Annotated in this window: 53 protein-coding genes and 1 tRNA gene (1 of these 54 running past the window's edge); 21 read left to right on the top strand and 33 right to left on the bottom strand. The window is 32.5% G+C overall.

Annotation, left to right across the window (positions count from 1 at the left end):
* The 9 genes from CHRY9293_RS11540 to CHRY9293_RS11500 form a co-directional block, all read left to right on the top strand.
* Positions 1-58, top strand: the final stretch of a protein-coding gene (locus CHRY9293_RS11540; RefSeq protein WP_162033116.1) for an acyl-CoA dehydrogenase family protein. 1,082 nt of this gene lie to the left of the window's left edge; 58 of the gene's 1,140 nt are visible here — the last part of the coding sequence; its start codon lies off the left edge, out of view; its stop codon occupies positions 56-58.
* A 15-nt stretch (positions 59-73) separates the two neighbouring features.
* Entirely contained in the window at positions 74-571 is a 498-nt protein-coding gene (locus tag CHRY9293_RS11535; RefSeq protein ID WP_162033115.1) for a DinB family protein, read from the top strand.
* A 198-nt stretch (positions 572-769) separates the two neighbouring features.
* On the top strand, positions 770-3,697 hold the full coding sequence (locus tag CHRY9293_RS11530; protein WP_162033114.1) for a reprolysin-like metallopeptidase: 2,928 nt from the start codon (positions 770-772) through the stop codon (positions 3,695-3,697).
* 268 nt (positions 3,698-3,965) lie between these two features.
* On the top strand, positions 3,966-4,682 hold the full coding sequence (locus tag CHRY9293_RS11525) for a glycohydrolase toxin TNT-related protein (RefSeq protein ID WP_162033113.1): 717 nt from the start codon (positions 3,966-3,968) through the stop codon (positions 4,680-4,682).
* Positions 4,683-4,692: 10 nt separating this feature from the next.
* Positions 4,693-5,112, top strand: coding sequence for a hypothetical protein (locus tag CHRY9293_RS11520; protein ID WP_162033112.1), 420 nt, complete (start codon positions 4,693-4,695; stop codon positions 5,110-5,112).
* A 181-nt stretch (positions 5,113-5,293) separates the two neighbouring features.
* Positions 5,294-5,761: a pyrophosphohydrolase domain-containing protein gene (locus CHRY9293_RS11515; protein WP_122636456.1), complete on the top strand. Its 468-nt coding sequence runs from the start codon at positions 5,294-5,296 to the stop codon at positions 5,759-5,761.
* 1 nt (position 5,762) lies between these two features.
* Positions 5,763-6,326: a TlpA family protein disulfide reductase gene (locus tag CHRY9293_RS11510; protein WP_162033111.1), complete on the top strand. Its 564-nt coding sequence runs from the start codon at positions 5,763-5,765 to the stop codon at positions 6,324-6,326.
* A 5-nt stretch (positions 6,327-6,331) separates the two neighbouring features.
* Complete coding sequence (locus CHRY9293_RS11505; RefSeq protein ID WP_162033110.1) at positions 6,332-6,937, top strand: DUF4230 domain-containing protein; 606 nt, start codon at positions 6,332-6,334, stop codon at positions 6,935-6,937.
* A 12-nt stretch (positions 6,938-6,949) separates the two neighbouring features.
* Positions 6,950-7,135 carry a hypothetical protein gene (locus CHRY9293_RS11500; RefSeq protein WP_162033109.1) on the top strand — a complete coding sequence of 62 codons (186 nt, stop codon included), beginning with the start codon at positions 6,950-6,952 and terminating at the stop codon, positions 7,133-7,135.
* 60 nt (positions 7,136-7,195) lie between these two features.
* Here the strand turns inward: CHRY9293_RS11500 and leuB are convergent, their stop codons facing one another.
* The 4 genes from leuB to CHRY9293_RS11480 are packed head-to-tail and all read right to left on the bottom strand — an operon-like array spanning position 7,196 to position 11,491.
* Entirely contained in the window at positions 7,196-8,320 is a 1,125-nt protein-coding gene (leuB, locus tag CHRY9293_RS11495; RefSeq protein ID WP_162033108.1) for a 3-isopropylmalate dehydrogenase, read from the bottom strand.
* Complete coding sequence (leuD, locus tag CHRY9293_RS11490) at positions 8,313-8,909, bottom strand: 3-isopropylmalate dehydratase small subunit (RefSeq protein ID WP_162033107.1); 597 nt, start codon at positions 8,907-8,909, stop codon at positions 8,313-8,315. Before leuD ends, leuB begins: the two co-directional genes overlap by 8 nt.
* A gap of 5 nt (positions 8,910-8,914) precedes the next feature.
* Positions 8,915-10,303: a 3-isopropylmalate dehydratase large subunit gene (gene leuC, locus CHRY9293_RS11485; protein WP_162033106.1), complete on the bottom strand. Its 1,389-nt coding sequence runs from the start codon at positions 10,301-10,303 to the stop codon at positions 8,915-8,917.
* 24 nt (positions 10,304-10,327) lie between these two features.
* Positions 10,328-11,491, bottom strand: a complete 1,164-nt coding sequence (locus tag CHRY9293_RS11480; protein WP_162033105.1) for a 2-isopropylmalate synthase — start codon at positions 11,489-11,491, stop codon at positions 10,328-10,330.
* A 133-nt stretch (positions 11,492-11,624) separates the two neighbouring features.
* On the opposite strand from CHRY9293_RS11480, the gene CHRY9293_RS11475 reads away from it, so the two are divergent.
* The 3 genes from CHRY9293_RS11475 (at position 11,625) to infC (ending at position 15,927) form a co-directional block, all read left to right on the top strand.
* The gene (locus CHRY9293_RS11475) at positions 11,625-13,184 is read left to right on the top strand and encodes a hypothetical protein (RefSeq protein ID WP_162033104.1); all 1,560 of its coding nucleotides are present in this window, start codon (positions 11,625-11,627) and stop codon (positions 13,182-13,184) included.
* A 171-nt stretch (positions 13,185-13,355) separates the two neighbouring features.
* The gene (gene thrS, locus CHRY9293_RS11470) at positions 13,356-15,275 is read left to right on the top strand and encodes a threonine--tRNA ligase (protein WP_162033103.1); all 1,920 of its coding nucleotides are present in this window, start codon (positions 13,356-13,358) and stop codon (positions 15,273-15,275) included.
* Positions 15,276-15,366: 91 nt separating this feature from the next.
* The gene (infC, locus tag CHRY9293_RS11465) at positions 15,367-15,927 is read left to right on the top strand and encodes a translation initiation factor IF-3 (protein WP_076352026.1); all 561 of its coding nucleotides are present in this window, start codon (positions 15,367-15,369) and stop codon (positions 15,925-15,927) included.
* A 63-nt stretch (positions 15,928-15,990) separates the two neighbouring features.
* On the opposite strand, the gene CHRY9293_RS11460 is transcribed toward infC, so the two are convergent.
* Complete coding sequence (locus CHRY9293_RS11460; RefSeq protein ID WP_162033102.1) at positions 15,991-17,670, bottom strand: alpha/beta hydrolase-fold protein; 1,680 nt, start codon at positions 17,668-17,670, stop codon at positions 15,991-15,993.
* 71 nt (positions 17,671-17,741) lie between these two features.
* Entirely contained in the window at positions 17,742-18,380 is a 639-nt protein-coding gene (locus tag CHRY9293_RS11455; RefSeq protein ID WP_228455518.1) for a helix-turn-helix domain-containing protein, read from the bottom strand.
* 1,040 nt (positions 18,381-19,420) lie between these two features.
* Here CHRY9293_RS11455 and CHRY9293_RS11445 point away from each other — a divergent pair.
* From CHRY9293_RS11445 to CHRY9293_RS11430, 4 genes are all read left to right on the top strand, one after another.
* Complete coding sequence (locus CHRY9293_RS11445; protein WP_162033100.1) at positions 19,421-20,242, top strand: alpha/beta fold hydrolase; 822 nt, start codon at positions 19,421-19,423, stop codon at positions 20,240-20,242.
* A 218-nt stretch (positions 20,243-20,460) separates the two neighbouring features.
* The gene (rpmI, locus tag CHRY9293_RS11440; protein WP_090000921.1) at positions 20,461-20,658 is read left to right on the top strand and encodes a 50S ribosomal protein L35; all 198 of its coding nucleotides are present in this window, start codon (positions 20,461-20,463) and stop codon (positions 20,656-20,658) included.
* Positions 20,659-20,774: 116 nt separating this feature from the next.
* Positions 20,775-21,119: a 50S ribosomal protein L20 gene (gene rplT, locus CHRY9293_RS11435; RefSeq protein ID WP_122547227.1), complete on the top strand. Its 345-nt coding sequence runs from the start codon at positions 20,775-20,777 to the stop codon at positions 21,117-21,119.
* Between the two features lie 103 nt (positions 21,120-21,222).
* A complete protein-coding gene (locus tag CHRY9293_RS11430; RefSeq protein ID WP_162033099.1) occupies positions 21,223-22,404 on the top strand; it encodes a M20/M25/M40 family metallo-hydrolase in 1,182 nt (393 codons plus the stop codon).
* 72 nt (positions 22,405-22,476) lie between these two features.
* Here the strand turns inward: CHRY9293_RS11430 and hisIE are convergent, their stop codons facing one another.
* The 14 genes from hisIE to CHRY9293_RS11360 all read right to left on the bottom strand — a co-directional run bounded on the left by hisIE (position 22,477) and on the right by CHRY9293_RS11360 (position 35,256).
* A complete protein-coding gene (gene hisIE, locus CHRY9293_RS11425) occupies positions 22,477-23,064 on the bottom strand; it encodes a bifunctional phosphoribosyl-AMP cyclohydrolase/phosphoribosyl-ATP diphosphatase HisIE (RefSeq protein WP_162033098.1) in 588 nt (195 codons plus the stop codon).
* Positions 23,061-23,813: an imidazole glycerol phosphate synthase subunit HisF gene (gene hisF, locus CHRY9293_RS11420; RefSeq protein WP_162033097.1), complete on the bottom strand. Its 753-nt coding sequence runs from the start codon at positions 23,811-23,813 to the stop codon at positions 23,061-23,063. Before hisF ends, hisIE begins: the two co-directional genes overlap by 4 nt.
* A complete protein-coding gene (gene hisA / locus CHRY9293_RS11415) occupies positions 23,806-24,528 on the bottom strand; it encodes a 1-(5-phosphoribosyl)-5-[(5-phosphoribosylamino)methylideneamino]imidazole-4-carboxamide isomerase (protein ID WP_162033096.1) in 723 nt (240 codons plus the stop codon). The genes hisF and hisA overlap by 8 nt, the downstream gene beginning before the upstream one ends.
* Before the next feature lies 1 nt (position 24,529).
* Positions 24,530-25,108, bottom strand: coding sequence for an imidazole glycerol phosphate synthase subunit HisH (hisH, locus tag CHRY9293_RS11410; RefSeq protein WP_162033095.1), 579 nt, complete (start codon positions 25,106-25,108; stop codon positions 24,530-24,532).
* A gap of 2 nt (positions 25,109-25,110) precedes the next feature.
* Positions 25,111-26,205: a bifunctional histidinol-phosphatase/imidazoleglycerol-phosphate dehydratase HisB gene (gene hisB, locus CHRY9293_RS11405; protein WP_162033094.1), complete on the bottom strand. Its 1,095-nt coding sequence runs from the start codon at positions 26,203-26,205 to the stop codon at positions 25,111-25,113.
* Positions 26,202-27,224 carry a histidinol-phosphate transaminase gene (hisC, locus tag CHRY9293_RS11400; protein WP_162033093.1) on the bottom strand — a complete coding sequence of 341 codons (1,023 nt, stop codon included), beginning with the start codon at positions 27,222-27,224 and terminating at the stop codon, positions 26,202-26,204. The genes hisB and hisC overlap by 4 nt, the downstream gene beginning before the upstream one ends.
* A gap of 5 nt (positions 27,225-27,229) precedes the next feature.
* A complete protein-coding gene (hisD, locus tag CHRY9293_RS11395) occupies positions 27,230-28,522 on the bottom strand; it encodes a histidinol dehydrogenase (protein ID WP_162033092.1) in 1,293 nt (430 codons plus the stop codon).
* Between the two features lies 1 nt (position 28,523).
* Positions 28,524-29,381, bottom strand: coding sequence for an ATP phosphoribosyltransferase (gene hisG, locus CHRY9293_RS11390; protein WP_162033091.1), 858 nt, complete (start codon positions 29,379-29,381; stop codon positions 28,524-28,526).
* A 245-nt stretch (positions 29,382-29,626) separates the two neighbouring features.
* Positions 29,627-30,724, bottom strand: a complete 1,098-nt coding sequence (locus CHRY9293_RS11385) for a glycosyltransferase family 4 protein (protein ID WP_162033090.1) — start codon at positions 30,722-30,724, stop codon at positions 29,627-29,629.
* A complete protein-coding gene (locus tag CHRY9293_RS11380) occupies positions 30,721-31,497 on the bottom strand; it encodes a polysaccharide deacetylase family protein (RefSeq protein WP_162033089.1) in 777 nt (258 codons plus the stop codon). Before CHRY9293_RS11380 ends, CHRY9293_RS11385 begins: the two co-directional genes overlap by 4 nt.
* A gap of 1 nt (position 31,498) precedes the next feature.
* Positions 31,499-32,428, bottom strand: coding sequence for a glycosyltransferase family 2 protein (locus CHRY9293_RS11375; RefSeq protein WP_162033088.1), 930 nt, complete (start codon positions 32,426-32,428; stop codon positions 31,499-31,501).
* 5 nt (positions 32,429-32,433) lie between these two features.
* Positions 32,434-33,603 (bottom strand): glycosyltransferase family 87 protein, encoded by a 1,170-nt coding sequence (locus tag CHRY9293_RS11370; RefSeq protein WP_162033087.1) that lies wholly within the window; start codon positions 33,601-33,603, stop codon positions 32,434-32,436.
* Between the two features lie 28 nt (positions 33,604-33,631).
* The gene (locus CHRY9293_RS11365) at positions 33,632-34,444 is read right to left on the bottom strand and encodes a 2,3,4,5-tetrahydropyridine-2,6-dicarboxylate N-succinyltransferase (RefSeq protein ID WP_162033086.1); all 813 of its coding nucleotides are present in this window, start codon (positions 34,442-34,444) and stop codon (positions 33,632-33,634) included.
* A gap of 245 nt (positions 34,445-34,689) precedes the next feature.
* Complete coding sequence (locus tag CHRY9293_RS11360; protein ID WP_228455520.1) at positions 34,690-35,256, bottom strand: C40 family peptidase; 567 nt, start codon at positions 35,254-35,256, stop codon at positions 34,690-34,692.
* A 154-nt stretch (positions 35,257-35,410) separates the two neighbouring features.
* Between CHRY9293_RS11360 and CHRY9293_RS11355 the strand changes: the two genes are divergently transcribed.
* The gene (locus CHRY9293_RS11355) at positions 35,411-36,040 is read left to right on the top strand and encodes a hypothetical protein (protein WP_162033084.1); all 630 of its coding nucleotides are present in this window, start codon (positions 35,411-35,413) and stop codon (positions 36,038-36,040) included.
* A gap of 182 nt (positions 36,041-36,222) precedes the next feature.
* Here CHRY9293_RS11355 and CHRY9293_RS11350 read toward each other — a convergent pair whose 3' ends face one another.
* From CHRY9293_RS11350 to amaB, 10 genes are all read right to left on the bottom strand, one after another.
* Positions 36,223-36,594: a hypothetical protein gene (locus CHRY9293_RS11350; RefSeq protein WP_162033083.1), complete on the bottom strand. Its 372-nt coding sequence runs from the start codon at positions 36,592-36,594 to the stop codon at positions 36,223-36,225.
* A gap of 33 nt (positions 36,595-36,627) precedes the next feature.
* A tRNA-Ala gene (locus CHRY9293_RS11345) sits at positions 36,628-36,701 on the bottom strand.
* 231 nt (positions 36,702-36,932) lie between these two features.
* Entirely contained in the window at positions 36,933-38,348 is a 1,416-nt protein-coding gene (locus CHRY9293_RS11340; protein WP_162033082.1) for a TolC family protein, read from the bottom strand.
* 20 nt (positions 38,349-38,368) lie between these two features.
* Positions 38,369-41,515, bottom strand: coding sequence for an efflux RND transporter permease subunit (locus tag CHRY9293_RS11335; RefSeq protein WP_162033081.1), 3,147 nt, complete (start codon positions 41,513-41,515; stop codon positions 38,369-38,371).
* Position 41,516: 1 nt separating this feature from the next.
* On the bottom strand, positions 41,517-42,701 hold the full coding sequence (locus CHRY9293_RS11330) for an efflux RND transporter periplasmic adaptor subunit (protein ID WP_162033080.1): 1,185 nt from the start codon (positions 42,699-42,701) through the stop codon (positions 41,517-41,519).
* Between the two features lie 2 nt (positions 42,702-42,703).
* On the bottom strand, positions 42,704-43,159 hold the full coding sequence (locus CHRY9293_RS11325; RefSeq protein WP_122547152.1) for a transcriptional regulator: 456 nt from the start codon (positions 43,157-43,159) through the stop codon (positions 42,704-42,706).
* A 117-nt stretch (positions 43,160-43,276) separates the two neighbouring features.
* A complete protein-coding gene (locus CHRY9293_RS11320; RefSeq protein ID WP_162033079.1) occupies positions 43,277-43,792 on the bottom strand; it encodes a GNAT family N-acetyltransferase in 516 nt (171 codons plus the stop codon).
* Between the two features lie 106 nt (positions 43,793-43,898).
* On the bottom strand, positions 43,899-44,126 hold the full coding sequence (locus tag CHRY9293_RS11315; RefSeq protein WP_122547150.1) for a DUF2007 domain-containing protein: 228 nt from the start codon (positions 44,124-44,126) through the stop codon (positions 43,899-43,901).
* 63 nt (positions 44,127-44,189) lie between these two features.
* On the bottom strand, positions 44,190-45,515 hold the full coding sequence (gene lat / locus CHRY9293_RS11310; protein ID WP_162033078.1) for an L-lysine 6-transaminase: 1,326 nt from the start codon (positions 45,513-45,515) through the stop codon (positions 44,190-44,192).
* Positions 45,516-45,604: 89 nt separating this feature from the next.
* On the bottom strand, positions 45,605-47,155 hold the full coding sequence (gene amaB / locus CHRY9293_RS11305) for an L-piperidine-6-carboxylate dehydrogenase (protein WP_162033077.1): 1,551 nt from the start codon (positions 47,153-47,155) through the stop codon (positions 45,605-45,607).
* 162 nt (positions 47,156-47,317) lie between these two features.
* Here amaB and CHRY9293_RS18605 point away from each other — a divergent pair, with 162 nt between their 5' ends.
* A complete protein-coding gene (locus CHRY9293_RS18605) occupies positions 47,318-47,482 on the top strand; it encodes a hypothetical protein (protein ID WP_185153215.1) in 165 nt (54 codons plus the stop codon).
* 107 nt (positions 47,483-47,589) lie between these two features.
* On the opposite strand, the gene CHRY9293_RS11300 is transcribed toward CHRY9293_RS18605, so the two are convergent.
* From CHRY9293_RS11300 to ccsA, 3 genes are all read right to left on the bottom strand, one after another.
* Positions 47,590-47,787 carry an Arc family DNA binding domain-containing protein gene (locus CHRY9293_RS11300; RefSeq protein WP_162033076.1) on the bottom strand — a complete coding sequence of 66 codons (198 nt, stop codon included), beginning with the start codon at positions 47,785-47,787 and terminating at the stop codon, positions 47,590-47,592.
* A gap of 73 nt (positions 47,788-47,860) precedes the next feature.
* Positions 47,861-48,727: an SPFH domain-containing protein gene (locus CHRY9293_RS11295; RefSeq protein ID WP_162033075.1), complete on the bottom strand. Its 867-nt coding sequence runs from the start codon at positions 48,725-48,727 to the stop codon at positions 47,861-47,863.
* Between the two features lie 211 nt (positions 48,728-48,938).
* Entirely contained in the window at positions 48,939-52,202 is a 3,264-nt protein-coding gene (gene ccsA, locus CHRY9293_RS11290) for a cytochrome c biogenesis protein CcsA (protein WP_162033074.1), read from the bottom strand.
* Between the two features lie 440 nt (positions 52,203-52,642).
* Between ccsA and CHRY9293_RS11285 the strand changes: the two genes are divergently transcribed.
* From CHRY9293_RS11285 to CHRY9293_RS11275, 3 genes are all read left to right on the top strand, one after another.
* Entirely contained in the window at positions 52,643-55,150 is a 2,508-nt protein-coding gene (locus CHRY9293_RS11285; protein WP_162033126.1) for an FtsK/SpoIIIE family DNA translocase, read from the top strand.
* Between the two features lie 56 nt (positions 55,151-55,206).
* The gene (locus tag CHRY9293_RS11280; protein ID WP_162033073.1) at positions 55,207-55,854 is read left to right on the top strand and encodes a LolA family protein; all 648 of its coding nucleotides are present in this window, start codon (positions 55,207-55,209) and stop codon (positions 55,852-55,854) included.
* Positions 55,855-55,954: 100 nt separating this feature from the next.
* Positions 55,955-57,409, top strand: coding sequence for an LptF/LptG family permease (locus CHRY9293_RS11275; protein ID WP_162033072.1), 1,455 nt, complete (start codon positions 55,955-55,957; stop codon positions 57,407-57,409).
* Positions 57,410-57,671 lie beyond the last annotated feature (262 nt).

Raw genomic sequence — 57,671 nt, 5'->3', positions numbered from 1 at the left:
AGGAGAAGGAACTTCAGAAATTCAAAGACTCGTTATTGGTCGTGATATTACAAAATAATTAAACATACAACAGATGATTAAACAAGCTCTTTTAGGGGAATTTTTATATGAATCTGAAAATACCCGTAAAATTCTAAAAGCAATTCCTGATAGTGCCCTTGACTGGAAACCTTCTGAAAAGAACTGGTCCACCGCTCAATTAGCATCACACATTGCTGAAGTATACAATTGGTATGAATCTACTTTTGATAGAGAAGTTTTTGACATGGGTACTTATCAATATGATAAAGGTGACATTTCAAAAGCTAAAAATATCGTTTCTAAGTTTGAAGAGAATGTTTTAAAAGCCCAAAAAGTACTGGAAAACTCCGATGAAAGCAGGTATTTTGATATGTGGAAAATGGAAATAAATGGTAATATTCTTTTTCCTCCAACTCAAAGAATCCAGGTCATCCGTGGTTTTTTATATAATCACTTGTATCATCATAGAGGGGAACTTGTTGTCTATTTAAGGTCAACTGGAAATAAAGTTCCGGGATTATATGGACCCACCGCAGATGATAAAAAATAATTAGAATTATATCACGTAAAAGTGAGTAGCACACGGGTTTTTCGTGTGCTATTTTCTTTTAAAGAGATAATAAAAATTTAATTATTTTTAACAAATAACCATATATTTTGAATTAAAATTCAATAAAATCATTAAAAAATTTGTTTTTCGTAATATTTTTTTTATTAGATTTGATATACCATAATCAAAAAAATTAATATGAAAAAACACTTATCCATGATTGGGATGCTTTTTATTTCCAGCATCTCTTTCGCTCAGACAGATCACATTTGGACAGAAAATTCAAAAAGACCAACAGTTAACGTTTTTGAGAACAAAAATAAAATTGAAAATCCAAAAGTGTACAACTTGGACATTAATGGCTTAAAAAATGCCTTATCTAATGCTCCCAAAAAACTGGCTGCTAGCGAAAAATCAGAGGTTATTATTTCTTTTCCTAACTCTGAAGGAATATTAGAAAAATTCAAAGTAAAAGAAAATTCAAACTTCACCGCTGAACTTGCAGCAAAGTATCCCGACATTAAATCATATGTTGGCCAGGGATTAGATGACCCCAACTCAACGATTTATTTTAGTATTTCTCAACTAGGCTTATCTTCTATGGAGATTTACGGAAATAAATCAGCAGTATTTATCGAGCCTTACACTAAAGATTTATCAACGTATGTAGTTTACAAAAAATCTGACAAGAAAGATGATTTAAGTAAATTTGAATGTACCGTGATCGATGCAGCACAAAATGGTGTTATGGACTCTAGTTCTCGACCTAATGCTGACGATTCTACTTTAAGAACATTTAGACTTGCTCTTTCATGTACAGGAGAATATACTGCCTATTTTGGGGGAACAAAAGCAAATGCTTTAGCAGCAATGAATAATTCCATGACACGCGTAAATGGTGTATTTGAAAAAGATTTTGCAGCAAGAATGGTTTTAGTAGCAAACAATGACGCTATTATTTATACTAACGCTTCAACAGATCCATACTCTCCTTCTTCCGGGATGAGTAGCTGGAATTCCCAACTTCAAAGTACATTAACCTCTGTAATTGGTGAAGCTAATTATGATGTGGGACATTTATTCGGGGCCACTGGTGGTGGTGGGAATGCAGGCTGTATAGGTTGTATTTGTGTAAATGGTTCAAAAGGAAGTGGATACACCTCTCCTGCCGATGGAATTCCTTCTGGAGATAATTTTGATATTGATTATGTAGCTCATGAATTAGGACACCAATTCGGAGGCAATCATACATTTTCTCATGGAAATGAAGGTACTGGCGTTAATATGGAACCAGGATCCGGCTCTACGATCATGGGATATGCCGGAATTACCAATCAAGATATTCAGCCTCATTCAGATGCATTTTTCCATGCTATAAGTATTCAACAAATCACCAACAATATCAAGGCAAAAACCTGCTCAGTAAATACTCCAACTGGTAATGCTATTCCAACGGCAAATGCTGGTGCAGATTATACAATTCCTAAAGGGACTCCATTCATGCTAACAGGAACAAGTACGGATGCCAATGGAGATGCATTGACTTATATTTGGGAACAAATGGACAACGCATCCTCTTCTCAAACAGGAGCTAACTCAGCCGCAAGTGCCACAAAAACATCTGGTCCTAATTTCAGATCATGGACACCATCTACATCTCCTGTAAGATATTTCCCTAGAATGGCTTCTATTTTAGCCGGAGCAACGACTACTGCGGGCTCAGAAATTACTGTTGAAGCTTTATCATCAGTAGCAAGAACATTAAATTTCAGATTTACTGCTCGAGACAATAGAGCTGGAGGAGCTGGAAATAATTCCGATGACGCAGTAGTGACAGTAAATGGAACCGCAGGACCTTTCAGTGTTACTTCTCAAAACGCTGCCACAACATATGCGGGAGGAAGCTCTCAAACAATAACATGGGACGTTGCTGGAACTACCTCAAATGGAGTTAATGCTGCCAATGTTGACATTCTTTGGTCAACTAATAGCGGGACTTCTTGGACTACTTTACTGGCAGGAACTCCTAATGATGGATCGCAAGCAGTAACCATTCCAAATGCTTCAACCACAACAGGAAGAATCATGGTAAAAGGTTCTAATCATATTTTCTTCGATGTTAATAATGCTAATATTACGGTAAATGCAGGATCAGGAGGAGATGTAACACCTCCTACAGCACCTACCCTTACAGCTTCTGGAACAACTTCTACAACTACGAATCTTTCATGGAGTGGCGCCACAGATAATGTAGGAGTGACAGGATATGACATCTATAGAGGTGCTACATTAATAGGCTCTACCGCTCTTACTACCTCTACAGTTACCGGACTAACTCCTGCTACTGCATATACTTTCAGCGTAAAATCAAAAGATGCTGCAGGGAACGTATCCCCATCAAGTAATACCGTAAATGTAACCACTCTTTCCGGAGGTTCAGTAACTTACTGTTCAGCTTCTGCAACCAATACATCCGATGAAAGAATTGGAAACGTGAAGTTTGGTACCATCAATAATACTTCTACAGGGACTGCTGGTTATGAAGACTTCACAGCAATCTCAACCAACGTAACAAAAGGAAACTCTTATGCTATTTATATAACACCAGTTTGGACTTCAACAGTATATAATGAAACTTATGCAGTTTATATTGATTACAATAAAGATGGAGACTTTACTGATAGTGGAGAACTTGCCTGGACTAAAGCAGCTTCTACAACTTCACCGGTAACAGGATCAATTACTATTCCTGCTACTGCATTGTCAGGGGCTACCAGAATGAGAGTAATTATGAAATATAGTACTTTACCGACTTCACCTTGTGGAACGTTCACGTATGGACAAGTTGAAGATTATACTATTAATATTGCTTCTTCTGGAAAAAGAGAAAGATTAATTAATGATACAAAAGATCCAATTACTAGTATTAATATATTCCCTAACCCTGTTATTGATATATTACATGTATCTAATATGACATCTGAGGATTACAAAATCTTCGATATGGGTGGAAAACTTGTTAACTCTGGAAAACTCGAAAAAGGAGCAGTCAATGTAAGCCAACTTGTAAAAGGAGCCTACATGATTGAAATTGGAGAAATCACCAAAAAATTCATTAAAAACTAATAACCTTTTAAATTAAACTATGCAAGGACCACCTATTTTTAGGTGGTCTTTTCCCTTTTAAATACCTAAATCAATAGTAATAAAAAAAACTCAAACAAGCCTCTAATATAAAGTAAACTAAAAAATAAATATTTAATTAAATAAATCACCATTTAATGAATTTTTTAATTAAATTTATCACTCAAAACACCCTTTTTCTGTACCGTTTACCAACGTTCTTTTTTTTGAACATACTCCATCTGTTTTGTACATCATTAAAAATTATTATATGAAACATTTATTTAAGTATTTCTTTTTTTTTACTATTGCTTCTTTTTCAATTGCCTGTAGCTCAGATCGAGAAGAAGAAACTTATAGTACAACACCTCCTGTTACAATTGTATTTTATAAAAATGCTGATGAATTTGCTCTCACCTACGACACCTCCGGAACCGTAAGTCCTGCAATTAAAGATCAAGCCTTTAATCTCTATAAGCAAGGTAAATGGATTGAATTAGAAGGACTCTTCAACGCCAATAAGTTGAATGGAGGATGGCCTCCCGCAAATGGGGGTTATAACATCATAGATGATGTTCCGTTTCAAGCAGGGCAAAAATTTGATAGATATAGTGGAGCCATTGGTAGCTATGACGGAACCGGAATTCCCACTTTGGGAGGTAGTTTTACAAGCCCTATAATCAATGGATACGTATATAGCTTTGAGCAAAGAGCCTTAAATAAACCCGAAAACACCTATGACTTCTACTATGAAATAGATGTCTTGAATAATTTATTATCCTTTAAATCACAAACCGCAGATGTTATTCCTTGGTTTAACCAAGTAGGTGGTGGTAAACAGACTATGTGGAAAATTCCCATTGACCCTACCACCGGATATCAGAAAACATGGAATAAGTTAGCCGAAGAAGGATACATAAAAGTAACTATTAAAAAAAGTCCAAGTGGAAAATTTCCTAAATTAGTAGGTACAGTTATCCAAAAATAAGTAAACTCACATGTACTCGATATCAAAAAAAATAAACATAACTAAACCAGCCTTTATTCTACAAAATATCTTTAGAAATGATGAAATAGGTTCCCCTACTGTAATAAAATTTACATGTTGTGATTGTAATCATGAAAATACAATTGAAATAACTCCATATCAATCAGGATTTCCAATTCTTCAGATCTATAAAAAAGACACTGTATTATCTAAAAACGAATTATTAAAAAATAGAATGGTTTCTGAAACCTCACAAGGAATGTTGCATTTTGGAGAAGTTACAGTAAATAATTTACCAACCTTATATTTTGGAACTACTTGCTCATATTGTTATTCAAAATATATAGGGGTGTTTGGGTATGGAGAAACACAACCTGGACTAACTTCCCTAGTCATCTCAGGAATATGGAAATACGAGGAATCGATATAATTTATATTCAATAGATGAACAATTTATTTTCTTGAATACACTATTTTAATTAGAAATCCACAGCCTATAACTGTGGATCTTTAATTAAATAGATTATAGTAGCGAGATTCATACATTTTATTTGGATAGGACTATACATTTTAAAAATCGTTTTTTATATTTGTCCTAAATTTAAAATTTCATGGAAAAAATTGATAGTCTGAACCAAGTAGCTGAATTCCATACTACTTTCAAAGCTCCTATTTTAGAAACACCACAAATCCCATCTTTAGAAAGATGTAATTTAAGAGTTGATCTTTTACAAGAAGAGCTGAACGAGCTGAAACAAGCAATCCAAGACGGAAATATGGTAGAAATTGCTGATGCACTTTGTGATTTACAATATGTTTTAAGTGGTGCCGTTTTAGAGTTTGGTCTTGGCAATAAATTTGTAGAATTATTCAATGAAGTTCAACGTTCCAACATGTCTAAGGCTTGTGATAATGAAGAGCAAGCAAAGGAGACCGTTGAATTTTATAAAGTAAAAGAAGTAGAGTCTTTTTATGAAAAATCAGGAGAAAAGTTTAATGTTTATCGACAAGCAGACCATAAAGTATTAAAGAATAAATATTATTCACCTGCTGATTTAAAGAAAATTATCGAAAAATAATATGAAAAAATTTATTACCCAGCTTACCATTATTTCAGGTATAGCACTAAGTGTTCCTCAGCTGAGTGCTCAAAAAATAGTAGTCAACAGAGAGGTTGATACTCAGAATGATGGTAAAATGCTTTTAGGAAATCAGTTAAAAGAACAATTTCTAAAGGAACCTTATGCAGATTGGTACATAAAAGAACATGACGAATATACACCTGATGCACAAGCAATCATCGAGCTTAAAAAAAAGAAGATTAATTCTTATAATATTATCGTTTTTTTAGGAACTTGGTGTGAAGACAGCCAGAGAGACTTTCCACGACTTATGAAAATTCTAGAAGAGGTAAAATATTCTGACAAGAAATTAACTATTATAGCCGTAAATCGTAAAAAAGAATCTCCCACCGGAGATGAAGGCCGCTATAATATTCAAAAAGTTCCTACTATCATTGTAGAAAAATATGGTAAAGAAATAGGAAGGATTATAGAAATGCCTACAAGCGGATATATTGAAAAGGATTTGTCTGCTATTGTAAAGAAAGATGACAGTTCTGTTATTAAGGAAATTTTTAAATAATTATCTTGAAAAACAACAAAGTAATCATATCATTTTTAGCAGGGATTCTTATCATGGTACTCCTGTTCTTTAGTTTTAGATCTTGTTTTAATGTAAGTAATAAAACAGAAAAATCAGATTATTATATTCTTACTAATCAGATTTCTAAAATGAATAAAATGGTTGTTTTGGAACAGAATTCCTCTTCCATGCAAAAAACAAAAATGGGATATGAATTTTTTGGGAAAGAAGTGACCAGTAATAATATCATTACGTACACCCAAACCACTACGCAGGTTTCATATGATCTTAATAAAATGAAGATAGAAGTTGATTCTATCCACAAAAAATTAATCATTACAGAATTACCTGATGCAGAAATCAAAATCAATCCCAGTGTAGAAATACAATCATTGGACGATTCTTTCTTTAACAGAATATCTGAAAAGGATATTAAAAATGTTACCCATAAAGCTAAAGAAACAGCAATACAGTCTATCGATCAAAATAGGTTGAGAACAGAAGGCAGAAAACAATTAATAGAAAATCTTAATACTATTTTCGTTTTGGCAAAGGCTTTGAATTATACTATAGAAGACCAGACTGGAAAACTGGGAATTTTAGGATTATAAAATTCAATAATCATGAGCAAAAAAGACAATAACAAAAAAACAGAATCTGCGAACTCCGCAGAAACGAAAAAACAAAATCAGGATTTTCAAAACATTCCTGCATCTTCTAAAAAAACCAACCCTCCGAGCATCAATAAAGAAGATATTCAAAAATCTTCTAAAAAGGTTTCCGGAAAAACAGATAATACAGATCAATAAATAAAAGGTTTTGTCTCTATAAAGAGGCAAAACCTTTTTCAGAATATCTAAATAAACGAACTATACAATGGTAGACTTTCCAATATTTACATTCTCAATATTATAATATGATTTTTCAGAATATTTAATGTAATCTGCAATAAAACTTCCCACTTCACTTGTAGAATACCATTGCTTAGAATTGAGATCACTCGTTACATATTTATGCTCAATAGCATGTTCTACGGATTCTCTTAATTTATTGGCTGCCAGATCTAATTGTAAATAATCAAGCATCATAGCAGTGCTTAAAATAGAAGCTACAGGATTGGCAATTCCTTTGCCTTTTGCCTGAGGATAAGACCCATGAATAGGCTCAAACAGTCCATTTTCTTCCCCAATAGAAGCTGAGGGTAATAATCCAATAGAGCCCCCGATTACACTCGCTTCATCAGAAATAATATCGCCAAACATATTTTCTGTCACAATGACATCAAATTGTTTAGGATTAAGGATCAATTGCATTGCGGCATTATCAACAAACATATATTCCAATTCTACATCTTCATATTCAGCAGCAATTTCCTGACAAGTCTTTCTCCATAACCTTGATGTATCTAATACATTGGCCTTATCAATAAGCGTTAATTTTTTTCTCCTTTTCTGCGCCTCCTGAAAAGCCATATGAACAATAGGGAGAATTTCTTCTTTAGCATATTTACAGATATCATATGCATACTCACCGTTTTCCTCTGTAAATTTTTCCCCAAAGTAAATACCACTCACTAATTCTCTGAAAATCTGAATATCGGTACCTTCAATAATATCTTGTTTCAATGGGCTTTTACCAATTAATGAAGAATATGTTTTTAGAGGTCTAATATTAGCAAAAAGCCCTAGCTCTTTACGAAGTTTCAATAACCCCTGCTCCGGTCTTACTTTTGCATCTGGATTATTATCAAATGAAGGATCACCAATAGCCCCAAAAAGAACAGCATCCGACTCTTTACAAATTTCTAACGTTTCTTCAGGTAAGGGATTTCCTGTTTTTGAAATAGCTTCTGCTCCAATTAATCCATATTTAAATTGAAATTTATAATGAAAAGCCTCAGAAATAGCATCTAAAATCTTGATGCTTTCTGCAACTACTTCCGGCCCTATTCCGTCTCCCGGAAGAACAGCTATTTTAAAATGATCGTTATTCATATATTCTTTGTGTTTTTAGTTCAAATTCTTGTATGGCATCTTTTTTACTGATCAAAAAATCAATATCATCATAACCATTCAGTAAACATATTTTTTTATAAGAATCTAGCTCAAAATATTCCGTCTTATCTTGAAAAGTAACCGTCTGGTTTTCTACATCCACTTCAATTTCACTTTCAGGCTCTTGGGTAATGTGAGCTAAAATCTCTTTTAAAAATGATTCAGAAACTTTTACAGGCAAAAGTCCATTATTCAGAGCGTTTCCTCTAAAAATATCGGCAAAAAAACTTGAAATTACAACCCTGAATCCATAATCCGTTAAAGCCCAGGCTGCATGTTCTCGACTACTTCCACAGCCAAAATTATTTCCGGCAACCAATATTTCTCCTGAATATTGCGCTTTATTTAAAACAAACCCAGGATTCGCCTCATGGGTATGGACATTATATCTCCAATCACGAAACAAGTTATTTCCAAACCCTTTTTTATCTATACTTTTCAAAAATCGTGCAGGAATAATCTGATCGGTATCAATATTTTCTACCGGTAATGGTATAGCACGGGATTTTATAACAACTAACTTTTGCATTTTGTTTAATTTAAATTTTCAAAAACCGAAATTCTTCCTTCTATCGCCACTTTAGCTGCAGTTAATGGACTAGCCAAAATAGTTCTAGCTCCCTGCCCTTGTCTTCCTTCAAAATTTCTATTTGATGTGGAAACACAATACTCCCCTTCCGGAATTTTATCATCATTCATTGCAAGACATGCCGAACAACCCGGTTGCCTAATTTGAAATCCTGCTTCATTGAAAATTTCATTGAGCCCCTCTTCATAAATTTGCTTAACAACTTGCTGGGAACCGGGAACAATTAAAGCGTGTACATGCTCTGATTTATTTTTACCTTTAATATATTGCGCTGCTGAACGAAAATCTTCAATTCTAGCATTGGTACAACTTCCAATAAAAACATAATTGATCTTAATATCAGAGGGGGATTGTCCGGCTTTTAATCCCATATATTGTAAGGCTTTCTCTTCCGATTCATTTTGAGGAGTAGGAATCATTTCATGTACTGAAATTCCCATTCCGGGATTAGTTCCATAGGTAATCATGGGGTAGATTTCAGAAGCATCAAAAGAAAATTCTTGATCAAAAATAGCCCCTTCATCTGTCCCTAAGGTTTTCCAATACTCTAGCTTCTCTTCCCATTCTTCATCCTTTGGAGCAAACGTTTTCCCTTTTACATATTCAAAAGTGATTTCATCCGGGGCAATCATTCCTCCTCTAGCTCCCATCTCTATACTCATATTACAAACAGTCATCCTTCCTTCCATAGACATTTCTTCAAACACATTTCCTGCATATTCACAGAAATATCCTGTTCCCCCGTCAGTTCCAACCTTTGAAATAATGTAAAGAATAACATCTTTAGGTTCAACATCTTTGTTGAGCTTTCCATTGACGGTAATTCTCATTGATTTAGGCTTATTCAATAATAAGCATTGGCTGGCAAAAACCTGTGCAACCTGGCTGGTTCCAATTCCGAAAGCTATGGAACCGAAAGCACCATGCGTGGAAGTATGACTATCACCGCAAACAATACTCATTCCCGGTTGTGTAATCCCTAATTCCGGAGCAATAATATGTACAATCCCCTGATACTGATGCCCTAATCCATAAAGTTCAATATTATTTTTATTACAATTTTTTGTTAATTGTTGGACTTGATTTCTGGATGATTCATCAACGATCGGAAGCTCTTGATTTAATGTAGGCACATTATGATCTGCTGTTGCAACGATTTGGCTGGGTCTAAAGATTTCAAGATTTCTTGATTCTAGTTCAGAAAAAGCTTGAGGGCTTGTTACTTCATGAATCAAATGTTTATCAATATATATGATTTGAGGTCCATCAGGAATACTTTCTACTACATGTACATCCCAAACTTTATCAAAGAGTGTCTTTTTACTATTGTCCATTTCTACGCTTATTTAAAACAATATTTATCCTATTTTTCTATTAAATACCTCAATCATTAATCCTAAATCATCATTATTTACCTCTTTCTTTATATCAGCAATTTTCAAAAATTCTTCATATAAAAAGTCAAGTTCATTTTTAGTGACATCAAAACCAATATGTTTGAATCGGTAAGCTAATGCCGAACGTCCACTTCTCGCCGTAAGAACAATAGAGGAATTATTCACACCTACATCGGCAGGATCTATTATTTCATAAGTTTCTCTGTTTTTAATCACACCATCTTGGTGAATCCCTGAACTGTGGGCAAAAGCATTCGTTCCTACAATAGCTTTATTAGGTTGTACCGGCATTCCCATTAAATCAGAAACCAACACACTCATATAATTCAGCATTTTGGAATTTATATGAGTATGTAATTTAAGGTCTGTATGTTGTTTTAAGACCATGACAACTTCTTCTAATGCCGTATTTCCTGCTCTTTCGCCAAGTCCATTGATTGTACATTCTATTTGTCGTGCTCCATTTATCACCCCTGCAATAGAATTAGCAGTAGCCATTCCTAAATCATTATGACAATGGCAAGATAAAATAGCTTTATCAATACCTTTTACATTTTCTTTTAAGTACTTTATTTTTTGACCATACTCTTCAGGAAGACAATATCCTGTTGTATCGGGAATATTAAGAACTGTTGCACCGGCTTTAATGGCTTCCTCGCAAACTTGAGCAAGAAAATCATTATCTGTTCTTCCTGCATCTTCGGCATAAAACTCAACATCTTCTACAAAAGTTTTTGCATATTTTACAGCTTGAGTAGCTCTTTCTATAATTTTTTCTCTCGTCGAGTTAAATTTATATTTGATATGCGAATCTGAAGTTCCAATTCCTGTGTGAATTCTGGGTCTTTTTGCTAATTTTAGGGCTTCCGCAGCCGCTTCTATATCTTTTTCATTAGCCCTAGTTAAACCACAAACTTTTGCATTTTTTACCAATTTTGAAATTTCTGAGACCGAATGAAAATCTCCCGGACTTGAAATGGGAAAACCTGCCTCAATGATATCCACACCAAGCTCATCCAGTTTTTCAGCAATAGTTAGCTTTTGATTTGTATTTAATTTACAACCAGGTACCTGTTCTCCATCACGCAATGTAGTATCAAAAATTTCAATTTTTTCGGAATTCATACTGAAGTTTTTTACTTAATTTTGGTTCAAAACTAATAGATTGATTAATTTATGAGTTCCTGTTTTTTTAGAAAATTACAATATTCAAAAGAATAAAAACAAAACACAAACATCTGATAATAAAATAATTAAATTGAAAAAAAATACAACGTCAAAATCGCAAAAAGATTTTTTATTTGTACTAATAAAGTCATTGACAACCTCAGAAAAGAGGCAATTCAAACTCTATGTAAATCGTCTTGGAATAAATGCAGACGCCAAATTTCTACTTCTTTTTTCTGAATTGGATAAAATGAGTGAATATGATGAAAATATCATTATTGAGAAGAAAGTTTCTACTAAGCAACAGCTATCCAATCTTAAAGCCCATCTCTATAAACAAATTTTAGTGAGCTTAAGAATGAACCCAAGCCATCAAAATTACAGAATACAACTACGGGAACAACTCGATTTTGCTAACATTCTTTATCAAAAAGGCCTTTATAAGCAAGCCTTAAAAATTTTAGATAAGTCTAAACAAACAGCTCTTGAACTAGATGAGAAAAGTATTGCATCAGAAATCATCGACTTAGAAAAAGTAATTGAATCACAATTTATTACAAGAAGTATTGTGGGTCGTGCCGATGAGTTAATTGACCAATCCAAAAGGATTAGCCTGCAAAATCATTACACTACAGAATTATCAAATCTTTCCCTAAAGCTATACAGTGAAATGTTAACGCATGGATATGTAAAAAATGATGAAGATCGCTTGGAAATTATGCAGATTTTCAATACTCAAATCAAAAATATTGCATTTGAAAAATTGAATTTCACCGAAAAACTTTGGTATTTTAAGGCGCATGTTTGGAAAAACCAACTTTTACAAGATTACAAGTATACCTTAAAATATGCCTATCAATGGGTAGACTTATTTCATAAAAATCCTGAGATGATTGCGAGTCACCCCGTATGGTATATTAAAGGAAATACCTATCTGCTAAAAATTCTTTTTCTGTATGGGAATATCGATATTTTGGAAGAACATTTCAATAGATTTAATGAGAAAGTATACTCTTCAAGTTTCGCTCAAAATGAAAACTTACAATCACTTGTTTTTCTGACTCATTATAATACTTTAATGAATATTCACTTTGTAAAAGGAGAGTTCTTCACAGGGACTAAATTAATTCCTGAAATCGAAATGAAAATGGAAAAACTTCGAGATAAAATTGACGAACATCACTTTATGATTTTTTATCTTAAAATGGCAGCCATGTTTTTTGGCAGTAAAAAATATAAAGAATCTATTCACTATTCAATGAAAGTCTTAGAGTCAAAAGGAAATGTTCAGGAGGATCTTATTTTTCATACTCGGATACTTATTTTAATGGCTAAACATGAATCCGGAAATGATGAAGATTATGATGAATTTATAAAAGAAACCCAACGGTTTGCAAAAAAAATGAAAAACCCAGAAGAGTTTCATTTTGAAAGTGTGAAATTTTTCAAAAATCTCAATAATATAATTTCCGATAAACAACTAAAGGCATTTGAAGCGTTTGATGAAAAATTGGAACTTTTCTCTACAAATGAATATTATAGACGTTCACTTTTGTATATTGATATTCGTGGATGGATAAAATCTAAGATTCAAAACCAAGATGTCATCGAAATAATACGGCAAAAAGTAAAATATAAAAGAAGGCACTAAATTGATTTTCTGCCAGTTAAAATATCTTACACTAAAATCTTCATTAAATGACATTTTTTTAAAACGTTATTATGGAAGTTTTAGTATTAAATCTTACCTCAAATAAGCTTAAATATAGGTTTTTATATAAAAAAAACGTATTTTTGCCTCTTAAAAATTTTTTAGTTAAAAATGATAAAAATTACACTACCAGACAATAGTGTCAAAGAATTCGAATCGGGAGTTACTCCCCTTGATGTGGCAAAATCTATAAGTGAAGGATTGGCTAGAAATACCATTTCCGCAGTTGTTAATAGCAAACAAGTAGAGACGACCACGCCGATAACCATGGATTCGACAGTACAACTTTTGACCTGGAGTGATGAACTTGGAAAAAAAGCTTTTTGGCATTCTTCTGCTCACCTTTTGGCACAGGCTATCTTAGAATTTTATCCTAATGCTAAGTTAACTATTGGCCCTGCTATTGAAAGTGGGTTCTATTATGATGTGGATTTTGGAGACGAAAGTTTATCTGAAAAAGATTTTGAGAAAATAGAGAAGAAAGTATTAGAAAACGCAAAAAAAAGTTCAACTTTTTCATTATACCCAGTTTCCAAAGAAGAAGCATTACGAGTATATGCTGACAATCCTTATAAAGTAGAATTAATTTCTAATCTTAATGATGGGGAAATTACGTTTGTTACTCATGATAACTTCACCGATCTTTGTCGTGGAGGCCACATTCCTAATACAAGCATTGTAAAAGCGGTTAAAATTTTAAACGCGGCAGGAGCCTACTGGAGAGGAAATGAGAAAAATCCTCAGTTAACAAGAGTCTATGGTATTTCTTTTCCTAAACAAAAAGATTTAACGGAATATCTTGAAAAATTAGAAGAAGCTAAAAGAAGAGATCATAGAAAACTAGGTAAGGAATTGGGAATTTTTGCTTTTTCAGAAAAAGTAGGAGCCGGTTTACCCCTTTGGTTACCAAAAGGAGCCGCTTTAAGAAAAAAACTAGAAAATTTTCTTACGGTAGCTCAAAAGAAAGCAGGCTATGAATTTGTTATGTCACCTCATATTGGGGCAAAAGAGTTATATGTAACTTCCGGACATTGGGACAAATATGGAGAAGATAGCTTTCAACCAATTAAAACTCCGAACGAAGGGGAAGAGTTTATGTTAAAGCCTATGAACTGTCCTCATCATTGTGAAATCTATAAAACTTCACAATGGAGTTATAGAGATCTCCCTAAAAGATATGCAGAATTTGGAACAGTGTACCGATATGAACAAAGTGGAGAACTTCATGGATTGACAAGAGTTCGTGGATTCACTCAGGATGATGCTCACCTATTCTGTACTCCTGATCAGCTTTTAGAAGAGTTTGAAAAGACCATAGATCTAGTATTGTATGTCTTTACTTCATTAGGTTTTGAGGATTTTGTGACTCAGGTTTCATTAAGAGATACTGAAAACAGAGATAAATATATTGGATCTGATGAAAATTGGGAAAAAGCAGAAAATGCTATTATTACCGCTGCAAAAAATAAAGGCTTAACTACTATTGTTGAGTATGGTGAGGCAGCATTCTATGGTCCCAAGTTAGATTTCATGGTGAAAGATGCTTTAGGTAGAAAATGGCAGCTTGGAACAATTCAGGTTGATTATAACTTACCTGAAAGATTTGATCTTCATTATATAGGAAACGATAATGAAAAGCATAGACCGGTAATGATTCATAGAGCTCCTTTCGGTTCCATGGAACGTTTTATTGCTATTTTAATTGAAAATACGGCTGGAGACTTCCCATTATGGCTAAGTCCTGATCAATTTATCATCTTACCTATCAGTGAAAAATATGTAGATTATGCAAAAAAAGTTTCACAATTTTTAGAAAATCACGATATTAGCGGTCAAATTGATGATAGAAACGAAAAAACAGGAAAGAAGATCCGTGATGCCGAATTGAAGAAGATTCCATTTATGCTAGTTGTAGGGGAAAATGAAGAAAAAGAGGGAACGATTTCTGTAAGAAGACGCGGAGAAGGAGATCTTGGGGTAATGAATATGGAAAATTTTGTTTCTTATTTTAAAAAAGAAGCTACAATATAAAACTCTAAAGATGTAAGATGATCTATGATAGATATAAGTGTCATCTTTTATTTTAATAAATTTAGTAATTAACCAATAAAATTATAATACAATAGCACAAAGATTTAACAACAGGGGCCCACAAAGACGTCCTGTACAAGAGGACTTACACTTAATCAACGATAAAATTCGTGTGAGAGAGCTTCGTTTGGTGGGCGATAACGTAGAGCCGGGAATTTATCCAATTGACAAAGCAAGACAGATTGCTGCTGAGCAAGAATTGGATCTAGTAGTGATTTCTGATAAGGCTGAACCGTTTATTGCAAGAATATTAGAATACAAAAAATTCTTATATGAGCAAAAGAAAAAGCAAAAAGAGCTTAAAGCTAAGCAAGTAAAAGTGGTGGTAAAAGAAATCCGTTTCGGACCTCAAACCGATGACCATGATTATGAATTTAAGAAAAAACATGCGGAAAAATTTCTTGAAGAAGGTTCTAAATTAAAAACCTACGTATTTTTTAAAGGCCGCTCCATTATCTTTAAAGATCAAGGAGAAATTTTGCTTTTAAAATTAGCACAGGAATTAGAGCATGTTGGAAAAGTTGACCAACTTCCTAAGCTTGAAGGAAAAAGAATGATTATGATGATGAGTCCTAAAAAACCGGCTAAATAATTAATGAGATTATTCTATAATTTCAAACTTTAAATATAAACCTCAAATTAGTTTGAGGTTTTTTTATTTTATACTAATGTCAATACTATTTATCCAAATCTGTTCCCGGTCTTTTGTGTATTCAAAATTTTGCAACATAAATTCCCGATTGTATTTTACTTTTTCGTTGAAATGTAGTTTTCCGTTGATGTAAACTTTTACTTTCTTTTTCAGGTTGACCATTTCAGGCGATATATTGATAGAAAATGATTGGATATTTGACGTTTGGATTCGGAAAATATTATTGTTGTATTCAGCTTTTATTTTTCCCGATTTTCTTGGAAAGTCAAACGCATTTTTATAAACTTCCTGAACGATTAAGTTGTCGTTTTTATCATAATCCAACCATTTGTTGATTTTAAAGTTGAGTTCTTTGTGCCAATTTGCTTTTGGACTTAATATGTCTAATTTTGTGTCAGAAATCCAATCAATATTTCCGTATTTTTCATCATCAAACTCCCAAGATATTTCTTTTGGAAACGGATTTCTTTTTCGTTTTATCAAATCATCAAACAGGATTTTATAGGCTGGTTCTGATTCATCAAATTGAGGAAACCAATGCGGGAATCCATTATAACGATATTCTTTATAATCCGCATTTATCTCGTTCATTAATTTTGTAAAGTCATCATTTGCATTTGGCGGATAATAATAATCTTCGTCTGTTGAAAAGTTGATAAATGAACGGTTTTTTATGTTTTCTATAAATGTTCCTCCCGTGAAAACTTTAGGATAGGTATTGAAACCATAAAAACCTGCAAATTGTGTAGGTTGTTTCATCAGATAAGAAAACGAGCCTGTTGCTCCGTTGGAATGTCCCGAAATAAAAACTTTGTTTTCATCAACATTAATTCCTTTTTTAATGAGTTTAACCATTTCGGGAATCATAAAAAAACCATCATCCGATGTCATCCAATTGTATTGTCGGCTTCCTTTCGGGAAAACCAAAATCACATCATTTTGTTCGGCATATTTTGTATAATATCTATTCCATTCTCCTAAATTTAATCCGACAGGCTGAAAATCTACAAGATCATTATTTCTTACTGCTCCGTGTAGGAAAAAGAGTAGCGGATATTTCTTTTGGGGATTGTAATTTTTGGGTAAATGAACAAGAAATGCAGTTTTTGTAGAGTCGTTTATTGGAAAAGAAATAGAGTAATCCTGTTTTTGTTTGGGCAAATAAGGGTTATAAGATTTGATTTCTTCATAAAGTTTTTTTTCATCTGAGAATGAAAATGCTTTTTCCTTAATATTAAAAAACTCGTTTGCGGATTCTTTTAGTTTGTCAAAAAATAGATTACGTTTGAAAACAGCTCTTTCCTTGACTGTTATCCATCTTGGGTCACTTATCAAGTTTCTGTATTCTGATTCTGCATATTTTCCTACTACCGAATTCCATTCGGGAAGCCCTGTATTTATATCTGTATCAATTTCCACAAGTTTTGTAAGAAATTGGAATGCCTTATCAAATTCCTTTAATTCTCCTGCTAATACTGATGCTTTATACAATCCGCTTTCATCTATGCTGTCGGGAAATTTGCTAAAAGCGTCCTCATAAAACGATAAAGATAATCTGTAACCGTCTTCGTCTTTTGCTTTATGCATTGTTTCCAATGCTTTTTGTCTTAGTTCTGAATAGATTTCCTGTGCGTCTGCTACTACACAAAAGAAAATAGAAATTAATGTTATACAATACCTCATAAATCAAAATTTGAAAAGGCAAAACTATAAACAACAAATTGCAAAAACTTGTAAAAATGGAACATTACAAATTAAGATTGCAAGTGCCAAAATATATCTTCTTGTCCTAAAACAGTTCCTTTATTGAAAAAAGATTTTGGGGAATTTTCCGTAAGATTTTTATAGATTTTGTTGAAATGTGATTGGTCGTTGAAATTAAATTCGTAGGCAAGTTCCGTGAAATTGCTTTCAGAATTTTCAAAAAGTTTTTTGTTCATTGTTTGTCTGAAAAGAACAATTTCGTGGAATTTTTTGATGGAGACTCCTAAATGTAATTGAAAAATTCGGTTTAAATGTTGTCGGCTTATTCCGATTTGGTTAGAAATCTCTGCAACCGAAAAATCTTCGTAATGATTGAAAATATATTGCAAAGATTTTTCAAGAATGGCGTTTTCAAATTTCTTAAATCTCTTTTCTAAAAAGCTGTCCAATAAATTTGTGAGATTATTTGTTTCTGTTGTTGAGAAAATTTCCTTTAGTTCGTTTTGAGTAAAAAACTCGTAATCTGTGATATAATATGAAAAATCTAAATTTTCGTAAAATTGTTGGATCCCTAAAGGATGAAGCACAATGACCATTCTGTGAACTTTTCCTTCTTGTTTTACATTGAGAACTTTCTCCCGAAGTGGTGTAAAAATTTGAAAAGGTTTTGCCGTTTCTTCAAATTTCATTTCTCCGTTTTTCAATCGGATATGAGATTTGTAAAGCGAAATTGTATTGTTGAAATGCGGGAAACACTGAAATTCGTTGATTGCATTATTTGGTTTAATGTCCAAATAATAATAGTCAACGTGTTTTTTGACGATTGAATTTTTCGGCTTAAATGTTTCAAAGATTTCTATCATTCTTCACTCAGTACATTGATAATTTGCTATAATTACAAAAATACAAAAAAACAATGCTTATCAACACTGGCTTTCTTTAATCTCTTTATTGTTTTCCAAGTTGTGAAACAAAAGACCGTTCAATTCCCTTAAATTTATGCGATACCTTTTGCATATCCTTACCAACTTTCTCGTTGAGTATCTTGGCATAAATCTGGGTTATGGCAATGTTCTTATTCCCCAACATCATACTCAAACTCTCTAACGGAACATCCTAGCTTAAAAGCAGAGTGGCAAACGTATGACGGCCAAATGAAAGGTTACTTTTTTCTCTTTAAGACAGTCTCTTTAGGCTATCATTACAGACTGTATTTGAGGGGACAGGAAAAACCCTCTCGTCCTTTGAAAATCCTATATATTTTTCGATAATCATTTTGGGAATATCCAGTTGAATGTTACAAGCTGTTCTAACTCATTCCGCAACAAATAATCTCTGCCTTTGTCCTTTTTGATATTCTTGTATCGCTAAAGACACATCGGAGTAACCGTATTTTGTAAGGGCAAAATTGGGAAGATGTCTTAATAATTTTTTATACTTACTTCGTGTTCCATTTACCCGAAGTCCACTATTGACCTTTCATTGTTTTTTCTGCTTTTTTCCCGCATTACCAAAAAATAAAAAAGTGGCTGTAAAGCATTTATTTACAGCCGTTTTGCCTATTTTTAATCTTTGATGTGTTTTTACTGAAAATTTATTTTAAATTAAAATTATTATCACAAATCAACAATTTGATATTTTTTTTGCTCTAAATTTGTTTTAAGGATAAAGAATAGTCATCCTATTTATATCAAAAATAAATTATTAATAACAATTAACCAGCAAAGAAATGAGTACAATCAAATTAAAAGATGGAACTGAAATTTATTACAAAGATTGGGGAACAGGACAACCAATTTTTTTTCACCACGGATGGCCACTATCAAGTGATGATTGGGACGCTCAAATGTTTTTCTTCTTAGAGCAAGGATATAGAGTAATAGCCCATGATAGAAGAGGTCACGGTAGATCTGAACAAACACCATATGGACATGATATGGATACTTATGCATCAGATGTCGCTGAAGTGGTTGACACGCTTGGTCTACAAAATGTAATCCACGTTGGACATTCTACAGGAGGCGGAGAAGTCATTCGATATGTTGCGAAGCATGGAAAAGGAAAAGTAGCAAAAGCTGTCTTAATAAGCGCTGTTACTCCCATTATGGTTCAAAACGCAAATAATCCTAATGGTGTTCCTATTTCAGTATTCAATGATATTCGAAACAATACAGCTAAGCACAGACAACAGTTTTTTATCGATATTACATTTCCTTTTTACGGATACAATAGAGAAGGGGCTCATATTTCTGAAGGAATTCAAAGAAACTGGTGGAGACAAGGCATGAATGGATCCATTAAAGCCCATTATGATTGTATAAAAGCATTCTCTGAAACTGATTTCACAAATGATTTGAAGAATGTGGATATTCCGGTTTTGGTAATGCATGGTGAAGATGATCAGATTGTCCCTTTTGAAACCACAGGAAAAGTAGCCGTAACTTTATTATCCAATGGAAAATTAATCTCTTATCCCGGCTTCCCTCACGGAATGCCTACTACAGAAGCAGAAACAATTAATAAAGATCTTCTAGAGTTCTTTAGATCATAAAGTATACTCTTAATAAAAGCTACAAATAATGATCTTTTGTAGCTTTTAGTTAAAGAAGTACCTAAGATCATTTTCACCCTCTCCTTCTTTATTACAATACGTGAAAAATCCTTTTGAGTATCACTTTTTTTTCGTACTTTTGCCAACTATTATTCCTAGAATAATTTTTAGGAAAACAATTATAGATATTGATAACAAAACAATAAAAAAGCAAAACAATGCCAAAATTAAAAACGAAATCAGGTGCTAAGAAACGTTTTGCTCTTACTGGTTCTGGTAAGATCAAAAGAAAAAACGCTTTCAAAAGCCACATTTTAACTAAGAAAGAAACTAAGCAAAAGAGAAATCTTACGCAAACTTCTTATGTTGCTTCTGTGGATGAGAAAAGTGTTAAGCGTCAATTAGCAATTAAGTAGTTTTTATAAATCTATATTCGGTTTATAAGAATTAAAAAAATTCAAAATTTTAACCCTGAAACGGAGCCACTAAGTGCAATATTATTTGCCGCCCTTTTCAAAAAAACAATTAAATTATGCCAAGATCAGTAAATGCCGTAGCTTCAAGAGCACGCAGAAAGAAAATTTTTAAGCAAGCTAAAGGTTATTTCGGAAGAAGAAAGAACGTTTGGACAGTAGCTAAAAACGCGGTAGAAAAAGCAATGCAATATGCTTACCGTGGTAGAAAAGAGAAAAAGAGAAATTTCAGAGCCCTTTGGATCACTCGTATCAACGCAGGAACTAGAGAGCACGGAATGTCTTACTCTCAATTTATGGGAGCTCTTAAAAAGAACAACGTAGAGCTTAATAGAAAAGTTTTAGCAGATTTAGCAATGAATCACCCTGAAGCTTTCAAAGCAGTTGTAGATCAAGTAAAATAATGTAAAATTTTTGTTATCAATATATCCCGAGTTTTTTTGCTCGGGATTTTTTTATTATTACATTTGTTCAAAATTACAATAATTAATCACTATATTTTGAAAAATGAAAAAACTAACTACCAGCTTATTCACAGTATTTGCTCTCTATAATAGCATGGAAGCACAATCATTTATCCAGGCCTATCAAGATAGAGCAAACCAAGTAACTCAATCAAACATCACTACCTATTTACAACAGTTTCAGAACCTAGGTGTGAAAACAACAGGATCATCCAATAATGTTGCAACTCGCAACTGGATAAAAAACAAATATTTATCGTACGGATATTCCTCTAGCCAAATACAAGAAGATTCTTTCAATATTGGAAGTGTAAGTTCTAAAAATTTAATTATTACTAAAACCGGCACCGTTTATCCTGATAAATATGTTATTATTTGCGGGCATTTTGATAGCATCTATGGACCTGGTGTAAGTGATAACGGTAGCGGAACCTCAATCATAATGGAAGCAGCAAGAATCTTAAGAAATGTCCCTACAGAATATTCTATTAAATTTATTCATTTTTCAGGAGAAGAACAAGGTCTTTATGGAAGTAAGCACTATGTAAATAATGTAGCCTATCAGAATGGGGTTAGAAAACTAGATATCAAATTAGTCTTCAATATTGACCAAGTCGGAGGAGAACTAGGTAATAATAATACCGTTATTTTCTGTGATCAAGATATGGGAAGCCCATCAAGTAATAATGCTGCTTCACAAGCTGTTACACAACAATTAGCGACCTGTACTACTTTATACTCTCCACTTCAGACAGATATTGATCCTGCCTATGCCTCAGACTACATGCCATTTGAAGATAAAGGAGAAGTTATCACAGGGTTTTATGAATATACCAGAAGCTATAATGAGCATTCTTCAAGTGATACTTTTGCGAATATAGATCCTGTATATGTATATAATGTTGGAAAAGCAACGGTTGGAGCATTACAACATTTCGCAGTGGCTTTAGAAAACAATATGCTTGATACAAAAGAGGAATCCACTCAAAACTCATTGGAAAATATAAAGATTTATCCTAATCCAGTAAAAGATTTACTTAATATTGAGTTACCTCACAAAGTAAATGATTTTACCTTTGAAATTACAGATTTATTAGGTCATTCATTAATAAAAGAAAAAAATGTCACCCAAATTAACACTTCAAAATTAATAAACGGGGCTTATATTGGTATCCTAAAATCCAATGACCAAACCATCGTAAGAAAAATCTTAATTGAAAAATAGTTTGTGTATTAAAAACTAGTAATTTACCCTATTTGTATACAAATAGGGTAAATTTTTATGCATAATTATCAATTATTTAGTTCTATCAACTAAAATTTTCTCAATATCTTGCAATTTTAATTCCTTCATTTTGAGTAAAATCAAAAAATGGTAAAGCAGATCAGCCGCTTCATTTTGGAATAAAAGAGAATCATTATCTTTAGATTCTATAACCAGTTCTACGGCCTCCTCTCCTACTTTTTGCGCCACTTTATTAATTCCTTTTTGATAAAGAGAATAGCTGTAAGAATCGGCTGATTTTTGATCGATCCGATATGCAATCTTATCCTCAAGTTCATACAAAAATCCTTTATTGTTTTTTGCTCCAAAGCAACTAAAACTACCGGTATGACAAACCGAATTTGTTGGAACAGCCTGTATTAAAATTGTATCCTGATCGCAATCTATTTGTATATCTTTTATCTTTAGAAAGTTCCCCGATTCTTCACCTTTTGTCCAAAGCCTATTTTTTGATCGACTAAAAAATGTCACAATCCCTTCATTCTTTGTTTTTTCAAAAGCCTCTTGGTTCATATATCCTAACATTAAAACTTGTAATGTCCTATCATCTTGAATGATTACAGGAACAAGGCCATCCCCTTTATCAAAGTTTATATTCATCTTATTGCTATTTTTTGTGATTTTAACTGTTTTTTTAATTCTTGAATTTGTATTTCTCCAAAATGAAAAATACTGGCTGCAAGAGCCCCAGTAGCTAATGTTTCCTTGAAAACTTTACTGAAATCCTCAACACTTCCTGCTCCACCCGATGCAATAATGGGAATATTTACCTGTCTTGAAACCTGATCTGTTATTCTAATATCAAATCCGGCTTTCGTTCCATCTCCATCCATTGAGGTAAGTAATATTTCTCCCGCACCTCTCCTTTCTACCTCTTGAGTCCAATCCAATGCCCTAAGCTTAGTAATTTCTTTCCCGCCTTTAATATGTACCCAATCAAAATGATCAACATATTTCGTATCGATAGCAACCACCACGCATTGGCTTCCAAACTCTTTAGCCAAATCTGTTATTAATGTTGGATTTTTTACCGCGGAAGTATTAATACTTACTTTATCAGCTCCGGCTTCCAAAAGCTTTCGTACATCATCAATAGTCGAAATTCCTCCTCCTACTGTAAACGGAATACTTAGTTCTCGGGCAATGTCTTTCACGAGTTTCACAAATGTCTTCCTTTTTTCGATAGTTGCTGTAATATCAAGAAAAACTAATTCATCGGCGCCTTCTAGCTCATATTTTTTTGCTAGTTCAATAGGGTTTCCTGCATTCCTCAGATCTTTAAAATTAACTCCCTTTACAGTCAATCCATCTTTTATATCCAAGCAAGGAATAATTCTTTTTTTAAGCATTTTCAATAAAATTCTGAAGTTGTTTTAATGTTATTTTCCCTTCGTAAATAGCCTTACCAATAATAGTTGCCGAGCATCCTATTTCTTTCATCTGATCAATATCTTCCATAACTGAAATCCCTCCACTGGCGGTAAGTTCGATACTTGTTTTATCCAATATTTCTTTATATAAATCTAATGATGGTCCTTTTAGCATTCCATCCTTAGAAATATCAGTACAAATTACATTTTTTATTCCTCTATTTTTATATTGAAGAATAAAATCAATAACATCATTCTCACTGTCCTCCAACCATCCTGAAGTCTTTATATTTTTATTTTCACAGTCTGCACCCAGAATAATTTTTTCATTTCCATATTGGTTGATAAGATCGTAACAAAATTGAGGATTTTGTACCGCGATACTTCCTATCGTAATTTGATTGGCTCCAGAATTAAAAGCAACTTCAATATCTGATTGAGATTTTAATCCTCCTCCAAAATCAATTTTCAAAGAGGTTTCTCTTGCAATGGTCTCCAACACTTTATGATTTACTATATGTTTGGATTTTGCACCATCCAAATCAACTAAATGAAGATATTGTATCCCATAATCTTCAAAACTTTTAGCTACTTCTAAGGGATTTTCATTATATACCTTTTTTGTATTATAATCACCTTTAGAAAGACGAACACATTTACCGTCAATGATATCAATAGCAGGAATTATTCTCATTCTATAGTTTTAAAAAGTTTCTTAATAAATTATTACCTATTTTTCCTGACTTTTCAGGATGAAATTGCATCGCATAAAAATTATCTTTTTGTAATGTGGCGCTGAATGGCAAAATATAGTCACAAACAGAAGTCGTCTCTGTTGAAACTTCACAATAATAGCTATGTACAAAATAAAGGGTATCATCCTCTTCCATATCCGAAAATAGTGGAGACTTGAATCCCGAAATTGAATTCCATCCCATATGTGGAACTAAGTTACCAGAAGGGAACTTCTTTACATTAATATCAAAAATCCCTAATCCTACAGTTCCTCCTTCTTCATTATTTTTACACATCAGTTGCATTCCCAAACAAATTCCTAAAACAGGTTGTTTTAATTGAGGAATTATTTGATCTAATCCTTTTTCTTTTAATACCTTCATCGTTGAAGAAGCTTCTCCAACCCCTGGAAATATGACTTTATCAGCTCTTTGAATCAAGTTTGGATCATCTGTAATGATAGAGTCTACCCCTAGCCTATTTAAAGCATTTTGGACTGAGCTTACATTTCCTCCGTTATATTTTATTATAGCAATCATTTTTATAAACTTCCTTTGGTTGACGGTAAATTAAAATCTTTGTCCACTTGGTTTACAGCCATTTTTATCGCTTTCGCAAATGCTTTAAAAATAGATTCAATTTTATGGTGCTCATTAGATCCTTCTGCTTTTATATTGAGATTAGCACCCGACGTATCGGTAAAAGATTTAAAGAAATGATAAAACATTTCGGTGGGAACATCTCCAATTTTTTCTCTTTTAAAATCAACATCCCAGATAAGCCAAGGTCTTCCTCCAAAATCTATCGCAACCTGAGCTAAGCAATCATCCATTGGTAATAAAAAGCCATATCTTTCAATCCCTTTTTTCTTTCCTAAAGCTTTTAAAATAGCTTGTCCTAAAACAATTGCCGTATCTTCAATAGTATGATGTTCATCAACATAAAGGTCTCCTTTTACCGTAATTTTTAGATCTAAATTTCCATGTCTTGAAATCTGTTCAAGCATATGATCAAAAAAATGTAATCCTGTAGAAATTTTAGATTTTCCTTTTCCATCGAGATTGATTTCTACTTCTATATAGGTTTCATTTGTTTGCCTAACAACCTTTGCCGTTCTTGGAATTTGTTTTAAAAATGCATAAATATCTGCCCATTCTGTTGTTGTTAACACCGCATTATCATTTTGAAGATTATTGATAAAGATAGCCTGTGAACCCATATTTTGCGCCAACTGAATATCTGTTATTCGATCTCCTATTACAAAAGAGTTCTGTAAGTCATACTCACCATAGATATATTGGCCCAGCATTCCGATACCTGGTTTTCTATTAGGTGATTTTTCATCCTCAAAACTTTTATCAATAAGAATATCACTAAATACAATCCCTTCATTTTCAAAACATTTTAACATTTTCTCATGAGGTTTTATAAAATCATCATAAGGAAAACTTTCCGTTCCCAAACCATCCTGATTGGTTACCATCACTAATTCATAATCTAACTCCTTTGCTATTTTTGATAAACTTTGGAAAACCTTAGGATAAAATTCCAATTTTTCCAGAGAGTCCACTTGAAAATCAATTGGAGGCTCTATAATCAATGTTCCATCACGATCAATAAATAATACTTTTTTCATACATCTATATTTTTAAGAAGAGTAATCAGTTTTGTGTTTTGTTGTCTATTTCCAATATTTATTCTAATACAATTTTTGATCCCCGGAAATCTTTTACTTGTTAAAATCTCATTATATAAAAGATTTTGGTAGACTTTTTCAGCATTTTTACATTCTATTAAAAAGAAATTGGACTGTGTAGGAAATATTTTCTTAATGCATAGGATATTCTGAAATTGTTTTTCCAGCCAGCTTCTTTCTTTTATAATATATTCTACCTGCTTTTCAAATTCTTCAAGATTATCCAGCTTTTGTAAGGCAAGTTTTTGACTTAATGAATTTACATTATAAGGAGCTTTAACAGTATTAATCAGATTAATGATATACTCCGAAGCAAATGCACTTCCTACTCTTGCTCCTGCCATTCCCCAAGCTTTTGAAAAAGTTTGGAGAACAATAAGATTAGGATATCTTTTAAGAAGTTCAATGCTTGACTGTTGATTTGAAAACTCAATATAGGCTTCATCAACTACTACTATTCCATCAAAGTTTTGGATATAAAATTCAATATCATCTATTGTGTTTCCCGTAGGGTTATTAGGAGAACATAGAAAAAATACTTTGGATTGAGAGTCCTTTGCTACTCTTAAAAAATCTTCTTTAAGAATTTCGAAATCTTCATTGAGTTCAAGTTTTACGACCTTATTTTCATTAATAGAAGCATAAAATGCATACATTGCAAATGATGGATCCATCATAAGTATGGAGTCTTTTTTAGGTTCACAAAAGATTTTAATAATTAAATCAATTAATTCATCACTTCCATTACCTATGGCCACTTGACTGGGTTTTACATTTTTAATATCGGCCAACTTATTTTTCAATTCCATCTGTGTTGAATCCGGATATCGGTTATACTCTCCAAATGGACTTTCATTAGCATCCAGTAAAATAGGAGCATTAAATTGATTTTGATCTCTAAAGCTAATATAGGGTTGTAGTTCTAATATATTATTACGAACCAGTTGATTAATATTCATTACATTTATTTTTTTATCATTGATGACTTAATTCTTACTGAAACGGCATTTTTGTGTGCAATGAGGCCTTCCGCTTCTGCCATTACCTCAATGGTCTTTCCAATGTTTTGTATTCCTTCTTTAGTAATCTCCTGAAATGTAATTTTTTTGATAAAACTATCTAAGGAAACACCACTATAATTTTTAGCAAATCCATTAGTAGGAAGGGTATGATTAGTTCCACTGGCATAATCTCCTGCACTTTCACAAGAATAGTTACCTAAGAAAACAGAACCCGCATTTTGAATAAATGGAATATATTTTTCGAAATTTTCTATTGCTACAATAAGGTGTTCAGGGGCATACAAATTACTGAATTCAAAAGCTTTATTAATATCATCTAGTAAAATAAAGTGACTACTATTTAATGAATTACTTGCAAATTCATTTCTTGGTAATACATCCAGTTGTCTATTAACTTCCTTGATTGTTTCATTAAAAATATCCAAATTATTGGCTATAAAAATAACCTGACTATCACTTCCATGCTCAGCTTGTGAAAGTAGATCCGCTGCACAAAATTCAGGAATAGCTTTTTCATCAGCAATAACAAGCACTTCACTAGGTCCTGCCGGCATATCAATAGCAACTCCAAACTGTTGGGCATACTCTTTGGCCATAGTTACAAATTGATTTCCCGGACCAAAAATCTTATTTACTTTAGGAACACTTTCTGTCCCAAAAGTCATGGCTGCAATAGCTTGTGCACCCCCAGTTTTAAAAATTTTGGTAACTCCACAAAGTTGTGCTGTATATAGAATTGCAGGATTAATATTTCCATTTTTATCGGGAGGAGAACATACTATAATTTCCTTACATCCCGCTATTTGAGCCGGAATAGCCAGCATTAAAACAGTAGAAAAAAGAGGAGCTGTCCCCCCAGGAATATAAATTCCCACTTTTTCAATGGCTCTACTTTCCCTCCAACACACTACTCCTTTTTGAGTCTCAATTTTCCTTATTTCTTCTTTTTGAGAGGCATGAAATGTTGTAATATTCTCTTTTGCTTCCTGAATGGCATATTTTAACTCATCATTAATAGAGTTGCAAGCTTTTTCAATTTCAATTTGAGAAATGGCTAGATCATCAATGAATGCGGAATCAAATTTTTGATTGAAGTCACATAGGGCACTATCCCCTTTTTTGCTCACCTCGGAAAAAATATCTACGATAACTTTCGTAATTTCATCTCTTTTTAAAGCAGGACGTTCTATCAATTCACTCCAGCTTTCTTCATTTGGGTTTATACTTATCTTCATATTAAATAACCATTTTATCAATTGGAATTATCAAAATATCTTGGGCTCCTTTTTCTTTAAGCTGATCAATCACATCCCAAAAACTTTCTTCATTAATAACAGAATGAATACTACTCCATCCTTTTTCGGCCAATGGAATAATAGTAGGACTTTTCAATACGGGAAGGATTTTTGAAACTTCCAAAATTTTATTATTGGGAACATTCATTAGGATATATTTAGAATTTTTGGCTTTTAAAACAGCATTTATTCTGAATAAAAACTTGTCTAATATGAGCTGTTTTTCTTCATTCAAATTGAATGTTTTTGCCAACACTGCTTCAGATGTAAGTAAGGTTATCGTTTCTCGCAGTCCATTTTTAAATAAGGTACTTCCAGAGCTTACGATATCACAAATCCCATCTGCCAAACCAATATTGGGGGCTATTTCCACAGAACCGGAAATAACATGAATATCTGCAGTAATATTATTCTTTTCTAAGTATTTTTTAAGCGTATTAGGATAAGAAGTTGCAATCTTCTTTCCTTGAAAATAATCAAGTGAATTGGTCTCAATTTCCTTAGGAACTGCTAGAGAAACGCGACATTTGGAAAAACCAAGCTTTTGAATCACATCGATATTTTTTCCTTTTTCCATTAAAAGGTTCTCACCTACAACGGCAATGTCTACAACTCCATCTTCAAGATATTGGGGAATATCCGAATTCCTTAAATACATAATCTCCATAGGAAAATTATCTACCAACACTTTTAACTGATCTTTGCCGTTATTAATAAAAATCCCACAATCTTTTAAAAGTTGTAAAGAATCCTCATAAAGTCGACCACTTTTTTGAATTGCTATTTTTAATTTACTCATTTGATATTTTTTTATATCTGAGTAAATAATAAGGTAATGGTAAGTTTTCTGGAAAAAAGGAAACAAAAAAACCGTCTATTTACTCAGACGGTTTTTAATTATTTTGATTTTTAACATATATACATATCAATCATTCCCGTCTTAACAGAAGTGATGATAATGATGTAATGTTAAAAAATTCTGATTCATCTTTTTTGTAATTGAATGGCAAATATAAGACTTATTTTTGACATACCAACATTTTTTTATAAAATATTTCTATAAAGATTCATTAATTGCTCTGCAATAGGTTGATCATTAAATTTCTGAACAAACTCAAATCCCTTATCAGCACGGCGTTTTCTTTCAGATTCATTATCCCATAAAAATTGTATTTTAGATTGAATATCTAAGTAATTTGTAGGATCAACATACATCGAGTCTTTTCCTCCTGCTTCAGGCAAACAGCTTGTATTACTTGTGATTACCACCGTCTTGGAAAACAAAGCTTCGATAACAGGAATTCCGAATCCTTCAAAAAAACTGGGATAAATAAAAATATCTGCCAACCGATAGATAACAGCAAGCTCTTCCATTGAAACTCCTTCAAGAAAAGATATCTGCTTTTCTAATTTATTTTTCCTAATAAAGCTTTCAATCTTTTTAAAATATGAGGTTTTTCTTCCCACCACAACCAAAGGGATCGTTGTTCCTTTAATGGCTTTAATACTATTTATGAGATTTTTCCGATCTTCAATCGTTCCAACATTTAAAATAAAACGGTCAGGGAGATTGAATTTCTCTTTGGTTTGTTGAATCAATAACTCCGAAGATTCTTCTTTAAAAGATTGATGACAACCTTGATAAATAACCTCTATCTTATTTTCAGAAACTTTTAAATAATGGATAATATCTTTTTTCGTTTGTTCTGAAATTGCAATAATTCGATCTGCTGTTTTGGCAGCTCTCTTAAATTTCCAAAAATGGATCTTTCTATCAAAAAAAGAATAATATTGAGGATATCGTAAAAAGATTAAATCATGAATAGTAACTACTTTTTTTATCTCTTTTTTATCCCATTTCAAAGGAAGTTCTCCAGATAATCCATGGAAAATATCTGCACCTTGCTTTTGGGCATCTTTTCCTAAATTAAGCTGTCTCGACATTATTCCAGGAGAGGTTTTAATAAACGTAACATTAGGACAGTTTAAAATATCCTTACCTCTATCAGATTTATTTTTATTAAGCAGTATATATTCATTTTCCGAAAAATAGGTTGACAAAATCCTTACAAGATCTCTAGAGTAGTTTCCTAATCCGGAAGTATTATGAAAAAAACGTTTTGCATCATATGCTATTTTCATGATTCTATCTTCTTTTGAAATTCCTGAAAAGTCCCAAAACTATATCCTTTCTTGGTAAGCCATTCAACGAATTCATCAAATCTTTCCACCATATCTTTTCCTGAATTTTTCACAGTAAAGCCTGGTAATTTAAAAGCCTCGTCCTTGATATCAGCAAATTCCCAAGGGTGAAAATAAATATTCAAATATTTATCTTTTTTCAAAGTATCTAGGGCTATTTTTTTGTAAAAAGATAAGGGGAAATTGTGAAAACTTAACCAAAATAAGGGAATTCTAAAATTGGGAGAAACGGAAGCCGGAATCTGAATCACATTTCCTTCGCTAAAATAGGTTCTTGAAACTTTCAGATTATTATATCTTCCGGGCAAATAAGTTGGGTTAATTGATGAATTGTATACATAGCCTGCATTTTCTACCGCATTGTTACTTACCTGCATCATCCGAGGCATTCTTAAGCCCGTAATTGTTGTTGAAAATAATTCTTCTAATTTCTCCTTAGACTCCTTCAGATGCTTTTCTTCAAAATCTGAATGAAACCAAGTATGAGATGCCAATTCATGGCCTTCTTTTAGTAGTCTTTCAATAAGACTCCTACTATGTTCAGCAAACACTACAGTGGAAAAAAAAGTAGCTTTTACACCATATTTTTTTAGAATATCAAGTATTTTTTGCAAACCTTCTTGCGAAATGGAGATTTGTTTCTCAAAAGAAATTTCGCCTTTGTACTCTAGTGGCATATCAAATTCTTCGATATCAAAACTTAATAAAACCATTTTAAAAATTTTTATTTTTTATAATATAATTAGGTCTTTCTTTCACTTGTTTGAAAACTTTACCTAAATAAATACCCATAATTCCCAACATAATCAACTGCAATCCTCCAAAGAAAACAATAGTCATAATTAAGGATGCCCAACCTGAAATTTCTGTTTTAGCAATAATGGAATGAATGACATATATTCCATACCCTATCACAGAAAAGACGGAAAATAAAAACCCTAAATAGGCTGCAATATAAAGAGGTTTTACACTAAATGCACTGATTCCTGTAAAGGCAAAAGTGATCATTTTTTTTAGATCATAACTACTTTGTCCAGAAGCTCTTTCACTTGCTGTAAAATTGATTCCTGTTTGTTTAAAACCGGTCCAACTCGTTAAACCTCTTAAAAATAAATCATCTTCATTAAACTTTCTCATTACTTCAACTACATTACTATCTAAAAGTCTGAAATCAGATCCTCCTCCTTGGGTAAGATTAACGTCAGAAAGCCTTGATAATATTTTATAAAAGAGATCAGATGTCTTTCTTTTAAATAATGAAATTTGCTTTGGATAGGCTCTCATTGTGAAAACAACATCATATCCTTCTTCCCATTTTTCTATCATTTTTGGAATAAGCTCCGGTGGATGTTGAAGATCTCCATCCATAGATATCACCGCGTTTCCATGAGCATTGTCCATTCCAGCCTTTACAGCAGGTTGATGTCCAAAATTCCTTGAAAATTCAATAAATTTTACTTTATCACAGTGTTGAGAAAGTTCTTCTAATTTCTGTTGTGTATTGTCTCGGCTACCATCGTTTACAAATATAATTTCAAAATCATATTTACGCAAACCATCAAAAACTTCTTTGATTTTTTGATAAATCAAAGCAACGTTTCCTTCTTCGTTATAAGCAGGAATTACAATAGAAATTTTTTTCATAATTATTAATTCAGACTATAATCCTTTTCAAAATCTTGAGTTAAAAGCTCATAGCTTATTCTCAGCCAAATCACAATGCAAGGTACGGCTTTCAAGGAATATTTAATGATATAATTCTCTTTTACAAATTTTGGGAATAAATCCGAAGTCGAAAAACAAGTGAAAATAATTACAAAAATTAGCAATCCTAGAATGAACGGTGTTCTTTCTTTTTGAAGGAAAAACCAGATCAAAACTCCTACTACTGCAATGATGTAAGTTGGTGATTCTGAACTTGAACTGAATAATACTAAAAATAATAACGTAGAAGCCAAAATCATTAATTGAAAAGCATAATGCTTATATTGTTTAATTCTAATATAGGGCAAAGCAAATAGAGGTAAACCAACCCCTAAAAATACCCAATTTGAAATAGAAGGATCTCCTAAAATTCTTCTGAAAAATCCCATCAATGATATATCCTGCATATTTCCCAATACTTGATTTTCATCATTCTTTTCAACAATAGAATGGAACCAATCTGAGTAACTCTGAACCACAAATTGCGGACTGGAATATACCATAGGAATAAAAAAAAACAGTATGAAAATTACAATTCCTGAAAGAATAAACTTAATCTTATTTTTGATAAAAAAGAATTGCGTAAGACCAACAATTCCATAGATTTTCACAAAAACACCTACTAAAATTGCAGTAACAGATTTTATTTCTTTTTTTTCGTAAATATAAATTGTTGATAATACTAAAAGTCCTGTGAGTGCAATATTAAACTGTAAACTTAACGCGGCTGTTATATATTCCTGTACACACAGTAAAGCAAATATCGCTTTTTTTGAGTCAGAAAACGGTAATTTATAAATCCCGTAAATAAAGATAAAAGTATTTGCTATATTCCATAAGGAAATTCCCAACCAATCAGGCATGATAGCAAACGGAGCAATTAATATACTAAAAAAAACACCGTAATGATTTAAATCAAAATAGAGATCAGGATAATGAATAAATAAGTTTTTCTGATTGATGGTATTAAAAAATACATTTTTAAAAATCAGATAATTATTAATAGCATAATCTCCTCTACAATACTTCGAGATTGCAGTAATAACTGATATAATAAGATAAATCCCAAATATATATTTAGGATTTAATAGTATTTTAAGAAATTTTTCTTTCAAAATGGTGTAGTATTAAAAAAAATAAACTTTATACCGATACATTATTATCTCTCAATGCATCGTTAAGAGAAGTTTTCTTATCTGTAGATTCTTTTCTTTGACCAATAATCAATGCACAAGGGACCTGATACTCTCCGGCAGGGTATTGCTTTGTATAACTTCCTGGAATTACTACTGAACGTGCGGGAACTCTACCTTTTATTTCTATAGGCTCTTTACCTGTTACGTCAATAATTTTTGTAGAGGCTGTTAATACTACATTTGCTCCTAATACGGCTTCTTTTTCTACATGCACTCCTTCTACTACGATACATCTTGAGCCGACGAAACAATCATCTTCAATAATTACCGGAGCTGCCTGTAATGGCTCTAATACACCTCCAATACCAACACCTCCACTCAAATGTACATTTTTACCAATTTGCGCACAGCTTCCTACTGTAGCCCATGTATCAACCATCGTTCCCGAATCTACATATGCTCCAATATTCACATAAGAAGGCATCATAATTACACCTGAAGCCACAAAAGCTCCTTCTCTTGCTATAGCATGTGGTACAACGCGTACTCCTTTCTCAGCATAATTTCTTTTTAAAGGAATTTTATCATGAAACTCAAATGGACCTACTTCAATAGTTTCCATTTTTTGTATCGGAAAATACATAACTACTGCTTTCTTCACCCATTCATTTACTTGCCATCCATCTGTTGTAGGTTCAGCAACACGAAGTTCTCCGGAATCTAACAAAGAAATAACGTCTCTTATAGCTTTTTTGCTCTCCTCATTTTGCAATAATTCTCTATTTTCCCAAATATTTTCAATAGTTTGTTGTAACGACATGTTTTTAATTTAAATTGATAATTTTATGCCCTCAAATATACAAAAAGTTCAGCGAAATATTTTTCAACATAATGATTTAAATCTAATGTTGATGGCTTTTTTGATCAAAATTTCCTTATAAATATCCCCTCCTTGTAGTAGAATATTAATTTTTTATTCATTATTAACATAAAAAAAATTGATTTGTAAAAAATCAACAACTATAGTTTAAGGTGAGTATTAATCCATTTAAAGACCAAGATACTTTACAGGACCCTTTGGGCATGAAGGTAAGCTTTGTTCCAATATTTTTCATTAAGTGAAGAAATCATTACTCCTTTGGATGTAGAGGCATGAATAAATTTTATTTCTCCATTACTGCCAATATCATGAACAATTCCTACGTGAGAAACCCTACTGCCTCCTGCCGTAGCAAAAAACAACAGATCTCCAGGTTTGACTTCTTTTATATCTATTTTTTTTCCTGTAGCGGCTTGATCTAAAGATCTCCGGGGTAATTGGTAGTCATTTTCCTGAAAAACCTTTACCGTAAATCCTGAACAATCAAAACCTGAAGAAGTATTGCCTCCAAATTTATAAGGTGTTCCTATATATTTCTCAGCATCTTTTAAAATATCACTCATTGATTTTGATACCCTACCATCAAAATTAGATTCAAGTATTCTAAGATTTTCAGATTTTGCAACTGTTTTAGTTCCTGTATTCTTCCTTGAAGAAACATTTTCTGTACTTCCACATGATATCATAAATAAAGATGTGGCCAATACCAAAGACAGTTGCTTTACTTTTATTTTCTTATTCAATACCCTCATTTTCATATCGGTTTGATTTTTCCAATAACTAATTATACACAAATATACATTTTATATTTAAATTATATATTTATTATACTACAACTATATTATAAATATATGTTAAATTTTTATTTTCAGTTATTTATTAATATCTTTGATCATATTTGATTGTATGGCAACTTACGAAAGTTTAATAAAGCTTAAAGGCACAGTAGGAGATCTTGTTTTTTATGAACTCAATGGGAAAAATGTGGTTCGAAAAAAAAGTGGCTTTAATAAAAAAGCCTTTAAAAAAAATCCTTCTTATGAAAAAGTAAGACAAAATAGTTCGGAATTTGGGCATTGTTCAAAAGTGGGTAAAATAATAAGGCAAGCTTTAAGTAAATATATTAAAGAAGCTAAAGATCCCCTACTCTATCAACGGTTTACAAAACTAATGACACAAATTAAAGACTTAGATACAATATCCAATAGAGGGAAAAGAACGGTAAAAAACGGATTAACAACAGAGGTAGGAAAGGAACTGTTAAGAAATTTCAACTTTGGAAATATTCCTAATGATAAAATATCCTTTATCCAAAAAAATCAGCTCGAAACAAGTACCTTTCAGTATGATTATATCATTATCTTAACTTTAAAAATTGATTTTGAACATTATCTTTCTGAAGTTCATGAAGAAAGATTGGCTTCTGATAAAAACCCTCAACTGTCTTTTCAAAACCATTTTAAAGAAGAAGATTTTCTCCTTTATTTTGTTGTTTTAGAAAAAAATGGGGAAATTAAAAGCATAGGGTTTATTTAATAGAATGTTAAAAGATATCTTTGGTATAAAAGAAAATAATTAAGTATTCAAATGGAAGTAATTTATTAATGATTTATATATTAAAAAAATTCCCCCTCATTAGAAACTCTCCAAATGGTTTTAAAAAAAAACAAAAAAAGACTGCCTTTCGATGACAGCCTCTATAATTTGAGAATATTGTTTTACTTATTTTTTCCCCCACTCCATGTTCCAGATCGCTCAGGATTAGGAACTGAGTTTAGCCAATTTCCATTTGCCTTTTTCTCTTTCGACAAATTACCTTGGAAATTGCCCTTCGAAGGCCAACCCACGACACCTGTTAAGTTTCCTGATCCATTTAGATTTCCTGAAATGGTATAGTTTTCTTGATTGACGTCAGAATGCATAGTTCCGGTGACCTTTCCATCATTCGCAACTACAAAATTCCAAACTCCTTTATCATTACCTTCATATGTTCCAGACCAAGTACCAATAAAATCATTAATTGTATCTTCATCAGAACTACAGCCAATGAATGAAAAAGCTGTTAATAAAAGTAATAAAAGTTTCTTCATAGTTTTTATAATAGTTTTCTAATCCTTTACTTGTGGAGAATACGGGGATCGAACCCGTCACCTTTAGACTGCCAGTCTAACGCTCTAGCCAGATGAGCTAATTCCCCATTCCTTTTTAATTGCTGCACGCAAATATAATGTTTTATACATATCTATAAAATTTTTTTTTCATTTCTTTTGCATTTTTACACTTTTGTGGCCTATAATGAGGTTTTTTAAAATTATAAAAACGTATTATCGAAGTAAATGGACACTATTCTATATTCTATTATAACAAATGAAGGATGCTCCAAAAGCACCCTTCATTTATTTGAAAATTTGATTTTTAAATAAATAAATTACTTCCATCCACCACCTAAAGCTTGATATAGCTCGATAGCAGCTTTCATTTTACTATATTCAGCATTGGCAATATTCAATTCTGCATTTAATGAGTTTACACTCGCATTCAATACTTCAAGATAATTAGCCATACCGTAATTAACAAGTTCTTGAGAATAATCAACCGATTTCTTATAGGCATCAAGTTCTTTTTGTTTAAGATCTATATAAGAATCCTGAACAGAAAATACCCTTATCGCATCCGATACTTCTTTTCCTGCTGTAAGAACCGTTTTTCGAAAGTTTAAGTAGGCTGTTTCCTTATTGGCTAAACTCACTTCATAATTTGTTTTAATTTGTCTTTTATTTAATAGGGGCTGTGCTAACCCTGTAACCACGTTCGCAAAAAGAGAATTAACATTAAATAAATGATCAATATCAACAGATTGAAGCCCTCCACTTCCAGTAAGTTTTAATGTAGGATAAAATTGAGCCTTCGCAGCATTAGTCAATTCAAAGGCATTCATTAAATTATATTCTGCCCGCATCACATCTGGACGATTAGCTAATAATTGTGCCGGATATCCTAATTCTAAATTGATTGGAAGTTTTTGGTTTTCTAGCGTGGATCTCTCAATTGAATGAGATGGTTCCCCCATTAATAAGCTCATTGTATTTTCCAATAATTGAATTTGCGTATCAATATCAATTAGTAAAGATTTTGCATTAAAAACAAGCGCTTCACTTTGTTGTACAGCAACCTCAGTAACGGTTCCTGATGTTTTCAAAGCCTTAGTTGTTTCGAGATTTTTTTCTCGAACAATAATCGTTTCATTGATGATCCTTTTTTGCGCATCATATGTCAACAGTTGATAATAAGCTGAAGCAATAGAAGCAATCAAATCACTTTTAACGACTTTATGCGCTGCTACTGTTCCAAGATAAGACGCCAACTGAGCTTTTTCCTGGGATTTCATTTTCCCCCATATATCAGCCTCCCAACCAATATTAGCAGTAAGATCAAATTGATTTACATATCGTCTTTCCCCAATAATTTGACCAAACTGTGTATTAATAGACTGTGTTTGGAATGTATAATTAGGACCAATAGAAACGGTAGGTTGATAAGCCGCTTTACTTTGCTTTAAATAAGCTTCTGCGGAAGTTATACTTTGTAATGCAATTCTTATATCTAAATTATTTTCTAATGCCTTGGAAATATCCCCTTGTAATATGGGATCTGTGAAAATTTCTTTCCAGGAAACATTCGCAATATTAGTACTGTCAGAAGGAAGCATATCGGTTCGAAAAAGCTTCTCATCAACAATATTTTTCGGTCTCTCATATTCTTTTCTTGCCATACAAGATGATATAGCTCCTAATATGATTACTGAAAAAGTAACTCCTTTTATAATGTTTAATATACTCTTCATTAGTGAAATCTTAAAGATTTTTATTCTGCTAAGTTGATGTCTTCCTTTTTAATTGGCTTAACCTTTTCTTGTAATGTTTCAAAAATGACATACAATACAGGAATTACTAAAAGACCAAGAATGGTTCCGATCAATAATCCAATCGCCGCTCCCGTAGCAATGGATCGGTTCCCAACCGCTCCAATTCCGTTGGCTAAAACCAATGGTAATAAACCAAAGATAAATGCAAATGAGGTCATTAAAATAGGTCTTAATCTAGCTTTTGCAGCATTAATAGCAGACATTACTATCGTTTCCCCATGATGTCTTCTTTGGACCGCAAACTCTACAATCAAAATGGCATTTTTAGCCAATAATCCAACCAACATAATCAAAGCAATCTGAAAATAAATATTATTTTCTAAGCCCATAATCTTTTGACCAAAATAAGCTCCCATAACCCCTAAAGGTAGAGAGATAACCACAATTAATGGAAGAATGTAACTTTCATATTGTGCTGAAAGTATGAAATACACAAAAATTAAACTTAATGCAAAAATTAAGATTGTCTGAGATCCGGATGCAAGTTCTTCTCTTGACAATCCTGTAAATTCTACAGAATAATTTTGATTTAAAGTTTCATCAGCCACCTTTTGTACAGCAGCAATAGCATCCCCGGAACTATACCCCTGAGAGTTACCTCCCGTAATTTTTACAGAAGTAAATAAATTATAACGGCTTACAGACTGAGGTCCATAGGCTTTTTCAAGCGAAACAAATTGAGAAATTGGAGACATAATTCCAGAACCTGTTCTTACATACAATTCGTTAAGGTTTTCTATTTTTTCTCTATTTTCCGGAAGTGCTTGTACCATGACTCTGAATTGTTTACCATATTTCGTAAAATCCGCAGTATAGATCCCTCCAATATATCCTTGCATAGTGGCTAAGATATCACTTACAGAAACCCCTAATTGCTTTGCTAATGGCACATTAATATTCATTTGATACTGTGGATATTTGGTATTGAATGATGTTTGAGCAAATTCAATCTCAGGCTGTTGCATCAACTTCCCAATAAATTCATTGGTCTTAGCATCTAATTCAGCATACTCTCCTCCTGATTTATCCAATAGCACCATTTCAAAACCCGCACTATTTCCAAAACCAGGCACGCTAGGAGGTTGAAAAAATACAATTTTAGCATCAGGAACAGCTCCTGATATCCCAAATAATTTTTTGGTAATATCCTCTGAGGTCTGTCCACCATCTTTACGATCGTCAAATGGTTTTAGTTTAATGAAAGCTAGTCCATTATTACTTCCGTTTCCGGATAAAAATCCCCGACCTGTAGAAATTGTAACATTTTGAATTCCGGGAATTTTTAAAGCATTTGCCTGAAGGGTTTTCAAAGCATTATAAGTTCTCTCCATAGAAGCTCCTGGAGGTAACTGAACATCAGTAAAAATAATACCCCTATCTTCAGTAGGAACAAATCCTTTTTTCATAGAAGTACTTGCCCAATACAAAATTCCTCCTGTAATAGCAAAAATAATGAGTGTAACCCATTTATGTCTCAAAAGAAATACAAATCCTCTTCCATATCTTTCTGTTGCTGTTTTAAAAGCTATATTAAATTTATAGAAAAACTTACGAACGAAGTTCATATTTTTATATTCTTCATGGTGTTCTGCATGAGGTTTTAAAAATAAAGAACATAAAACAGGACTTAGAGTTAGTGCATTAATCGCAGAAATGACAATTGCCACGATGAGTGTAATACCAAATTGTTGATAAAATACCCCCGTTGGCCCGGTTATAAATGTTACAGGAATAAATACAGAGGCCATTACTAAAGTAATTGAAATAATCGCTCCCGTAATCTCATCCATTGCCTCTACCGTAGCTTTTTTTGCATCTGAAATACCATGTTCCATCTTTGCATGGACAGCTTCCACAACAACAATTGCATCATCCACCACAATACCAATGGCAAGAACTAATGCAAATAATGTTAAAAGATTTAATGAATATCCAAATAGATTCAAGAAAAAGAATGCTCCTACAATGGATACCGGAACTGCAATTGCCGGAATTAGGGTAGACCTAAAATCTTGCAGAAAAATATATACCACTATAAATACCAAAATAAATGCTTCAATCAAGGTATGAATTACTTTTTCGATGGAAGCGTCTAGAAACTCATTGGTATCAAAATTAAAAGTATATTTAATTCCTTTAGGAAAAGTATTTTCAGCAGACTTTAGATACGTTTTAATGTTTTTAATAATCTCTTGAGCATTGGAACCTGGTGTTTGGAAAATTCCCATACTGATAGAAGGGTTATTTCCATTCTCTCCTATTCCTGTATAAGATTGACCTGCCAATTCCACTTTAGCTACATCTTTTAGCATCAGGTTTTGTCCATCTCCAAGAGATTTAATGATAATATTATCATATTGCTCTTTCTCATTAAATTTTCCAACATATTTAATGATATATTCAAATGAACTTCCACTATTCTGTCCTATAGAACCCGCAGCAGCTTCCCTACTCTGTTCATTAATGGCATTCGTAACATCAGTCGGAGTTACACTATATGCTGCCATTTTAGCAGGATCCAACCATATTCTCATAGAATAATTTTTCCCTCCAAATACATTAGCATCTCCTACCCCATTGATCCTTTTCAAATTCGGAATAATGTTAATATTGAGAAAGTTTTGGAGAAAGACATCATCTAGATCCTTATTTTCAGAATAGAAAGACATATACATCAAAGCACTTGTTTGTTGTTTTTGCGTCACAACGCCCGAACGAGTTACTTCAGCAGGAAGCAAAGGAGTTGCTCTCGCAACACGATTTTGTACATTCACCGCAGCAATATCTGGATCAATCCCCTGCTTAAAAAACACCTGAATTTGTGCTGAACCATCATTCCCAGCAGTAGATGTAATATAGTCCATACCTTCTACTCCATTGATCTGCTCTTCCAAAGGAACCACCACACTTTTCATTACCGTTTCTGCATTAGCCCCTGTATAGTTTGTACTTACACTTACAGTAGGAGGTGCAATATCCGGATATTGGGTAACCGGCAAGGAAACAAGCCCCAAAATACCGAGAATAACAATCAAAATTGATATTACAGTCGATAAAACCGGTCTATTTATAAAATTTTTAATCATCTTAGAATTTCGGTTTTATTGATTGAACAAGACTATCCATTTTAACGGGTTTTGGTTGAACAGCAGTTCCGGACTTCAAGCCTCCAATCCCTGCTGCTATTATTGTTTCTCCTTTATTAACTCCAGATTTAATGAGAGCCATATTATCAATTCTGTCAATAACATCAATTACCACATTTTTAGCTGTATCTTTCTCTACTTTATAAACATAGACAATACCCTGTTGTTCATATGTAGCACTTTCCGGAACTACCAATACATTATCATAGGTTTGTGGGAATCGAATAGTTCCACTATTTCCATTACTTAAGAGTTTTTGAGCATTAGTAAATCCTACCCTAAATTGAATAGTTCCTGTTGTAGGATCAATTTGCCCTGTTATTGCTTCAATTCTTCCCTTTTCAGAATAAATACTACCATTGGCTAATTGCAAATCCACCATAGGAAGATTCTTAATTTTTTCAGGCATTGAAGCTCCGGGAGATTTTTCTAGAAAATCAAAATACTCTTTCTCATTCATCGAAAAATAGGCGTATATCTCGGAAGTATCCGAAATGGTTGTTAAAGGTGTTTGATCAGTAGGTCCAACCAAGCTACCCACTTTCAAAGGAAGCTTTCCAATTACGCCTGAAATAGGAGCACGAATTATAGAATATTCAATATTAGCCTCCACTCCTTTATAGTTTGCTACCGCTTGTCTTTTGGCTGCATTTGCTTGTTGAAGCTGTGCCTGAGCCTGAGCCAAATTAGCTTGTGCTGTCTGGAGCTGGACATCACTAATAATATTCTTTTGTACTAAGGGTTTTAGTTTATTTACTTCCACTTGAGCTGCATTCACTGAAGCTTGTGCTGCAGCTATGCTCGATTCTGAAGCTCCAATACCCGCTTTAGAAGCTGCTGCATTTTCATTCAATATATTTGTTTCAAGGCGAAATAGAGGTTGTCCCTTTGTCACATATTGTCCTTCATCTACTAAAACCTGGGTAATATATCCTTGTATTTTAGCCCGTACATCATTATTTATTCTCCCTTGAATAGTAGCAGGAAATGTCTGATATCCTGTTATATTTTTTGCTTCCACAGAAACGACAGGATACGGTTTTGGACCTCCTTGTTTCGGAGCTTCTTTTTTGCAGGCCGTTAATGAAAATACGGCGAAAGAAAGTATAGCTAGCTTGTTATTCATTTTTATAGTTTATTAAGAGATTCTTGAATATTTATTATATTTTTATTTAAAAGGGCTTTGTAAGCTTCCATTTTAGTATTGTATTCAATGTCTTCAACTTTTTTAAAATTATTGAGATCATCTATTAGTTTTAATTCATCTTGCATCTTCTGAACTATTTTTTCAAATCTTATTTTTTTGTACTCATCATTTATAAAAAAATATCTTTTTCTTTCATCCATCTTACTATGATCAATGATGAGCTGAGCATTTAGTAATAATGAAATACTTGTTGACACAGAGCTTTTACTGACTGAAAAAACATCTACAAATTCATCAAAAGTAATACCTCCTCTTTCGTAATCGAAGAGGAGGTATGCATATATTTTTGAAGCTAAAAGTGGGATATTAAAAATAACCCCGTAAAATTTCACAGCATCTTGGAAAATTTTTTCGTCAATTTCTATACTTCGATTCATAATATAAAAGTATGAAACAAATGTAGAAATTAGTTCTGAACCAAACGAACAAACTTAATAGACATTATAAATAGAGTACGTTTTAAAAATTCAATGAAAATCAATTTAACTTTTTGCTCAAATTATAATCTTCTCAAATGCTTTTCTTACCCCTCCGGCCAAAAAAACTTCACCACAATAGGAATATCCCTTACTTTCAAGAATTTTAAGCATTGCTATATTATCATAATTAGTATCAACTTTTATACTTTGAATTCCATGAGATCTTGTAAAACCTTCTATATGGTCAAACAGTTTTTTTACCATCCCTTTGCCTGCAAACTTTTCGTCTACTGCAACTCTATGAACAACTACAAACTCTCCATCACTTAGCCATTTTCCTTCAATGGAACTATAAGCAGGTTCATCATTTAAAATTAAAGCGGCAAAAACGGCAATTTCACCATTTATGGTGAGAACATATCCAAACCCTTTAGCGATATCACTTTCTACAGTCTCTTCATTAGGATAACCATCCTGCCATTGAGTACTACCATCTTGTCTTCGTCTTTCAATGGACTGTTGTATAATGCCCCAAATAACATTTTTGTCATCTATCTCTGCTTTCCTTAAGGTAATTTCTTCTGAATTCATCTTTTATATTATATTTTTTAGCTGATAAAAAATAAAAACCGAAAACTAATTTGCATTAATTTTCGGTTTGAAGTAGTAAAATTTAAAATTATGAAATTGTTTTTTATTAATTTTCATTTTGTTGAAGAAAGGAATCTATAATTTCAAACGCTTTCTTCTCATCTTCTAAATCTACCATTACTTTTAATGATGTTGCCGTAGGTGTTGTTGTAAAAGTCAAATAACTATTTTCAACGGCATTAACAATTTGGGCATCATCTAATTTAGATTTGATTAACTGAATTTCTGAAGGGTTATCACTTTCAAAAACTGATACTCGTGTACTTCTTTCCATATTCTATATCATTTTTCAGTATCTAAATATACGATGATTTTTTTAAAATTACAAGTCGGTATTTTAAATTTTGTTAATATTATTTTCTATTTTGTCTATTGCAAGTTGAATCTCTTCTTTTGAAACATTTAAATGAGGTCTAAAACGAAGTGATTGATCTCCACAAGCTAAAATAATTAAACCATCTTCAAAAAGAATGTCTCTTAAAGTGTTTCTTTGTTCATGACTTGGTAAATCTATGGCACACATTAAACCCCTTCCTCTTGCATTAGAAACTTTTTCAGGGTATTTTTCAGCTAGTTTTTGTAAATTTTCTAGTAGATATTCCCCAACGTTTTTTGCATTTTCAACAAGATTTTCTTTTTCAATCACTTCCATAGTTAACTGAAATCGAAGCATATCAATAAAATTCCCCCCAAAAGTAGAATTAATTCTTGAACTTTCTCTAAAAACATTTTTAGGTACTTCATCAAATTTTTCTTTATTAGCTAGAACTCCACAAACCTGAGTCTTCTTACCAAAAGAAATAATATCCGGTTTTGCTGTAAAATGTTGAAAAGCCCACATTTTCCCTGTAATACCAATTCCTGTTTGCACTTCATCAAAAATCAATAGAATCTCGTTATCATCGCAAATCTTTCTTAGACCTAATAAAAACTCATCTCTGAAATGATTATCTCCTCCTTCTGCCTGGATAGGCTCAATGATAATGCAAGCTACCTTATCCGGATGCATTAATATCGCTTCTTCAATTTGAATTAATGCTAGCTTTTCATTATCAATTGTTTTTTCTAAATTTTCTTCTGTAATAGGAAAAGTCAATTTAGGATTAAGAATTCTTGGCCAATCAAACATTGGAAAATACTGGTATTTTCTTGGGTCTGAAGTATTTGTCAAACTCAAAGTATATCCACTTCTCCCATGAAATGCCTGTCTGAAATGGATACAGATTCCCGCTTCTATATTGCTGCCTTTCTCAAAATTTTTATGCGTTTTCCAGTCAAAACATGCTTTCATCGCATTTTCAACAGCTAAAGCCCCTCCTTCAATAAAAAATGCATATTGCAGCTCTTCAGGAATTACAACCCTTTCAAATACTTCAAGAAAATGAGCATATTCTTCAGAATATACATCCGCTAAAGTAGGTTTATTAACAGCCATTTTTCCCAACCAAGAAGATCTCTCTAACAAGTATGGGTGATTATAACCAATAGAAGCAGAGCCAAACATGGAAAACATATCTAGATATTCTTTATTCGTAAGCTTATCATATAGCCATGAACCATGAGATTTCTCAATATCCATAACAAGATCGAATCCATCTGCTAACACGTGCTTACCTACTGTGCTTTTTACTTTATTTGCTGGTATGTCTAATGTATGTTCCATATTATTTTTGTTGTGATTTAACCACGAATTGTTAAAGTATATTTAATTATTCGTGGTTTTAATTTTTTTGTTGTATTTAAGCTAAATGTTTACAGGTCAAATTTAATTCCTTGCGCTAAAGGAAGATTTGTTGTATAATTGATTGTATTGGTTTGCCTTCTCATATAATACCTCCAAACATCTGAACCAGATTCTCTACCACCACCAGTTTCTTTTTCTCCACCAAAAGCTCCTCCAATTTCAGCCCCGGAAGTTCCTATATTAACGTTAGCAATTCCACAATCTGAACCTGCATGAGAAAGGAATAATTCTGCTTCTCTTAAGTTTTGTGTCATAATAGCTGATGATAGACCTTGAGGAACATCATTTTGAATAGCAATTGCTTCTTCTAGTGTTTTGTATTTTATAAGATATAAAATCGGAGCAAAGGTTTCATGCTGAACAATTTCATATGAGTTTTTCACTTCTGCAATACAGGGTTTTACATAACAACCGGACTCATATTCTTTACCTTTTAAAACACCTCCTTCAACAATAAACTTACCTCCTTCTTTTTGACATTTTTTAACCGCTTCTTCATACTGACGTACAGCATCTGTATCAATCAGAGGCCCTACATGATTTGTTTCATCTAAAGGATTTCCAATTTTCAACTGCCCATATGCTTTTACCAGTCTTTTCTTCACTTCATCATATACACTTTCATGAATAATAAGCCTTCTTGTTGTTGTACATCTCTGTCCTGCAGTTCCTACTGCTCCAAAAACAGCTCCAATAATGGACATATCAAGATCTGCATCTTTCGACACTATAATTGCATTATTTCCGCCTAACTCAAGAATTGATTTTCCGAATCTTTCCGCAACCTTAGAAGAAACCATTCTTCCAACTCTTGTTGATCCTGTAAAAGAAATTAAAGAAACCCTTTTATCCTCCACTAATTTTTGTCCAATTTCATGATCTGCAACCAGTACACTTGAAATACCTTCAGGCAAATTATTTTCTTTTAAAACTTCCATCATGATATTTTGGCAGGCAACAGCACAAAGTGGAGTCTTTTCAGATGGTTTCCAAATAGTCACATTTCCACAAATCCATGCTAGTGCTGTATTCCAAGCCCAAACAGCAACAGGAAAATTGAACGCCGTAATAATTCCTACTATTCCAAGAGGATGATATTGTTCATACATTCTGTGTCCTGCTCTTTCAGAATGCATTGTATAGCCGTGAAGCTGCCTAGATAATCCAACAGCAAAATCACAAATATCAATCATTTCCTGAACTTCTCCCAGTCCTTCTTGTAAAGATTTACCCATTTCGTAAGAAACAAGTTTTCCAAGATCGTCTTTGTATTCTCTTAATTTTTGGCCCAACTGTCTTACAATCTCTCCTCTTTTGGGAGCAGGCATCAGTCTGAATTCCTGAAACGCTTTTTGCGATGTCTCTATTACCTTATCGTAATCGCTCTTTCCAGAAGTTTTTACTTTAGCAATTAAATTACCATCTACAGGTGAAAAACTTTCTATTATTTTTCCTGATGCGAAATATTTTCCTCCTACTGAAGTTCCTTTATTCTCCTCCTTAATCCCTAAATTTTTGAGTGTTTTTTCAATCCCAAAATCCTTTACTTTTTTAGACATAAAATCTTACTTTTCGTTTTGCCTAAAGTTAAAAATATTCTTTGAATCGCAAAATTTTAATTTTTTTAACACATTTTTATTTGGACTAATTATAAACATAATTATCTTTGTCCTGTAATCTTTTGAATTTCAGAAATGGAAAATCAGACTTTAAATGACCGTATGGAAAAGAAAAACTCAAAATGGAAACAGTGGTTTAAACGTTTTGGTGTCGGCGGTATTATATTTTTCACCGTAAAGGGGATTATTACTTCCACTTTAATATATTTTTTAGGGAAAAACTTCTGTTCCATTATCGGAAATTATATTACCAACATCCTGGATTGATAGTATATTTACAATATAAAAAGCAGAGAAAATTTCTCTGCTTTTCATTTGCTTTTTATATTCATATTTTTCTATAGAAAAGTGCTTTCTTTAGAAAATTAAAAACTTCAATTTTTACTTTCTTTGTTCTTCCTCCCCGCACTAATAAGGCTTTGATTAAGTAAGTACTCAATTTGTCCATTTACACTTCTAAAATCATCATTTGCCCATTTTTCAAGAAGTTTATAGGTCGATTCATCAATCCTAATAACAAATGATTTCCTTCCTTTGGGCTCTGAGGCATTGCCTGTTTTTTGAGATTTCATTTTTTATATTCTAATTGTCTGATTTTAATAAATCATTAAAATCTAAATTCAACTCCTTCAAGAAATAGAAAAATTAATTATATAATGTTCCTGTGTTCAAAATAGGAGTTGCCGCTTTTTCACCACACAAAACTACCATTAAATTACTTACCATAGCAACTTTCCTTTCGTCATCAAGCTCTACAATATTATCTTCAGATAGTTTCTTCAATGCTAAATCAACCATACCAACAGCCCCTTCTACAATCTTTGTTCTAGCTGCCACAATTGCCGTAGCTTGTTGCCGCTGTAGCATTGCTCCTGCAATTTCAGACGCATACGCAAGATGGGTAATTCGTGCTTCCTGAATAATAATTCCCGCCGGAGCTAATCTCTCACTTAATTCTTGTTCTAATATTTTATTAACTTGCTCTCCTCCATCTCTTAATGTAATATCTGCATGCTCATCCTCTAAATTATCATAAGGAAAACTTACCGCTAAGTGTCTTACTGCTGCTTCACTTTGCATTTTCACATACTCTGTATACTTCTCTACTTCATACGCTGCTTTATAAGTATCTCCCACTTTCCATACAATTACAGCCCCAATCTCAATAGGATTACCCATCTTATCATTCACTTTTAAAGTTTGTCCTTGTAAATTCTCAGAACGAAGACTCATTTTTTGAGAAGTATATAGGGGATTAATAAAAAATAATCCATTTTCTTTTACACTTCCCACATATTTACCAAAGAAATTAAGTATCCTTGAATGATTGGGTTGGATAATCATTAAGCCTTTAAGAAAAAAGCAAGAAAGAAAAAAACAAAGGATGGATACAATTACAAAAGGGATACTTTGCTCTACTCCATTCACAAAAAAATAAATTGAAAGAATGAATAAAACGAGACAAATAACTAAGGTAAGATACCCTGACATTGGCTTTAAAACTTTTTCCATGATATTATTATTATTGATATTATTTTGATATCATAAAGATATGATTTTTTATAATACCAAATTATATATACTCTAAAAAAAATAACCTTTATATAATATCCATTATAATTCAAAATCTACGAGTCAATTTTAAATAGGTAATTAGAGGCTTTCTAAGACTAAAAAATCCCAGAAAAAATCCGGGATTTAATTTATATTATAAATGCTAAACTTATTTTTTATTCAAACTCTTAAACTTGAAATAGGAAGCTATTGAGAGTAACAGCATTGTTGAAATTCCAATATAAACCCAAGCCGGAACCGGAACCGGATCTCCTGCTGCATATGAATGAAGCCCACTTAGATAATAATTTACTCCAAAATAAGTCATCACCATTGAACAGAATGCAAACATAGTTGCTACATGGAATGCCCATCTGCTTCTCAATCCCGGAACTAATCTCATATGCAAAACAAAAGCATATACCATAATTGAAATAAATGCCCAAGTTTCTTTTGGATCCCAGCTCCAATATCTCCCCCAAGATTCATTTGCCCAAATTCCTCCTAGAAAGTTTCCTACTGTTAATGCAAAAAGCCCAATTGTTAGTGACATTTCAGAAACAATCGCCAATTCTTTTAATGTGGTATCATGATGTAATTTATACATTTCTTTTCCTGAAATAATATAAAATACCAAAGAAATAACCGCAATAATCATAGATAAAGCAAAAAAGCCATAACTTGATGTAATAATAGCCACGTGAACAATAAGCCAATACGACTTCAATACAGGTACTAGAGGTGTTATTTGCGGATCTAATGCAGAACCTCCATGTGCAAATCCCATCATAATTACTGCTACCATAAATCCTGCTGCCGGAATAAGTGCATTAGAATTTCTATATAATAATAATCCTGCAGTTATACCTACCCAAGAAATAAAAATAATAGCTTCATAACCATTACTCCAAGGAGCATGTCCAGAAATATACCATCTTGCCACTAGTCCTAGAAAATGGAAAATATATCCAATAACACCTAAAGCAATAATTACTTTAATGCTCTTATTTAAAATTTTATTGGGTTTAAAGAGTTCAACAAAACCTAAAATCAACAATAGCCCTCCAATAATAGAATAGAAAATTAATAGTTTAAAATTAATATTCATCTTATTCATAAAAACTTCGAGGTCAACCTTCGATTTTGCCGGAACTACACTTTTACCCCATTTTTGCTGATATTCTGAAAGCTTTACCAATTCAGCATCAGCTTTGCTCCAATTTCCTGATTGTTGTGCTGTTAAAACTTGTGCAAAGTATGGACCCATTACTTGCTGAGATTCCATATCGGGTTCAAACTTTTGATCTAACCAAGAATGCCAAGTATGATTGGGGTCATTTTGTACCGGAACAATTCTCATAAATTGTCCACTAAAAAATTCATTAAAAATTTGTACTCTTTCATTAACGGAAATTACTTCTTTATCATAGTTGGTTTGTTCAGCAGGTTTTTTACGAAAAGCAATATTATAATCCTGCTCTAAAACGTATGCTAGATTTCCATTTGAATCAGAAGGAAAAAGGTTCATCAATGAAGTATATCCATCATCATTAGCCTTTGTTTTATTTTTTAATTCATCCCCTCCTTTCGTGCCAATTTTAATCATTGGAACCATCGTCCAACTAGGAGTATCTGTATTAATTGAAAGAAACCATTGGTTTGCGGTAAGAGATTTTCCATCAGTTCCCTTAAATTCATCTTTTTTATACAGTTTTCTTAATACATCAAGTGCTTCCGTATTTATTGGAACAATTCTTCCATCATAATTTTGAACTAAAAGATACCCGAACTTATCTGCATGCTCTTTACTTATTTTATTTCTTGCAATGATTTCATCAGCAGAAATCATTCTCATTTTACTGAGTGGTGCCGCTAAAGAATTTTGTTGAGTTTTTTGAGATGCTGGCGTTTCAGAAGTGGTAGCATGATTATGATTATCACCTTCTACATGAATATGCTCTCTACTACCATCTGTCGTTCCATGAGTTTCAATTTTCTGAGCCTGTAATCCCAAACTTAAAAATAATAAAATAATGACTGTTGATCTTTTTTTATTAACATCATTCAGCATTTTATTAAGCTTCCAAAAATGAGTTCCTTTCCAGAAGAAAATAAAAAACATTCCTCCAAATAATAATGCATATCCTATATAGGAAATTAATGTCCCCCAATAATCATGATTTACAGATAATACGGTTCCCATTCTATCTGGATCAAAACTCGATTGAAAAAAACGATATCCTTTATGATTAAGCACGTGATTCATATAAATTTTAAAAGGAGTTTGTTTCCCTTCATCAATAATTTTAATATGACTTTCATAGGCACTTGGAGATGAGCTTCCAGGATAAGTTTCCATAACGAAATCATCTAATTTAAGAGCAAAAGGTGTATTGTAAATTTTAGGACCGAATCCTACCATCATATTTAATCCATCCATTGTAATTTGCTTATAAGCATTTGGATTTCCTTTTTCTACTGACAGATCCACCAACTGTTTGGTTTTTGGTCCCTGAATTTCTATAGTCAACACATCAGGAACATTCTGATCCTTTTTTCTATCTCCTTCAAAAGCCATCAATCTTCCTTTTTTAAGCCCCTCAGGAACCACCAACTTCAGATCATTAATACTGTATAAACTTCTTAATGCCAAGGGTTGATATTCATTTTTTACAGTATTTCCTGTTGCTTGAGTAGCCATCGTCATATAACTTGCATCTACCGGCGTTTTTATAAAAAGTTTGCCTCCTTCATTTTTAAATTCGACTGCCCCTTCAATAGTTCTGTTAAAGGTTACCAATGTACCATTGATAGATTTTGTCTCTCCCGGTTTAATATAAATATTTTGTCTTCCTGTATTCCCTGTAGATACTAAATGAAGATATTCTGTGCCATTGGGTTCTACAACTAAGCTGTCTTTCTTTCTCTGAACATATTCTTTGGCAGCAATCTTTATTTGCTTTCCGTGAAAATCATAGGTCGCATTAAGATCTTTATGTAAAGGAGACATTAAATAAGGAATATCTTGATAATTTAGTACATCCCCTTTTTCTTCAATTTGAATTTTAAAGAAATTTTTGTCAGTGACTATTTCATTAGAAGTTTCTCCTTCCCGGATATGCATAGTCCCTTCAAAACTGATATATCGGGTAATTGCTCCTCCTATAAAAATAAATATAAAAGCAAGATGGAAAACCAATACCGGCCACTTTTCTTTTTTCCATAATCTATATCTTCCAATATTTCCTATGAAATTAAGGATAAGCAGAAACATGATCAATTCAAACCATTTTGCTTCATAAATTAGGGCTTTTGCGGTGGGGGTACCATAGTCATTTTCTAAGAATGTTGCATAAGCCATTGAAAATGCATATACCAGTAACAAAACGGCCATTGTTCTGGTAGAAATAAGAATATCCTGGATCTTCTTCATGATTTATTTACTTGACATGCAAAAGTAAGAATGATTTATTTAAAGGTCAGTAAAAAAAGCTGTTATTTATCATTTTAAGGTCCTACAAGTGTTATTTTGAATCATTCTTAATAACGCAGCCGTTTTGTAAAAAATAAAAACTTAAAAAATACCAATCAATTAAATTTAAGTCACAATATTGAAAAATTACTTAATCTATTTAATAAATTTTAAATGAAGAGAAAAATTTAATTATTGTCTATATTAAATTGCCTCCCAATTTAATACAGCCGTTGAAATTATTCACAACATAAGTATTATGGTCTATTTATAAATTTAAAAATGTTTTGAAGAATTCAGGTATAGGTTATGGATCATATAATTAGAAAAAACCTCTTGTCTTTTGATTAAAAAAAGATACATTTAATATCGAAAAAACGCTAAATTTGTCGACATATATTATGGATAAAAAGACAGTAATAAAGCAGACGGAATCGCCTGATAAAGGCAAAATATTATCTAAGCCACGTATATTTTTAGGGCTTACATTTATACTTTTTTCTGTTGTTCTTACTTTTTCTTTCATCTCTTATTTGATGAATTGGAAAGCGGATCAAAGCCAAGCAGGAACAATGTTTGACAAGAGCATAAAATCTTCAAATGTATTTGGTAAAGTAGGTGATTGGTTAGGGAATATTTTCATATTTGAAAGTATCGGCGTTGCTTCTTTCATTATTTCATTTCTAGTTTTAGTTTTTGGTACGCTTATATTGAAAAAAAAGATATTTAAACCTTGGAAAACCATAGGTCATTCTTTATTTTTCATTTGTTGGGTTCCAATTTTAATGGGAGCTATTACTAAAGGGCAAGGTGTTTTAAGTGGAGTGTATGGCTATCAAATTATGGATTCACTTAATACCATCATTGGAACTGTTGGTCTTTGGCTTGTATTGGTTGCTAGTATTGCTTTATATTTTATTTTAGAATTCAATCTTCGACCTAGTTCTGTGAAAGCAAAATTAAATCAGATCAATGAAAATACTATTGGAAAAGTAAAATCAATGATGCCTAATTCTGATGAAAGCTTTGAATCTGATCATGATCTTCATGACGAAATTGAGAATATAGAACCTATTAAATCAACTCCAAAAGACAATAATAAAATAGTTGAACAAGAAACAAAAAATAGTAAAGACTTTTCTACTATTACTGTTTCAAATACGGTAGAAACTATTTCTACACCCAATCATACTTCTTTTGTAGAAAATGATGAAGATCATTCACAAAAAGTTAACTTAAATATCAATACGAAGCCTGTTCTTCCTACTTCCACTCTTGAACAAGCTTTTGATATTACTCCAAAAGAAGATATCAAGTTTAATGTTGAAGTTGCTCCTGTAGTAGATATTTTAGATGATGTGGATAAAAAATCTCAAGAACTTGTAGAGCAACACGGTCTTTATGATCACACTTTAGATTTAGCAAATTTTCAGATGCCCACAGTTAATTTATTGAAAGATTATGGAAATGAAGAGATCTCAATCAATAAAGAAGAATTAGAAGAAAATAAAAATAAAATTGTAGGATTACTTAAAAACTTTAATGTAGGTATTGCTGAAATTAAAGCAACCATAGGACCTACCGTAACTTTATATGAGATTGTTCCCGAAGCAGGAATCAGAGTTGCTGCTATCAAAAAACTACAAGATGACATTGCACTCAACCTTTCTGCCCTAGGAATCAGAATCATTGCACCTATGCCAGGAAAAGGTACTATTGGTATTGAAGTTCCTAGAAAAAACCCAACAATGGTGTCCATGCGTTCAGTTATTTCGTCACAGAAGTTTCAGCATACGGATATGGATTTGCCCGTGGTATTTGGTAAAACGATATCTAACGAAATTTTCATGGCAGATTTAGCAAAGATGCCTCACTTGCTTATGGCCGGAGCAACAGGTCAGGGAAAATCAGTAGGAATCAATGCTATTCTTACCTCTTTACTTTACAAAAAACACCCAAGTGAATTGAAATTTGTAATGGTAGATCCCAAAAAGGTAGAACTTTCATTATATTCAAAAATTGAAAGACATTATTTGGCTAAGCTTCCCGATGCAGAAGAGGCAATCATTACAGATACAAACAAAGTAATTAATACTTTAAATTCATTGTGTATTGAAATGGATACACGATATGACCTTCTTAAAAATGCCTTTTGTAAAAATATAAAAGAGTATAACAAAAAATTTGCAGAAAGAAAATTAAATCCTGAGAACGGGCATAGATACCTACCCTATATTGTTTTGGTTGTTGATGAATTTGCAGATCTTATTATGACAGCAGGAAAAGAAGTAGAACTTCCTATTGCAAGATTAGCCCAATTAGCTAGAGCGGTAGGCATTCACTTAATCGTTGCTACACAAAGACCTTCAGTAAATGTAATTACGGGTATGATTAAAGCCAACTTCCCTGCAAGAGCTGCTTTTAGAGTGATCTCAAGTGTTGATTCAAGAACTATTTTGGACTCTCCGGGAGCAGATCAACTTATTGGAAAAGGAGATATGCTCTACTTTAACGGAAATGAAATATTGAGACTTCAGTGCGCATTCGTAGATACCCCGGAAGTGGAAAGAATTGCAGAATATATTGGAGAACAAAAAGGATATGCTTCAGCTTTTGTGCTTCCGGAATATGTTTCGGAAGATTCTTCAAGCAGCGGCGTAGGAGCCTTTGATCCGAATGAAAAAGACGCGTTATTTGAAGAAGCAGCAAGAATAATTGTTTCTACACAACAAGGTTCTACATCTATGCTTCAGAGACAATTGAAATTAGGCTACAATAGAGCAGGAAGAATTATGGATCAACTTGAAGCAATTGGTATCGTAGGAGGTTTTAATGGAGCAAAAGCTAGAGAAGTGTTGATTAGCGATCTCCATTCTTTGGAACAGTTTTTGGACGAATTACGTAATTAAATAAAAAATTAATTTATCTTTAATTGATAGATTTCTAAAGATTATTAAATAAAAAAATGAAGAAGATCATTTCAAAAATTATATTAACTAGCATCACGATAGTTACAGTAGGATTAGCTAATGCACAGACAATAGATGCGAAAGCAAAAAAAATTCTAGATGATGTAACAGCAAATTATAATTCAAAAAAAAATTCCTACTTTAAGTTTTCTTTTGGAAGTGGTATTAATGGACTCGTTACCAAAACAGAACCAGGTATATACTATACTGCTGGAGATAAATATAAACTAAAAATCATGGATACTGAACAAGTATTTGATGGTAATAAAATCTATAATATCAATAGTGATGATATGGAAGTTACTATTGCAAAACCCAATGGCAGTAGCACTATGTTCTCCCCTATTAATTATCTTACCAACTATAGAAACGAATATAATGTAACCTATAATGGTAAAAAAAATGTAAATGGGATAAGTACTGATTTTATTAAACTTACTCCTATAAAAGCAAATGGGATAAAGTATGTATATCTTTTCTTAGATTCTACAAAAAAACAGATGGTAAAGATTGAGCAACATGGAAATAATAAAGATGTTGCGGTAATCGCTATCAAAGAATACAAAGAAAATCAAGATGTGGATCCTAATATGTTTGTTTTTGATAAAAATAAATATAAAAACTATATTATTACAGAGCTTTAAAAAGCGAAAAGATAAAAAATAGCTTCCCTACTATTATAAAAAAATATAAAATATAAGAGTCACAAAGTAAACTTTGTGGCTTTTTCATTAATTTTGGCAAATGTTAAAAATACTAGACCGATATATTATAAAGACCTTTTTTGGACCATTTTTTTTCATATTCAGTGTGTTGTTTTTTATATTTATTGTAAATATCATCTGGGTACAACTGGGGCAATTTATGGGAAAAGGACTTAGCTACTGGCAAATCCTTAAACTTTTATTTTACCTTGGTGTAAGTGTAATCAGTATGGTATTACCCCTTACCATTCTATTGGCAGCGATCATGTCTTTTGGAGAATTTGGAGAGCGATACGAACTTGCCGCCATGAAAGCTGCAGGAATATCCTTAACAAGGGTAATGCTTCCTCTATTGGGAGTAACTACTATCTTATCTATAATGCTCTATTTTTTCTCTAATAATATTATACCGGATTTTCAGAGGAAAGCTAAAAATATGCTTTTTAATATTGCACAAACAAAGCCCGCTCTTAATTTCACTCCAGGACAGTTTATAGATCAAATTCCAGGATATATGGTAAAATTTGATAAGATTTATGGTGAAGATGGGCAAAATATAGAAGGAGTATTTGTCCATAGAAAAGCCAGTACCTATGAAAACCAACAATCAATTGTCGCTGAAAAAGGAAAGTTTCTTCCTGCTGCTAATAAAGATTTTCTAAAGCTTGTGCTGTATAATGGCTATATTTTTGAAGATGCCTTTGCCGGAAAAAATGAAAATGCAAGATTGAATCAGCCTGATCAAGCCGTTAAATTTGATACTTTAGTCTCTCACTTCGATGTTAGTGAAATTATTAATAAGGCAATAGAAGAAGAGCAAATTACCGATGATTACCGTTTTAAGACATACAATGAATTAAATAAAGAAATCGTCAAAAATAAAAAAGAAAATGCAAAGTTTTTTTCTAGTACTGGTGATGAAATTTTAAATCAGGCTAATACGGTAATTAGCTATATGGATAAAAATAAAACCAAAGCAAAACCAAAGCAACAAGTCAAATTAGATACTGTAAAATCAGATAAAAGACTCGAAATGATTTATAGTGCGTATGATAGATTAGATAACTTAAAACTCAATATTGAAGCAAAAAACAATGAAATAATTCCTAGCGTAAAATATTATAGTAAAGTTATTATTTACCAACAAAGAATTGTTACGTATTCATTTACTTGTATTATATTCTTTTTAATTGGTGCCAGTTTAGGCTCTATTATTAGAAAAGGAGGCATGGGGCTTCCGGTAATCATCGCTATTGTTATCTTTATTATTTTCTATATTATCAACGTAGGGGTAGAAAATGTAGCTTGGGCAGGCAATATGAATCCATATCTTGCTGCATGGCTTCCCAATATTATACTCTTTCCTTTTGGTGTTTGGATGACCTATAAAGCGCTTACCGACTCACAATTATTTGATGCCGAGAAATATAAAGCCTTATTAAAACCTATCACAAAAAGATTCACAAAAAATCGAGAACATAAAAGATATCAGTAATATAAAAAAGCCGTCATAATTAATTACGACGGCTTTTTTATTTATCTTGTCTCGTCCTGAAAATTTGATACAGATTAAAAACAAAAGTAAATAATTAAATCTGACACCTTACTTTCTTTACATAATGATCAAAAAAAAGAATCCGTCTCACAACAAAAATTGAGGCGGTTTTTTTTGCTATAAAGTTTTTTAATGTCTCAGAAAAAATGAAAATTACTCTCTTTAAGCAACTTTCTTTCTTAAATTGTGTGCTAAAGCGTGT

The organism is Chryseobacterium potabilaquae, assembly GCF_902728265.1.
In the GTDB taxonomy this organism is placed as follows: domain Bacteria; phylum Bacteroidota; class Bacteroidia; order Flavobacteriales; family Weeksellaceae; genus Chryseobacterium; species Chryseobacterium potabilaquae.
Note: the sequence above shows the minus strand (reverse complement) of the source record. Positions and strands in the feature narration are given on the sequence as shown.

What these genes read in the sequence shown, in the direction of transcription:
- CHRY9293_RS11530 (WP_162033114.1), top strand. Translation starts at nt 770, where the DNA reads ATGAAAAAACACTTATCCATGATTGGGATGCTTTTTATTTCCAGCATC.
- hisH (WP_162033095.1), bottom strand. Translation starts at nt 25,108, where the DNA reads ATGATTGCTATAATAAAATATAACGGAGGAAATGTAAGCTCAGTCCAA.
- CHRY9293_RS11315 (WP_122547150.1), bottom strand. Translation starts at nt 44,126, where the DNA reads ATGGAAAGAAGTACACGAGTATCAGTTTTTGAAAGTGATAACCCTTCA.
- ccsA (WP_162033074.1), bottom strand. Translation starts at nt 52,202, where the DNA reads ATGAAGAAGATCCAGGATATTCTTATTTCTACCAGAACAATGGCCGTT.
- CHRY9293_RS11535 (WP_162033115.1), top strand. Translation starts at nt 74, where the DNA reads ATGATTAAACAAGCTCTTTTAGGGGAATTTTTATATGAATCTGAAAAT.
- CHRY9293_RS11350 (WP_162033083.1), bottom strand. Translation starts at nt 36,594, where the DNA reads ATGAAGAAACTTTTATTACTTTTATTAACAGCTTTTTCATTCATTGGC.
- CHRY9293_RS11285 (WP_162033126.1), top strand. Translation starts at nt 52,643, where the DNA reads ATGGATAAAAAGACAGTAATAAAGCAGACGGAATCGCCTGATAAAGGC.
- hisD (WP_162033092.1), bottom strand. Translation starts at nt 28,522, where the DNA reads ATGAAGATAAGTATAAACCCAAATGAAGAAAGCTGGAGTGAATTGATA.
- CHRY9293_RS11320 (WP_162033079.1), bottom strand. Translation starts at nt 43,792, where the DNA reads ATGAATTCAGAAGAAATTACCTTAAGGAAAGCAGAGATAGATGACAAA.
- hisG (WP_162033091.1), bottom strand. Translation starts at nt 29,381, where the DNA reads ATGAGTAAATTAAAAATAGCAATTCAAAAAAGTGGTCGACTTTATGAG.
- lat (WP_162033078.1), bottom strand. Translation starts at nt 45,515, where the DNA reads ATGGAACATACATTAGACATACCAGCAAATAAAGTAAAAAGCACAGTA.
- CHRY9293_RS18605 (WP_185153215.1), top strand. Translation starts at nt 47,318, where the DNA reads ATGGAAAAGAAAAACTCAAAATGGAAACAGTGGTTTAAACGTTTTGGT.
- leuB (WP_162033108.1), bottom strand. Translation starts at nt 8,320, where the DNA reads ATGAATAACGATCATTTTAAAATAGCTGTTCTTCCGGGAGACGGAATA.
- CHRY9293_RS11455 (WP_228455518.1), bottom strand. Translation starts at nt 18,380, where the DNA reads ATGAAATTTGAAGAAACGGCAAAACCTTTTCAAATTTTTACACCACTT.
- CHRY9293_RS11325 (WP_122547152.1), bottom strand. Translation starts at nt 43,159, where the DNA reads ATGAATCGAAGTATAGAAATTGACGAAAAAATTTTCCAAGATGCTGTG.
- rplT (WP_122547227.1), top strand. Translation starts at nt 20,775, where the DNA reads ATGCCAAGATCAGTAAATGCCGTAGCTTCAAGAGCACGCAGAAAGAAA.
- CHRY9293_RS11360 (WP_228455520.1), bottom strand. Translation starts at nt 35,256, where the DNA reads ATGAGGGTATTGAATAAGAAAATAAAAGTAAAGCAACTGTCTTTGGTA.
- leuC (WP_162033106.1), bottom strand. Translation starts at nt 10,303, where the DNA reads ATGGACAATAGTAAAAAGACACTCTTTGATAAAGTTTGGGATGTACAT.
- CHRY9293_RS11295 (WP_162033075.1), bottom strand. Translation starts at nt 48,727, where the DNA reads ATGGAAAAAGTTTTAAAGCCAATGTCAGGGTATCTTACCTTAGTTATT.
- CHRY9293_RS11340 (WP_162033082.1), bottom strand. Translation starts at nt 38,348, where the DNA reads ATGAAGAGTATATTAAACATTATAAAAGGAGTTACTTTTTCAGTAATC.
- rpmI (WP_090000921.1), top strand. Translation starts at nt 20,461, where the DNA reads ATGCCAAAATTAAAAACGAAATCAGGTGCTAAGAAACGTTTTGCTCTT.
- CHRY9293_RS11445 (WP_162033100.1), top strand. Translation starts at nt 19,421, where the DNA reads ATGAGTACAATCAAATTAAAAGATGGAACTGAAATTTATTACAAAGAT.
- CHRY9293_RS11480 (WP_162033105.1), bottom strand. Translation starts at nt 11,491, where the DNA reads ATGAATTCCGAAAAAATTGAAATTTTTGATACTACATTGCGTGATGGA.
- CHRY9293_RS11385 (WP_162033090.1), bottom strand. Translation starts at nt 30,724, where the DNA reads ATGAAAATAGCATATGATGCAAAACGTTTTTTTCATAATACTTCCGGA.
- CHRY9293_RS11515 (WP_122636456.1), top strand. Translation starts at nt 5,294, where the DNA reads ATGGAAAAAATTGATAGTCTGAACCAAGTAGCTGAATTCCATACTACT.
- amaB (WP_162033077.1), bottom strand. Translation starts at nt 47,155, where the DNA reads ATGTCTAAAAAAGTAAAGGATTTTGGGATTGAAAAAACACTCAAAAAT.
- hisIE (WP_162033098.1), bottom strand. Translation starts at nt 23,064, where the DNA reads ATGAATATAAACTTTGATAAAGGGGATGGCCTTGTTCCTGTAATCATT.
- CHRY9293_RS11365 (WP_162033086.1), bottom strand. Translation starts at nt 34,444, where the DNA reads ATGTCGTTACAACAAACTATTGAAAATATTTGGGAAAATAGAGAATTA.
- hisF (WP_162033097.1), bottom strand. Translation starts at nt 23,813, where the DNA reads ATGCTTAAAAAAAGAATTATTCCTTGCTTGGATATAAAAGATGGATTG.
- CHRY9293_RS11375 (WP_162033088.1), bottom strand. Translation starts at nt 32,428, where the DNA reads ATGAAAAAAATTTCTATTGTAATTCCTGCTTATAACGAAGAAGGAAAC.
- thrS (WP_162033103.1), top strand. Translation starts at nt 13,356, where the DNA reads ATGATAAAAATTACACTACCAGACAATAGTGTCAAAGAATTCGAATCG.
- CHRY9293_RS11330 (WP_162033080.1), bottom strand. Translation starts at nt 42,701, where the DNA reads ATGAATAACAAGCTAGCTATACTTTCTTTCGCCGTATTTTCATTAACG.
- leuD (WP_162033107.1), bottom strand. Translation starts at nt 8,909, where the DNA reads ATGCAAAAGTTAGTTGTTATAAAATCCCGTGCTATACCATTACCGGTA.
- CHRY9293_RS11280 (WP_162033073.1), top strand. Translation starts at nt 55,207, where the DNA reads ATGAAGAAGATCATTTCAAAAATTATATTAACTAGCATCACGATAGTT.
- CHRY9293_RS11460 (WP_162033102.1), bottom strand. Translation starts at nt 17,670, where the DNA reads ATGAGGTATTGTATAACATTAATTTCTATTTTCTTTTGTGTAGTAGCA.
- CHRY9293_RS11380 (WP_162033089.1), bottom strand. Translation starts at nt 31,497, where the DNA reads ATGGTTTTATTAAGTTTTGATATCGAAGAATTTGATATGCCACTAGAG.
- CHRY9293_RS11335 (WP_162033081.1), bottom strand. Translation starts at nt 41,515, where the DNA reads ATGATTAAAAATTTTATAAATAGACCGGTTTTATCGACTGTAATATCA.
- hisC (WP_162033093.1), bottom strand. Translation starts at nt 27,224, where the DNA reads ATGAATATTAATCAACTGGTTCGTAATAATATATTAGAACTACAACCC.
- CHRY9293_RS11525 (WP_162033113.1), top strand. Translation starts at nt 3,966, where the DNA reads ATGAAACATTTATTTAAGTATTTCTTTTTTTTTACTATTGCTTCTTTT.
- CHRY9293_RS11275 (WP_162033072.1), top strand. Translation starts at nt 55,955, where the DNA reads ATGTTAAAAATACTAGACCGATATATTATAAAGACCTTTTTTGGACCA.
- CHRY9293_RS11430 (WP_162033099.1), top strand. Translation starts at nt 21,223, where the DNA reads ATGAAAAAACTAACTACCAGCTTATTCACAGTATTTGCTCTCTATAAT.
- CHRY9293_RS11355 (WP_162033084.1), top strand. Translation starts at nt 35,411, where the DNA reads ATGGCAACTTACGAAAGTTTAATAAAGCTTAAAGGCACAGTAGGAGAT.
- CHRY9293_RS11500 (WP_162033109.1), top strand. Translation starts at nt 6,950, where the DNA reads ATGAGCAAAAAAGACAATAACAAAAAAACAGAATCTGCGAACTCCGCA.
- CHRY9293_RS11300 (WP_162033076.1), bottom strand. Translation starts at nt 47,787, where the DNA reads ATGAAATCTCAAAAAACAGGCAATGCCTCAGAGCCCAAAGGAAGGAAA.
- hisA (WP_162033096.1), bottom strand. Translation starts at nt 24,528, where the DNA reads ATGAGAATAATTCCTGCTATTGATATCATTGACGGTAAATGTGTTCGT.
- hisB (WP_162033094.1), bottom strand. Translation starts at nt 26,205, where the DNA reads ATGAAAAAAGTATTATTTATTGATCGTGATGGAACATTGATTATAGAG.
- CHRY9293_RS11520 (WP_162033112.1), top strand. Translation starts at nt 4,693, where the DNA reads ATGTACTCGATATCAAAAAAAATAAACATAACTAAACCAGCCTTTATT.
- CHRY9293_RS11510 (WP_162033111.1), top strand. Translation starts at nt 5,763, where the DNA reads ATGAAAAAATTTATTACCCAGCTTACCATTATTTCAGGTATAGCACTA.